The sequence below is a fragment of the Pseudomonas sp. YQ_5 genome, from assembly GCF_043103305.1.
Lineage (GTDB): Bacteria > Pseudomonadota > Gammaproteobacteria > Pseudomonadales > Pseudomonadaceae > Aquipseudomonas > Aquipseudomonas putida_Y.
Map to the genome: position 1 here is coordinate 1 of NZ_JBICJS010000001.1, position 56,562 is coordinate 56,562.

At 61.4% G+C, this 56,562-nt stretch carries 48 protein-coding genes and 2 pseudogenes (1 of these 50 only partly in view); 14 read left to right on the top strand and 36 right to left on the bottom strand.

Translation table 11 applies throughout. The features are described from left to right. Positions 1–74 precede the first annotated feature (74 nt). Positions 75–1,115 (bottom strand): LLM class flavin-dependent oxidoreductase, encoded by a 1,041-nt coding sequence (locus ACF8EA_RS00005; RefSeq protein WP_392520884.1) that lies wholly within the window; start codon positions 1,113–1,115, stop codon positions 75–77. 158 nt (positions 1,116–1,273) lie between these two features. After that, positions 1,274–1,759: a flavin reductase family protein gene (locus tag ACF8EA_RS00010; RefSeq protein ID WP_010954485.1), complete on the bottom strand. Its 486-nt coding sequence runs from the start codon at positions 1,757–1,759 to the stop codon at positions 1,274–1,276. A gap of 316 nt (positions 1,760–2,075) precedes the next feature. Here ACF8EA_RS00010 and ACF8EA_RS00015 point away from each other — a divergent pair, with 316 nt between their 5' ends. Then, positions 2,076–3,482 carry a cytosine permease gene (locus ACF8EA_RS00015; protein ID WP_021782027.1) on the top strand — a complete coding sequence of 469 codons (1,407 nt, stop codon included), beginning with the start codon at positions 2,076–2,078 and terminating at the stop codon, positions 3,480–3,482. Positions 3,483–3,534: 52 nt separating this feature from the next. Here ACF8EA_RS00015 and ACF8EA_RS00020 read toward each other — a convergent pair whose 3' ends face one another. From ACF8EA_RS00020 to argC, 3 genes are all read right to left on the bottom strand, one after another. Beyond that, a complete protein-coding gene (locus tag ACF8EA_RS00020; protein ID WP_392520885.1) occupies positions 3,535–5,160 on the bottom strand; it encodes a methyl-accepting chemotaxis protein in 1,626 nt (541 codons plus the stop codon). Positions 5,161–5,437: 277 nt separating this feature from the next. Then, positions 5,438–6,124: a GNAT family N-acetyltransferase gene (locus ACF8EA_RS00025; protein ID WP_338444824.1), complete on the bottom strand. Its 687-nt coding sequence runs from the start codon at positions 6,122–6,124 to the stop codon at positions 5,438–5,440. 79 nt (positions 6,125–6,203) lie between these two features. Then, positions 6,204–7,145, bottom strand: coding sequence for an N-acetyl-gamma-glutamyl-phosphate reductase (gene argC / locus ACF8EA_RS00030; RefSeq protein ID WP_392520886.1), 942 nt, complete (start codon positions 7,143–7,145; stop codon positions 6,204–6,206). A gap of 156 nt (positions 7,146–7,301) precedes the next feature. Here argC and ACF8EA_RS00035 point away from each other — a divergent pair, with 156 nt between their 5' ends. Beyond that, the gene (locus tag ACF8EA_RS00035) at positions 7,302–8,180 is read left to right on the top strand and encodes a LysR family transcriptional regulator (protein ID WP_103462372.1); all 879 of its coding nucleotides are present in this window, start codon (positions 7,302–7,304) and stop codon (positions 8,178–8,180) included. A 63-nt stretch (positions 8,181–8,243) separates the two neighbouring features. On the opposite strand, the gene ACF8EA_RS00040 is transcribed toward ACF8EA_RS00035, so the two are convergent. Beyond that, on the bottom strand, positions 8,244–8,894 hold the full coding sequence (locus ACF8EA_RS00040) for a TIGR04211 family SH3 domain-containing protein (protein ID WP_021782022.1): 651 nt from the start codon (positions 8,892–8,894) through the stop codon (positions 8,244–8,246). Between the two features lie 280 nt (positions 8,895–9,174). Between ACF8EA_RS00040 and ACF8EA_RS00045 the strand changes: the two genes are divergently transcribed. Together ACF8EA_RS00045 and ACF8EA_RS00050 are read left to right on the top strand one after the other, a co-directional pair. Next, positions 9,175–10,518: an OprD family porin gene (locus ACF8EA_RS00045; RefSeq protein WP_392520887.1), complete on the top strand. Its 1,344-nt coding sequence runs from the start codon at positions 9,175–9,177 to the stop codon at positions 10,516–10,518. Between the two features lie 184 nt (positions 10,519–10,702). Next, positions 10,703–11,183 (top strand): annotated as a pseudogene (locus tag ACF8EA_RS00050) (VOC family protein). An 81-nt stretch (positions 11,184–11,264) separates the two neighbouring features. On the opposite strand, the gene ACF8EA_RS00055 reads toward ACF8EA_RS00050, so the two are convergent. Then, entirely contained in the window at positions 11,265–13,010 is a 1,746-nt protein-coding gene (locus ACF8EA_RS00055; RefSeq protein ID WP_392520888.1) for a BCCT family transporter, read from the bottom strand. A gap of 314 nt (positions 13,011–13,324) precedes the next feature. Between ACF8EA_RS00055 and ACF8EA_RS00060 the strand changes: the two genes are divergently transcribed. From ACF8EA_RS00060 to ACF8EA_RS00075, 4 genes are all read left to right on the top strand, one after another. After that, positions 13,325–13,642: a hypothetical protein gene (locus ACF8EA_RS00060; RefSeq protein WP_021782018.1), complete on the top strand. Its 318-nt coding sequence runs from the start codon at positions 13,325–13,327 to the stop codon at positions 13,640–13,642. 8 nt (positions 13,643–13,650) lie between these two features. After that, a complete protein-coding gene (locus ACF8EA_RS00065; RefSeq protein WP_021782017.1) occupies positions 13,651–13,851 on the top strand; it encodes a DUF1289 domain-containing protein in 201 nt (66 codons plus the stop codon). A 49-nt stretch (positions 13,852–13,900) separates the two neighbouring features. Next, a complete protein-coding gene (locus ACF8EA_RS00070) occupies positions 13,901–14,542 on the top strand; it encodes a LysE family translocator (RefSeq protein ID WP_021782016.1) in 642 nt (213 codons plus the stop codon). 207 nt (positions 14,543–14,749) lie between these two features. Beyond that, complete coding sequence (locus ACF8EA_RS00075) at positions 14,750–15,538, top strand: substrate-binding periplasmic protein (RefSeq protein WP_392520889.1); 789 nt, start codon at positions 14,750–14,752, stop codon at positions 15,536–15,538. Between the two features lie 68 nt (positions 15,539–15,606). On the opposite strand, the gene ACF8EA_RS00080 is transcribed toward ACF8EA_RS00075, so the two are convergent. Genes ACF8EA_RS00080 through ACF8EA_RS00090 form a run of 3 tightly spaced genes read right to left on the bottom strand, consistent with a single transcriptional unit; the run spans position 15,607 to position 19,674 of the window. Beyond that, positions 15,607–16,950: a c-type cytochrome gene (locus ACF8EA_RS00080; protein WP_392520890.1), complete on the bottom strand. Its 1,344-nt coding sequence runs from the start codon at positions 16,948–16,950 to the stop codon at positions 15,607–15,609. A 16-nt stretch (positions 16,951–16,966) separates the two neighbouring features. Further along, positions 16,967–19,219 (bottom strand): molybdopterin cofactor-binding domain-containing protein, encoded by a 2,253-nt coding sequence (locus ACF8EA_RS00085; RefSeq protein WP_392520891.1) that lies wholly within the window; start codon positions 19,217–19,219, stop codon positions 16,967–16,969. Next, positions 19,219–19,674: a (2Fe-2S)-binding protein gene (locus tag ACF8EA_RS00090; RefSeq protein ID WP_176685723.1), complete on the bottom strand. Its 456-nt coding sequence runs from the start codon at positions 19,672–19,674 to the stop codon at positions 19,219–19,221. Before ACF8EA_RS00090 ends, ACF8EA_RS00085 begins: the two co-directional genes overlap by 1 nt. 270 nt (positions 19,675–19,944) lie before the next feature. Here ACF8EA_RS00090 and ACF8EA_RS00095 point away from each other — a divergent pair, with 270 nt between their 5' ends. After that, positions 19,945–22,131 (top strand): OsmC domain/YcaO domain-containing protein, encoded by a 2,187-nt coding sequence (locus ACF8EA_RS00095; RefSeq protein WP_021782011.1) that lies wholly within the window; start codon positions 19,945–19,947, stop codon positions 22,129–22,131. Between the two features lie 209 nt (positions 22,132–22,340). Here ACF8EA_RS00095 and ACF8EA_RS00100 read toward each other — a convergent pair whose 3' ends face one another. The 7 genes and pseudogenes from ACF8EA_RS00100 to ACF8EA_RS00130 all read right to left on the bottom strand — a co-directional run bounded on the left by ACF8EA_RS00100 (position 22,341) and on the right by ACF8EA_RS00130 (position 30,424). Continuing rightward, positions 22,341–23,219 carry a DUF6708 domain-containing protein gene (locus ACF8EA_RS00100; protein ID WP_392520892.1) on the bottom strand — a complete coding sequence of 293 codons (879 nt, stop codon included), beginning with the start codon at positions 23,217–23,219 and terminating at the stop codon, positions 22,341–22,343. A gap of 2 nt (positions 23,220–23,221) precedes the next feature. Next, positions 23,222–23,371 (bottom strand): hypothetical protein, encoded by a 150-nt coding sequence (locus ACF8EA_RS00105; protein WP_392520893.1) that lies wholly within the window; start codon positions 23,369–23,371, stop codon positions 23,222–23,224. Beyond that, positions 23,368–24,261: a DUF6708 domain-containing protein gene (locus ACF8EA_RS00110; RefSeq protein WP_392520894.1), complete on the bottom strand. Its 894-nt coding sequence runs from the start codon at positions 24,259–24,261 to the stop codon at positions 23,368–23,370. Before ACF8EA_RS00110 ends, ACF8EA_RS00105 begins: the two co-directional genes overlap by 4 nt. A 4-nt stretch (positions 24,262–24,265) precedes the next feature. Continuing rightward, a pseudogene (locus tag ACF8EA_RS00115) lies at positions 24,266–25,787 on the bottom strand (hypothetical protein); the annotation flags it as partial. Positions 25,788–25,918: 131 nt separating this feature from the next. Continuing rightward, positions 25,919–26,812 (bottom strand): DUF6708 domain-containing protein, encoded by an 894-nt coding sequence (locus ACF8EA_RS00120; RefSeq protein WP_392520895.1) that lies wholly within the window; start codon positions 26,810–26,812, stop codon positions 25,919–25,921. After that, positions 26,812–29,805, bottom strand: coding sequence for a T6SS effector BTH_I2691 family protein (locus ACF8EA_RS00125; RefSeq protein WP_392520896.1), 2,994 nt, complete (start codon positions 29,803–29,805; stop codon positions 26,812–26,814). Before ACF8EA_RS00125 ends, ACF8EA_RS00120 begins: the two co-directional genes overlap by 1 nt. A gap of 331 nt (positions 29,806–30,136) precedes the next feature. After that, complete coding sequence (locus tag ACF8EA_RS00130) at positions 30,137–30,424, bottom strand: hypothetical protein (protein WP_392520897.1); 288 nt, start codon at positions 30,422–30,424, stop codon at positions 30,137–30,139. Between the two features lie 164 nt (positions 30,425–30,588). Between ACF8EA_RS00130 and ACF8EA_RS00135 the strand changes: the two genes are divergently transcribed. The 3 genes from ACF8EA_RS00135 (at position 30,589) to ACF8EA_RS00145 (ending at position 33,355) form a co-directional block, all read left to right on the top strand. Continuing rightward, a complete protein-coding gene (locus tag ACF8EA_RS00135; RefSeq protein ID WP_392520898.1) occupies positions 30,589–31,017 on the top strand; it encodes a DUF2231 domain-containing protein in 429 nt (142 codons plus the stop codon). Beyond that, on the top strand, positions 31,014–32,306 hold the full coding sequence (locus ACF8EA_RS00140) for a PQQ-dependent sugar dehydrogenase (RefSeq protein WP_392520899.1): 1,293 nt from the start codon (positions 31,014–31,016) through the stop codon (positions 32,304–32,306). The genes ACF8EA_RS00135 and ACF8EA_RS00140 overlap by 4 nt, the downstream gene beginning before the upstream one ends. Before the next feature lie 467 nt (positions 32,307–32,773). Then, complete coding sequence (locus ACF8EA_RS00145; protein WP_021781714.1) at positions 32,774–33,355, top strand: hypothetical protein; 582 nt, start codon at positions 32,774–32,776, stop codon at positions 33,353–33,355. Positions 33,356–33,357: 2 nt separating this feature from the next. Here ACF8EA_RS00145 and ACF8EA_RS00150 read toward each other — a convergent pair whose 3' ends face one another. Genes ACF8EA_RS00150 through ACF8EA_RS00190 form a run of 9 tightly spaced genes read right to left on the bottom strand, consistent with a single transcriptional unit; the run spans position 33,358 to position 43,369 of the window. Continuing rightward, positions 33,358–34,707: a cation:proton antiporter gene (locus tag ACF8EA_RS00150; protein ID WP_021781713.1), complete on the bottom strand. Its 1,350-nt coding sequence runs from the start codon at positions 34,705–34,707 to the stop codon at positions 33,358–33,360. Between the two features lie 23 nt (positions 34,708–34,730). Beyond that, positions 34,731–36,215, bottom strand: a complete 1,485-nt coding sequence (locus ACF8EA_RS00155; RefSeq protein ID WP_392520900.1) for an amidase — start codon at positions 36,213–36,215, stop codon at positions 34,731–34,733. Then, on the bottom strand, positions 36,215–37,879 hold the full coding sequence (locus tag ACF8EA_RS00160; protein WP_047603911.1) for an NAD(P)/FAD-dependent oxidoreductase: 1,665 nt from the start codon (positions 37,877–37,879) through the stop codon (positions 36,215–36,217). The genes ACF8EA_RS00155 and ACF8EA_RS00160 overlap by 1 nt, the downstream gene beginning before the upstream one ends. Positions 37,880–37,935: 56 nt before the next feature. After that, positions 37,936–38,574, bottom strand: coding sequence for a peroxiredoxin-like family protein (locus ACF8EA_RS00165; RefSeq protein WP_021781710.1), 639 nt, complete (start codon positions 38,572–38,574; stop codon positions 37,936–37,938). Between the two features lie 20 nt (positions 38,575–38,594). Further along, complete coding sequence (locus ACF8EA_RS00170) at positions 38,595–39,356, bottom strand: hypothetical protein (RefSeq protein WP_047603909.1); 762 nt, start codon at positions 39,354–39,356, stop codon at positions 38,595–38,597. Further along, entirely contained in the window at positions 39,353–40,990 is a 1,638-nt protein-coding gene (locus ACF8EA_RS00175) for an FAD-binding oxidoreductase (protein WP_392520901.1), read from the bottom strand. Before ACF8EA_RS00175 ends, ACF8EA_RS00170 begins: the two co-directional genes overlap by 4 nt. Then, positions 40,980–41,846, bottom strand: coding sequence for a class I SAM-dependent methyltransferase (locus ACF8EA_RS00180; RefSeq protein ID WP_021781707.1), 867 nt, complete (start codon positions 41,844–41,846; stop codon positions 40,980–40,982). Before ACF8EA_RS00180 ends, ACF8EA_RS00175 begins: the two co-directional genes overlap by 11 nt. A gap of 51 nt (positions 41,847–41,897) precedes the next feature. Continuing rightward, positions 41,898–42,821 carry a GNAT family N-acetyltransferase gene (locus tag ACF8EA_RS00185; protein ID WP_103444269.1) on the bottom strand — a complete coding sequence of 308 codons (924 nt, stop codon included), beginning with the start codon at positions 42,819–42,821 and terminating at the stop codon, positions 41,898–41,900. Between the two features lie 38 nt (positions 42,822–42,859). Then, positions 42,860–43,369, bottom strand: coding sequence for a MarR family winged helix-turn-helix transcriptional regulator (locus ACF8EA_RS00190; protein WP_392520902.1), 510 nt, complete (start codon positions 43,367–43,369; stop codon positions 42,860–42,862). A 195-nt stretch (positions 43,370–43,564) separates the two neighbouring features. Here ACF8EA_RS00190 and ACF8EA_RS00195 point away from each other — a divergent pair, with 195 nt between their 5' ends. Further along, positions 43,565–44,083 (top strand): DMT family transporter, encoded by a 519-nt coding sequence (locus tag ACF8EA_RS00195; protein WP_392520903.1) that lies wholly within the window; start codon positions 43,565–43,567, stop codon positions 44,081–44,083. On the opposite strand, the gene ACF8EA_RS00200 is transcribed toward ACF8EA_RS00195, so the two are convergent. The 3 genes from ACF8EA_RS00200 to ACF8EA_RS00210 form a co-directional block, all read right to left on the bottom strand. Next, on the bottom strand, positions 44,084–44,992 hold the full coding sequence (locus ACF8EA_RS00200; protein ID WP_392520904.1) for a LysR family transcriptional regulator: 909 nt from the start codon (positions 44,990–44,992) through the stop codon (positions 44,084–44,086). It abuts the gene before it with no gap. Between the two features lie 161 nt (positions 44,993–45,153). Next, positions 45,154–45,483: a hypothetical protein gene (locus tag ACF8EA_RS00205; RefSeq protein WP_021781702.1), complete on the bottom strand. Its 330-nt coding sequence runs from the start codon at positions 45,481–45,483 to the stop codon at positions 45,154–45,156. A gap of 74 nt (positions 45,484–45,557) precedes the next feature. Continuing rightward, the gene (locus ACF8EA_RS00210; RefSeq protein ID WP_021781701.1) at positions 45,558–46,202 is read right to left on the bottom strand and encodes a DUF998 domain-containing protein; all 645 of its coding nucleotides are present in this window, start codon (positions 46,200–46,202) and stop codon (positions 45,558–45,560) included. Between the two features lie 199 nt (positions 46,203–46,401). Between ACF8EA_RS00210 and ACF8EA_RS00215 the strand changes: the two genes are divergently transcribed. Beyond that, positions 46,402–47,151 carry a FadR/GntR family transcriptional regulator gene (locus ACF8EA_RS00215; protein WP_003247694.1) on the top strand — a complete coding sequence of 250 codons (750 nt, stop codon included), beginning with the start codon at positions 46,402–46,404 and terminating at the stop codon, positions 47,149–47,151. A gap of 133 nt (positions 47,152–47,284) precedes the next feature. Here the strand turns inward: ACF8EA_RS00215 and ACF8EA_RS00220 are convergent, their stop codons facing one another. The 7 genes from ACF8EA_RS00220 to ACF8EA_RS00250 all read right to left on the bottom strand — a co-directional run. Further along, complete coding sequence (locus tag ACF8EA_RS00220; protein WP_021781700.1) at positions 47,285–48,865, bottom strand: aldehyde dehydrogenase (NADP(+)); 1,581 nt, start codon at positions 48,863–48,865, stop codon at positions 47,285–47,287. 58 nt (positions 48,866–48,923) lie between these two features. Next, positions 48,924–50,477, bottom strand: a complete 1,554-nt coding sequence (gene garD, locus ACF8EA_RS00225) for a galactarate dehydratase (protein WP_392520905.1) — start codon at positions 50,475–50,477, stop codon at positions 48,924–48,926. 77 nt (positions 50,478–50,554) lie between these two features. Then, positions 50,555–51,919 (bottom strand): MFS transporter, encoded by a 1,365-nt coding sequence (locus ACF8EA_RS00230; protein ID WP_392520906.1) that lies wholly within the window; start codon positions 51,917–51,919, stop codon positions 50,555–50,557. Positions 51,920–52,023: 104 nt separating this feature from the next. After that, on the bottom strand, positions 52,024–52,935 hold the full coding sequence (kdgD, locus tag ACF8EA_RS00235; protein WP_010954445.1) for a 5-dehydro-4-deoxyglucarate dehydratase: 912 nt from the start codon (positions 52,933–52,935) through the stop codon (positions 52,024–52,026). Positions 52,936–53,502: 567 nt separating this feature from the next. Further along, positions 53,503–54,312, bottom strand: a complete 810-nt coding sequence (locus ACF8EA_RS00240; protein ID WP_338443562.1) for a type 1 glutamine amidotransferase — start codon at positions 54,310–54,312, stop codon at positions 53,503–53,505. A gap of 467 nt (positions 54,313–54,779) precedes the next feature. Then, the gene (locus ACF8EA_RS00245) at positions 54,780–55,562 is read right to left on the bottom strand and encodes an amino acid ABC transporter ATP-binding protein (RefSeq protein WP_021781696.1); all 783 of its coding nucleotides are present in this window, start codon (positions 55,560–55,562) and stop codon (positions 54,780–54,782) included. A 22-nt stretch (positions 55,563–55,584) separates the two neighbouring features. Further along, positions 55,585–56,562, bottom strand: the 3' portion of a protein-coding gene (locus tag ACF8EA_RS00250; protein WP_103444271.1) for an FAD-binding oxidoreductase. Its footprint extends 267 nt past the window's final position; only the last 978 of its 1,245 coding nucleotides appear in the window; its start codon lies beyond the right edge, outside the window — the gene reads right to left on this strand; it ends in the stop codon at positions 55,585–55,587.

Below are 56,562 nucleotides of genomic sequence, written 5' to 3' on the forward strand. Positions count from 1 at the left end.
AAAAAGCCCGCTCACGCAGGCCACGGAGGCCACGTGAGCGGGCTGTGCCCCGCAATGTTTCAGGCAATGGGAATTCAGGCGAACGCCGGCACCACTTCCTTGATGAACAGCTCCAGCGACTTTTTCTTCTCGGCGTGGGGCAGGCTGTTGTCGCACCAGAAGCTGAACTCGTCGACGCCCAGTTCCTGGTAGTACTTGATGCGCGCGATGATTTCTTCCGGGGTGCCGATCATGGTGTTCTTGCGGATGTTCTCCAGCTGGAACGCCGGCACTTCGGCGAATTTCGACTCCGGGCTCGGCTCCAGGAAGCCATTTACCGGGGTGGTCTTGTTGCCGAACCAGGCATCGAACGTGCGGTAGAAGCGCGAGATGGCCTGGGCGCCAACTTTCCAGCCTTCCGGATCAGCCGGACTGTGCACATGGGTGTGGCGCAGCACCATCAGTTGTGGGCGCGGCACGTCTGGGTTGTTGTCCAGGGCGGCCTGGAACTTGTTCTTCAGGTCCAGCACTTCTTCGTCCCCCTTCATCAGCGGGGTGACCATGACATTGCAACCATTGGCAACGGCGAAGTTGTGCGAGTCCGGGTCGCGGGCGGCGATCCACATAGGCGGCGTGGCGTTGAACGGCTTCGGTACGCTGGTGGAGGTCGGGAACTTGTAGACTTCGCCATCGTGGGCGTAGTCGCCTTCCCACAGCTTTCGCACGACGGGCACCATCTCTCGCAGCGCCTTGCCTCCATCGGTGGCGGGCATGCCACCTGCCATGCGGTCGAATTCGAACTGATAGGCGCCGCGGGCCAGGCCCACTTCCATACGACCGTTACTGATCACGTCGAGCAGTGCGCATTCGCCCGCAACGCGGATCGGGTTCCAGAACGGCGCGATGATGGTGCCGGCGCCCAGGCGGATCTTCTCGGTGCGTGCGGCCAGGTAGGCCAGCAGTGGCATCGGGCTTGGCGAAATGGTGTATTCCATGGCGTGGTGTTCGCCGATCCACACGGTGCTGAAACCGCCGTTCTCGGCCATCAGGGTCAGTTCGGTCAGGTCTTCGAACAGCTGGCGGTGGCTGACCTGTTCATCCCAACGTTCCATGTGCACGAACAACGAAAATTTCATGGGTTTTTCCTCAACGCTTGTTGTTACCCGTCAGTAAAGCGGGCTTCAGTGTGGGAGCGGGCTTGCCCGCGAAACAGAACACGCGGTGGGTGGCACCGGCTTCGCCGGTGTTCGCGGGCAAGCCCGCTCCCACAGGGGTCTGCGTCGAATTGCAGGCTTCAGGCAAAGGCCGGTAGGCTGGCCATTTTGCCGCGGCAGTACACCATGGGCCGTGGTGCTTCTGCCGGGACGATCAGGTTGTGCACCTTGCCAACCATGATGGCGTGGTCGCCACCTTCGTATTCACGCCACAGTTCACATTCGATCACTGCGGTTGCGCCGGCCAGGATCGGGTTGCCCAGTTCGCTCAGGCTCCACTCGATACCGCTGGCCTTGTCCTTGCCCTTCTTGGCGAACGCGTACGCTTCTGCCTGCTGCTCACCCGAGAGCAGATGAATGGCAAAGCGCTTCTGTTTGATCAGTACCGGGTAGGAGTCGGAGGTGTAGTTGGGGCAGAACAGCACCAGTGGCGGGTCCATCGACAGGGAGGAGAAGGCGCTGGCGGTCAGGCCGACGACCGAGCCGTCGTCGTCCTGGGTGGTGATGACGGTAACGCCGGACGGGAAGGAGCCCAGAACGTTCTTGTAGACAGTTGCGTCGATCATCGGGAGTACCTCTGAAGGGCTGCGGTGGTCCGCGGTTTTTATCGTTGATGTGTCTGATGGTATACCGTAATACCTATTTTGCAAGCGGAATTTTCAACCCGGCTTTTTCACGATGGACGGCTCAAGGCCACGTATATCGTGGCCTTGAGCGATCAGGTAGTTTGCCGCCAGGGTTGCGCAAGCGGATCAGCGGGCGTTTTTTACTGCGGATCAGTGTTGTCAAAAGTTTGGAATACCATAATATGGTCCGCAGCTGAGAGGCCGCCTAGAAGCGGTTTCCTTACAAAGATAAAAACGACCTTTCGAGCTGAAAACCATGTCCCAACCGTCGTCGCAACACCAGTTTGTCGAGAATCACACGGTCGATTACGTTCCACCTGCCGAGCGCCATGGGAAGGCGCGCGACCTGTTCACCCTCTGGTTCAGTACCAACATTGCACCACTGCCCATCGTCACCGGTGCCATGGTGGTCCAGGTGTTCCACCTGAACCTGTTGTGGGGGTTGATAGCCATTGTCCTGGGCCATCTGGTCGGGGGCGTGGTCATCGCCCTGGCCTCTGCGCAGGGGCCGCAGTTGGGCATTCCACAAATGGTGCAAAGCCGTGGCCAGTTCGGCCGTTACGGCGCCTTGCTGATCGTGTTCTTTACCGCGCTGATCTATGTCGGCTTCTTTATTTCCAACATTGTTCTGGCAGGCAAGACCATCCACGGTATCGCCCCGAGTGTGCCGATGCCCGGCGCGATCGTGATAGGTGCCCTGAGCGCTACTGCCATCGGCGTGATCGGCTATCGTTTCATCCACATTCTCAACCGCATCGGCACCTGGGTGATGGGTTCGGCTTTGCTGGCCGGTTTCATCATGATGTTCATCCAGGAATTGCCGGCAGACTTCTTCAGCCGCGGCGCGTTCAACCTGTCGGGCTTTATCGCCACCGTGTCGCTGGGTACCATCTGGCAGATCAGCTTCTCGCCGTACACGTCAGACTATTCGCGTTATCTGCCGCGCGAAGTGGGCATTGCCAAACCGTTCTGGGCGACCTACCTGGGCGCCACCCTGGGTACCATCCTGTGCTTCAGCTTTGGTGCAGTGGCAGTGTTGTGTGTCCCGCAAGGCACTGACGCAATGGACGCGGTGAAGCAGGCTACCGGCTGGCTGGGCCCGATCCTGATGGTGCTGTTCCTGCTTAACATCATCAGCCACAACGCCCTCAACCTGTATGGCGCGGTGCTGTCGATCGTGACCGCAATCCAGACCTTCGTGGCCGAGTGGACGCCGAGCGTCAAGGTACGGGTGATCCTGGCCTCGGTCATTCTGGTGGGCTGCGGGATGGTGGCACTGAATGCCTCGGCGGACTTCATCGGCCAGTTCATCGGCCTGATCCTGGCGCTGCTGCTGGTGCTGGTGCCGTGGGCTTCGATCAACCTGATCGACTTCTATCTGATCAAGAAGGGCCAGTACGACATCGCCTCGATCTTCAGTGCTGACGGCGGCATCTATGGCCGCTTCAACCACCACGCGATCATTGCCTATGCCTGCGGCATCCTGGTGCAGTTGCCCTTTGCCAACACGTCGCTGTATGTGGGGCCGTATTCCAATATTGTGGAAGGGGCCGACTTGTCGTGGCTGTTCGGCTTGCTGGTGACGGTGCCGCTGTATTACTGCCTGGCGACGCGCGGCAAGGCTGCCGAGAAGGCGGGGCGAGTTGTGAGTGTCAACGACTGATAGATTGTCGTTGCTGTAACAGGGGCTGCTTTGCAGCCCCTGTCATTTCCGATCAGACCTTGAACTGCGCCACCATCCCGTTCAAGTCCACTGCCAGCCGCGACAAGTCTTGCGCTGCCGCACTGGTCTGATTGGCACCCGCCGACGTCTGCATCGCCAGATCACGAATGTTGACCAGATTACGGTCCACCTCCCGTGCCACCTGTGCCTGCTCCTCAGAAGCACTGGCAATTACCAGGTTACGCTGGTTGATGGAGGCGATCGCCTCGGCAATCACCTCCAACGCCAGCCCTGCGCCTTGTGCCACTTCCAGCGTACCGCTGGCACGCCCCTGGCTGCTGTGCATTGCCGTTACCGCACGCTCGGTACCGTTCTGAATACCAGCAATCATCTGCTCGATCTCCGCCGTTGACTGCTGTGTACGGTGGGCGAGGGCGCGGACCTCGTCGGCCACCACGGCAAATCCACGGCCCGCTTCGCCGGCGCGGGCAGCCTCGATCGCGGCATTCAGTGCCAGCAGGTTGGTTTGCCCGGCAATCGCGCCAATCACGTCCAGAACCCGGCTGATCTCGTTGGCATTGCTGGCCAGTTGTTCGATCTCGCCCGAGGTGTCGCTCACGTCAGCCACCAGGTGCTGGATGGAGGCCAGTGCCTGGTTGACCCGGTCGCGGCCATCGCGGGTGGTCTGGTCGGCGCCTTTCGAGGCGTCGGCGGTGCTGACCGCATTGTTTGCCACTTCCTCGACCGCTGCGGTCATCTGGTTGACGGCCGTGGCCGCCTGGTCGATTTCCGCGCTTTGCTGGTGTAGGCCACGGCTGGTGTCTTCGGTGACGGTGTGCAGTTCTTCCGAGGCTGAGGCCAGCTGGTCTGACGAAGCGGCGATCTTGCGAATGGTATCGCGCAGGCTGCTTTGCATGCGGCTCAGAGCGCGTAGCAGCAGGGCTGGCTCATCGCGGCCGACAATCCGGATTTCCTGGGTGAGGTCGCCGAGCGCGACCCGTTCCGCGACGGCCACGGCATCGGCCAGGGGCGCCACGATGCTGCGCGTAAGCACGATAGCAATAGCGGCTAGAGCAAGCATGATCACAAGCAATGAAGAGATGATGGCCGTGAACGCTTCGTCTGCTACGTCACTGCTGCGCTGCGAGGCATCTTCGGCACCTTTGCTGTTGTAGTCGATCAGCGCCACCAAAGCCTTCATCATGCTGTCGGCACGCTGGGTGAGCGGGCCGCTGATCTGCTGCTTGGCCTCGTCCATACGCCCTGCGGCAATGTTCTGCAGCACTTTCACCTTCAGTTCGAGGTACTGCTGGTGCGCGTCATTGAATGTGTTGAACAGAGCATGGTCGTCGGAAGCGATGAGGGTGTCAGCGTAGTCCTTCAGGCCACCCTGGAGTTCGGCGTTGATGCCTTCGAGCATCTGCAGGTTGCGTGTGCGCTCGGTGGGGTTATCGTCCAGCGCGGCGCGCAGGGTGATGGCTCGGGCGCGCCCGAGGTTGCTGCTGATCTCGCCCAGCGCTACCACGGAGGGCATCCAGGTGAGCCGGATCTCGTCAGTGGCCTTGTCCATCTGGCGGGTTTCGTAAAGTGCGATAAGGCCCATGACCAGGACCAGGATACCCAACAGGGCGAATACGCTGGCAGCGCGAATGCCGATTTTCAAATTCCGTAATTGCATGGAAAGCTCCTTGCCGGTGGCGTGCAGGCGTCAGGAGCTGGCTGGAAAGCCGGGCCGCCGAGGTGGCGCCAGGCTCTTGATGCGCTGCGGATTAGTAGATTTGCCTCACCCTCGTGCATGTTTTTTGTTTGAATGATGCCATATGGCCATCATTGTTGAACAGTCATTCAATGTAACAAGGCAATTGACAAAGCTGTCATTGTCTGAGGCTTTTCCAAGTGTTCGCGCCGAGTCATTGCAATCATCGGGTCTTGATACCCGCGAACAGGCCCTTGAATCAATGCACAGTCTTGCGCTGACGCACACATTCCCGGGCTTGAGCGGCCAGTTCATCCAGCCGCTCATCGCGCATTTGCTCCGCTTCGATCATCGCATCCTCACCCTGCTGGTTGAGCAGATAGGTGTGAATCTGCAGCACTTCAGCCGTCTGATAGATCGGCGCAATGTCCAGGCGCCCGATCAGCGCTCCACTGGCCTGGCCGGTACTGCTCATCAGCACCTGGGGTCCATTGGCGGCCACCACTTGCATGCCCATCGCTTCGAACCATGGCACCTGTTTGGCAAAGGCGTTCAGCTCCACACAGGCATAGCGCGCCTGCAGGTCGCCCAGCAGGGCACGGGCGATGCCCTGGCGGCGATGGCTGGCGGAAACGGCCAGAAAGGCCAATGCACAGGCCTGCCCATCGTCCTGGGCTGGCAGCGAAAGAGCAAAGCCCAGCAACTGGTCAGGTGCTTCGGCATCCAGCGCCAGGGTAAGCGCCACGGCCAGGCCATGGGAGCCGTCCAGTGCTTGCAGGTACCGGTGGACTTCCATGCCGACGCCGTACTGGTACAACGGGTACAGCGGGTTGTCGACGGCGATGGCGACACTGCTCAATTCGCCGACATTGTGAATGACCAGCTCGCGGATCTGGTTCTGGAAAGATTCGGGCGGCACGCTGTCGAGGCGGCTCAGGATGAACATCTGGGGGGGGCTCCGGCGAATGAGAATACAACCCGCGCGGTGTTGGCGCGGGTTGTACAGTCTAACCGGTTTTGCCGTATCAGCCGTGTGCCTGTAAGGCACCGAGCATCAGGTCGAGGTTTTGCACGGCAGCACCAGAGGCACCTTTGCCCAGGTTGTCGAACACTGCGGTGAGCAGCACCTGGCCATGCTCGGGGTTGGCGTACAGCGCCAGGCGCAGGTCATTGCTGTCATTCAATGCCTCGGGATCGAGGTTTGCCGCAGCGCCGCACTGATGCAGGGGCATCACCTGGACATGGCGGGCACCCTGGTAATGCTGCTCCAGGCAGGCTTGCAGTTGCTCGGCGCTGATGTGTCCAGGCAGCAGGCGAAGTTGCAGGGGAATGCTCAGTACGATGCCTTGCCGGTAGGCGCCATAGCCGGGCATGAACATCGGCCGCGCCGACAACCCCGCATGCTGCTGGATCTCCGGTACGTGCTTGTGCGCCAGCTCCAGGCCATACAACTGTAGGGCAGGGGCTTTGGCGGCGCCGGGCTGTTCATGCCGCTCAACCGCCGCGCGACCGCCACCGGAGTAGCCAGAGACGGCGTGGATGCTCAGCGGGTAGTCCGCAGGCAGAAAACCGGCCTTGACCAGCGGGTGCAGCAGCGCGATGGCCCCGGTGGGATAGCACCCGGGGTTGCTGACTCGCTTGCTTTGCGCGATACGCTCGGCTTGCTGTTCGTCCAGCTCCGGCAGGCCGTACACCCAGCCAGGTGTGGTGCGGTGCGCAGAGCTGGCGTCGATCACTCGCACTTGCGGGTTGTGGATTGCGGCCACGGCCTCGCGGGCGGCGTCGTCGGGCAGGCACAGCAGGGCGATGTCGGCGCTGTTGATCGCTTCGCAGCGGCGTTGCGGGTCCTTGCGCTCGGCCTCGGGGAGGGTCAGCAGGCGAAGATCGGTACGGCCCTTTAGGCGGGCATGGATCTGCAGGCCTGTGGTGCCTTGGTCGCCGTCGATGAAAACAACAGGGGTATGCATGGTCGGGGTCCGGTTGGGGAAAGATGGCCCATGCTCGCCCGTAGCTTTGGTAATGAAAATTTGAATATGATGATCAATATATTCAGGTTCTCTGAATGACTTTTTGAAAAGCGTAGTGAACCTGTGGGTTTACCCGCGAAAGGACAGGCTCTGACAATGCGCGAAATCAGCCTCGACCGCCTCCGCACATTGGTGGTCATCAGCGACCTGGGCTCTTTTGCAGAGGCCGCCCGCCGGCTTAACCTGGCGCCGCCCACCATCAGCTTGCATGTGGCTGAGCTGGAGGCGCGTATCGGCGCCCCATTGCTCACCCGCACCCGCGGCCAGGTGCGGCCCACCGTCATCGGTGAAACACTGCTGGGGCGTGCCCGGCGCCTGCTGGCGGACGCTGACCTGGCGCTGGACGAAGTACGCCGGCAGGTCGAAGGGTTGACCGGGCGTGTGCGCCTGGGCGCCTCCACCGGTGCCATTGCCCATTTGCTGCCGCAGGCATTGGCGCGCCTGCGTGTGGAGCACCCTGGGATCGATGTGCAGGTCCAGGTGCTGACCTCCCAGGCGTCGCTCGCGCGCTTGCGTGAGGGCACACTGGATATCGGCCTTGTAGCCTTGCCGCAGGTGGCCGGTAAAGGATTGACGGTCACCCCTTGGCGGCGCGACCCGATTATGGCGTATGTGCCGGCCGACTGGCAGCCACCGGCCAGGATCACTCCGGAGTGGCTGGCGCAACGGGCGTTGATTCTCAACGACAGCACCACCCAGCTGTCGCGGGTTACCGGGGAGTGGTTTGCAGCGGCGGGGTTGTACCCCGAGCCGCGGATCGAGCTGAATTACAACGATGCGATCAAGAGCCTGGTCGGCGCCGGGTATGGGGCGACATTATTGCCGCAGGAGGGGGAGGCGGCCGAGTTGGACCGGCGTATTGCTCGTCGACCGCTGCGGCCGGGGTTGTGGCGGCAGTTGGGGATTGCTTGTCGGGAAGGGCAAGTGGAGCGCGCCACGGGGTATGTGCTGGAGGCACTGGAACGGTTGCTGTAGGGACGACTCCACTATTCCGCTATAGCAAGGCCTGCACGTTCCAGTTCCAGCGCCTTGCCGAGCTCAGAACCAGCGATCGTTCTTCTTGCGCCCACGGGTCAGTGCCGGCAGGATCAGCCCCGCCAGCAAACCTGCACCGGCGATGCTGCCGCCATACACCATGTAGCGCATCATCACCTGCTTGTTCTCATCCCCCAGGCGGGCCTGGGTATCGCGCAGGTCCGACTGGCTCTGATCGAGTTGCTCGTTCAGTGCCTTGTTGCGCGCCTCCAGCTCGTCAATCAACTGCTTGCGCGAATCAAGTGTTTCCTGCATCCCTTGCACGCGGTTCTTCCAGTTGTCGTCGATGGTCTTCAACTGCCCGGTCAGTTCGGCAACCTGGGCATCGAGCAATGGCAGGCGCTCGTTCTGCCCGGGTACCGTCTGCAGGTCGTTGCTGAGGATCCACACCACATCTCCGTTCTGCCCACGCACCTGGCTGTAATTGCCCTGGCTGCCGAGCAGGGTCAGCTTCTGCCCGGACTTGAGCGTGCCGACAATGCGGTGCCCGTCGGTCGGGCCGCTGCGCACGTAGGTGCTCAGGCTGTCGCTGACCCAGCGTGCGTCGCTGGCAGGCTCTTCGGCGTGCGCGGGGGCGGCGATACCCACCAGGGCGGCAATCAGGCCGATGCGCAGGGCAGGGAGGGCGGAAGCATTTGGGCGGGAATCGGGCATGTTGGGTCTTCGCTGAATTCGCTGGAACAGGACAAAAAGTAGGCCCGGTGACTGGGCCAATGAACCGGTCGGTGAGTTGACCGTCAGCGAAAGACCGTTTTTTTGTCAGCAGGTTCACTGCCTGACGTCGGAAATATCTGCAGAATGTTGCAGTACTCCACTCAGAGCGCTGCGTTGCCGATGACGCAATTGTAATGCGCCGATCACCTTGGCGTTATCTGCCGGCCGTCAATCTCGGCCCGCCGACATAACAACAAATGCGACGTTCAAGGAGTATCGGATGACGTGTAGATCACCCCTGACATTGGCTGCTTGCCTGGCGTTGGCCAGCGTTGGCAGCCAGGTTGTTGCCGCAGAAGAAAGCGCGGACGGATTCGTGGCGGGCAGTACCCTCAGCGTGCTTAATCGCAACTTCTATTTCAACCGCGATAACCGCGATTCTGCGGCCCCGACACACAACTCAAGCAAACAGCCTGACAGCGGCTACTCCGAAGCCTGGGGGCACGCCGTGATTACCCGATTTGAGTCGGGCTTCACCCTGGGCACTGTAGGTGTTGGCGTGGATGCGTTTGCCATGCTTGGCCTTAAGCTCGACACTGGCGGCGGCCGCAACGGCGGGCGCAGTTCCTTCGACGTATTGCCGGTCGACCGCGACGGCCAGGCACGTGACGAATACACCAAGGTGGGGGGCGCGGCCAAGGTGCGACTGTTCGACACGGTACTGAAGGTGGGCGATGTGTTCCCGGCCAACCCGGTGGTGGCTGCTGGCGATTCGCGGCTGCTGCCGGAGAGCTTTCGTGGGGTGACCCTGGAGAACACCAGCATCAAGGGCCTTGCCCTGCAAGCCGGGCGTCTGCATGCCATGAGCCAACCGATGTCCAGCGACCTGCGGGAGAACTTCGTGACGTTCTATGGCGGCCCGGTCGATTCGCCGTGGATCGCCTATGGCGGGGGGGACTACACGCTCAATGAGCATGTTGGCGTCAGCCTGTTCAGTAGCCGGCTCAAGGACGTGTGGAACCAGTACTACGTCGGCACCAGCCTGAGCTGGCCGTTGAGCGAGAAGCTGGCCCTGATTGGTGGTTTCAACTATTACAAGGCTGTTGATGAAGGGCAGCAGCGCCTGGGCGCCTTTGACAACGATATCTGGAGCGCCAAGCTGGGTGTGCGCTTTGGTGCTCACACCCTGGCCCTGACTCACCAGCGCAACAACGGCGACGACGACTTCGACTACCTGCGTCAGTCCGACTCGATCTTCCTCGACAACTCCATCCAGTACAGCGACTTCAACGCGCCCAAGGAGCGTTCATGGATGCTGCGCTATGACCTGAACATGGCCACCTACGGCGTACCTGGGCTGTCGTTCATGACACGTTACGGCAAGGGTACCGACGCCGATTACTCCAATGCCAACGCCACTTACATGCGCCGCGACGTCGCGGGCAACCCGCTGACCGACCAGAAACGCTGGGAACGTGACATCGAGGTCAAATATGTGGTGCAGACTGGCGCGGCCAAGGACCTGTCGTTGCGGGTTCGCCAGGCCACCACCCGGGCCACGGCGTTCGAGTCGGACCTGGACGAAGTGCGGCTGATCGTGGAGTACCCGTTGTCGATTCTGTGATTCCACTTTGGCAACCTCGTTGCTCCTTTGGCCTGGGTGGATTTTCTGGCGCTCCGCTTGGGGCGCTTTTTTTATCGGACTCATCGCGATTAAACCTGCATTGGCATCAGGTGGTCAGGTGTTACCGGTACGCCGGGGCTATGAGGCTAGACTCAAGGCTCACCTTCGATCTTGGAGCGAAGCCATGACTGCCAAGAACACCATCTGCCTGTGGTATGACCACGAAGCTGAAGAGGCGGCGAACTTCTATGCCCGAACGTTCCCCGATAGCCGAGTGGTCGCTGTGCACCAGGCACCCGCCGATTACCCTTCAGGCAAACAGGGCGATGTGATCACCGTGGAGTTCACGGTAATGGGCATTCCTTGCGTGGGACTCAATGGAGGGGCGGCCTTCAGGCACTGTGAGGCATTTTCATTTCAGGTCAGTACCGCGGACCAGGCAGAGACCGACCGCTTGTGGAATGCCATTATCGGCAACGGCGGCGAGGCCAGCGTTTGCGGCTGGTGCAAGGACAAATGGGGGGATTTCGTGGCAGATCACTCCACGCATCCTCATCGAAGCCATCAGCCACCCCGACCGAGCGGCGGCCAAACGTGCGTTCGAGGCCATGATGCAGATGGGCAAGATCGATGTGGCCAGGATAGAGGCCGCGTTGAAAGGTTGAAGCAGACCTGTGTTTTCAGCAGCAGCGGCCTCGTGCTGTGATCGGGCTGCGTGGCAGCCCGTGGTTTTCTGATTGAAGCAATCAGTTGCTGGTTACTTCGGCCTCTGCCGCTGTCTTGGTCGATGCCTTCTTCTCCTGCACTACAATGTAGAACTCCTCTCCATGCTTCACCGCCCCATACAGCACGGCCTTTTCGATCAGCTCGTTGCCGCGCAGGTGGCGCAGCATCATCGGGTCCTTGCGCAGGTCGCGGTACAGCGCCAGGCATAGCAGTACCATCACCACCACGAATGGCAAGGCCACGACGATGGTCAGGTTCTGCAGCCCGGTCAGCGCCTCGCCAGGATTACGTGGGTCGCCGATCGCCAGCATGATCGCCGCCACCGTACCGGTCAGCGTGCCCCAGAAAATCACTGTGCGCCGCGATGGCGCGGTGGTGCCGTGCTCCGAGAGCGTGCCCATCACCAGCGAGGCTGCGTCGGCACCAGAAACGAAAAAGATGCCCACCAGGATCATCACCAGCACCGAGGTTGCCGAGGCCAGCGGGTAGCTGTCCAGCAACTGGTACAGCGCGTGGTTACTGTTGACCGCACCGTTGGCCAGCTGGAAGGCGCCCTCGCGCACGGCCTCGATGGCGGCGCCACCGAAGATGGTGAACCACACCAGGCTGACCAGGCTTGGCACCAGCAGCACTCCGGTCACGAACTGGCGAATGGTGCGACCGCGGCTGATGCGGGCGATGAACATGCCCACGAAAGGCGTCCAGGAGATCCACCAGGCCCAGTAGAACACGGTCCAGCCGGCCAGCCAGCTGTTCATCTGCTCGCCGCCGCTGGCGTTGGTGCGGGCCATCATCTCCGGCAGCATCTTGATGTAGATGCCGAGCGAGGTCGGCAACAGATTGAGCATCAGCAGCGTCGGCCCGACCATGAACACGAACACTGCCAGCACCAGTGCCAGTACCATGTTGGTGTTGGACAGCCACTGGATACCCTTGCCGATGCCCGACACCGCCGAGGTGACGAAGGCAATGGTCAGCAGGGTGATGATCGAGATGTAGAACAGTTTACCGGGGCTTTCTATCCAGCCGTTGTATTCCAGGCCGCCGGCAATCTGCAACGCGCCAAGGCCTAGCGAGGCGGCCGAGCCGAACAGTGTGGCGAAGATCGCCATCATGTCGATCAGGCGGCCGAGAGGGCCGTTTGCGTGCTTGCCGATCAGCGGCCGAAAGGCAGCAGAAATCAGCTGCGAGCGGCCACGGCGGAAGGTGCCGTAGGCGATTACCAGGCCAACGATGGCGTACATGGCCCAAGGGTGCAGGGTCCAGTGGAACAGGGTGGTGGCCATTGCCACCTGCATCGCTTCGCTGGTCTGCCCGCTGGCCGAGCCGGGCGGCGGCGATATGTAGTGCGACAGCGGCTCGGCCACGCCGAAGAACATCAGGCCGATCCCCATACCGGCGCTGAACATCATCGCTACCCAGGACACCGTGCGGAATTCTGGCTGTTCGCCATCGCGGCCCAGCGGCACCCGCCCGTAACGGCTTGCGGCCAGCCACAGCACGAACACCACGAAGAGGGAGGAGGTGAGCACGAAGAACCAGCCGAAATTGAGAATGACCCAGGATTGCGCGTTGGAGGCGCTGCTGGCCAGGCTGGCCTGGTTGAGGAAGCCCCAGAGCACGAACGCGATGGCCAGGAGGCTGGTGAAACCAAAGACGATCCAGTCAAGCTTGCCCTCGAAATGCCGATCCTGGCGGGCTTCTGCGGTTTTCGAGGGGTCTGTGACGCCAAGATCGAGTGTTTCGGGGATGTGTTCCTTTGCCATGTATGATGAGGCCCCATTTGTGTATTGCCTGGACGCGCAGGCTTGTTGTGTGGGCTGCCGAGCACGATGACGGCCTCGGCGGGGTGGATTGCCGGCGGGATTATCCTGTGCAGCAAACAGCGGCTCATGTCCCCATAACGTCGTGGGGCGTCCATTACGCGACTTGGCAAATACTTTTAGTTCTGGGGGCAGTGGCCCTTTCTGCTTCGGCTTCTGGTACCCTGATGGCCATAACCTGGGCCCACACATACGAGCATCGTAGAAGTGCTGCTGCTTGCGGGCCTGGCCGCACCAGGAAACGGAGATTCGTCATAATGGCCACTGACCGTGTGAGCCTGATTCATTTCGATAAATTGAGCATGAGCCCTGCCGCTGCCGATCGGTTCCAGAAAGCCCTCGACGCGCTGGAAGCGCTCAAGCTGCAGGACCGTTACGTGTACCTCATCGCTCCCTATCTGGGTGATATCGCTGACGCCTCCGACGCTGATCAACTGGCCACAGCCCTGGAGCAGGGCTTGCGCGTGGTCGATGAGTTGCTGGCAGCCAGGTCGGTAACCAAGGTCAAGGCCGAGGAAGTGCGCCAGGTGTTCCACAGTGCTGGCGAACATGCGCGGGCAGAACTGCCTGGCTGAGTAGTGGCATGGCCAAAGACATCGACAACCCCTGCGTCTCGTTATGCCAGCTCAGCAGCGAGCTGTGCGTGAGCTGTGGCCGTACCCGTGACGAAATCCGCAAATGGCGGGGCATGAAGCGCCCCGAGAAGATGGCCACTGTGCAGCGGGCTGCGACGCGAATGAAGGCTATCGTCAAGAAGGCGGCAAAGCGGCAGAATACAGACTGAACCTGCGCTCAATAGACGCAGCCTCACCTGATTGTCTGACGAGCCTGAAATGGATTCTCACTCGCTGTTCGCATTCACCCTGGTCGCCGCCATCGCGATCGCCAGCCCCGGCCCTGCCACCCTGATGGCTATCAACAACAGCCTTGCCCATGGCCAGCGCAGCGCGATCTGGTCGTCGCTGGGCAATGGCACGGGCCTGTTCTGTTTGTCGGCTGCAGCCATGCTGGGGCTAGGCGCACTGCTGGCGAGTTCTGAAGTACTGTTCAATGCCGTGAAGATCCTGGGGGCGGGCTATCTGTTCTACCTGGGGGCGCGCCAACTGCTGAAGAAGAGCCCGATGCTGGAGCAGGGTGCCGCAGAGTGTGCGGCCAAGGTGCGGCCTACGCCGCTGAAACTGTTCAAATCGGCCTTTCTCACTGCAGTGACCAACCCGAAGGCGACCATGTTCTTTACAGCACTGTTTCCGCAGTTCATCGACCAAGGGGCTGCGCTATTGCCGCAGTTCCTGACCTTGACCGGGATTTTCGTGGCCTTGTCGCTCACTTCGCTAAGCGCGTATGCCGCCCTGGCTGCGCGGGCCAAGGGGGTGCTGACCCGGCCGTCGCTGTCGCGCTGGGTGAACAGGGTGGTGGGCACCACCTTTATCGGTTTTGGCGCGGCGATCCTGGCGATGCGACGGCAGGGCGCCTGAAAAGCCCAGTTTGTCGCCGGCCGTGCAGGCGCTCACTGTGTGTCCTTTGGCAAATTTATCAACGGGACGATGAAAGGCTCGTCTGCGGGTTGCTGATGGTCCAGACTGTCTACAGCGCGCAGATGATAGCTGCAGGCGACCACGGCAAGTGGCAGCCTTTGGCCACTACGCCGGATCGCCGGGTGTTTCATGTGCCGAGGGTCGTAGATGATCGAGCGTTGCTTTCGCCACGTCTTGCTCCTGATGTGCCTGTCACTGCTGCCCCTGGCTGCAACAGCGGATGATGCATGCCTACGGCTGACCGCCACAGGCAACCCGGAATACCCCCCGTACCTGTGGCGCGACCCACTGAACCCTCAACGACTGATCGGTGCCAATGCCGACCTGCTCAAATACCTGGGCAAGCAGTTGGGGCTGGACATAGAGGTGGTTTACGCCGGGCCGTGGTCGCGAGCCCAGGAAGAAGTGCGCACCGGGCGGATCGACTTGATGGCCGGGTACTTCCTGACCGAAGCGCGCCGGCAGCATGTGGACTTCATCGCCCCGCCGTTTTTGCGTACCCCCAGCGTCATCTGGGTGCGCCAGGACAATGCCTTTGCCTACCAGCAATGGGCCGACCTCAAAGGCCGCAAGGGTGGCACTCTGGTCAACAACAGCCACGGCCAACAGTTCGATGAATACGCCGAGGCCAATCTCACCCTTGAAGCGGTGCCCAGTGCCAGGCAGGCGTTCGAGAAGCTGATGCACAAACGCAGCGATTACGTGGTGTACGAGCAGTTTCCTGGCATGGTGCTGGCGCGCACGTTGGGCATCGCAGCCACTGTGCAGGTATTGCAGCCACCCGTGTCCAGTGAAGGGTTGTACCTGGCAATCTCCCGAGAGTCGCCCTGCAACCGGCCACCGCTGCGTGAGGCGCTGGCGCGGGAGATGGCGAAGATCGTTGGCGGGGCCTTGCCCGAGCAGTGGTTGAAACAGAACCTGGAGCGGTGGCAGTGACAGAGTAGCTCAAGTGCTGCGCGGTCTTTAGGGGAGCAGCCTTGTGTCGGTACATGTACCTCTCCTATTCAACGCATATGCAAGATGATGGGGCTGCTGCTGGCCGGGTCGGTATGCCCACGCAGCTTGCCTACCGCCTGCGCATCCACCGCACCACCCTGGTTGCCCCAGGCTGTACGCACAAAGCCAAGCACGTCGGCAATCTCCTGATCACTCAGCTGTTCGCGGAAAGCCGGCATGCGATAGGCGTCCGGCACCCCAGCAGCCACCACCCGCTGCGAACCATTAAGTGTGATATTGATTGCCGAGGCGTTCTCCTTGGCCAGTGCCGAGGTCGCTCCGGCCAATGGCGGCATCCACTTGTCCTGGCCCTTGCCGTCCAGGCCGTGGCAGGAGGCACAGCGTGTCACGTAGGTGCGGGCTCCAGGGCTGTCCAACCGTATAGCTACCGATTCGGCTTGGTATTGCCATGGCTCGCCGTCACGTTGGGGGTCGCCGGGCAGCGACTTCAGGTAGTGGGCGATGGCTGCCAGGTCTTCGTCATGCATGAATTGCGTGGAGTTGTTGAACGCCTCTGTCATCGAACCGAATACCACTGCATGCCGGTTGCGCCCGGTCTTCAGGAACTGCGCGATCTCCGCCTCGCTCCAGCGCCCGAGTCCTGTGTTGTGGTCGGCGCGCAGGCTGGGTGCATACCAGCCGTCAAGCAGTGCACCGGACAGGAACGGCTTGCCGCTGTCATCCAGCGCCTTTTCATTGAAGGCCAGGCCGCGTGGCGTGTGGCAACTGCCGCAGTGTCCGGGGCCCTGGACGATATAGGCGCCACGGTTCCACTGTGCATCCTGCCCGGTCTTGTCGGTGTAAGGCCTGGTGGCGGCAAACAGGCCGTTCCACAAGGCAATGGGCCAGCGCAGGTTCAGCGGCCAGGGGATGTCGCTGGCCAAGTTGGCCTGCCGCGCCGGTTGCACACCGTGCATGAAGAACGCATACAGCGCCTTGACGTCCTCATCGCTGAGCTTGGCGTAGGACGGGTAAGGCATGGCCGGGTACAACCGCCGACCACCGGGCGCGACACCCTGGCGCACGGCGCGGTCGAAGTCGGCCAAGGTGTAGTTACCGATACCGTTGTCGCGGTCAGGGGTGATGTTGGTGGCGTGGATCGCCCCCAGCGGGGTGGCCATTTCCAACCCGCCGGCGAACGGTTTGCCATCCGGCAGGCTATGGCAGGCCACGCAGTCACTGAGCCGGGCCACGTATTCACCGCGGCTGACCAGCGCCGGGTCGGCAACAGTGGCCTGCGCATCGGCAAACGGCGAAGCAGGTTCGCGTGTGACATACCAGGCCAGCAGGCCCGCCGCGACCAGGCACGGCAGCGCGAGCCAGCCGGCGGTTCTTGCGAAACGATGGGTCATGAGGCGTCCCTTGCGATCAGCTGAAGGTGTGGCGGCTCAATGGCAAACTGCGCACGCGCTGGCCGGTGAGCTGCGCGACCGCGTTGGCCACCGCCGGGGCCACGGCGGGTAACGGTGGTTCGCCGATGCCGCCCATCTTCGCCCCGCTTTCGATAATGCGCACATGCACCCGGGCCATGCGCGAAGGCGGCAGGATCGGGTACAGGTCGTAGTTGCGCGCGCGCGGCTTGCCATCCACGTACACCGCTTCTTCCACCAGCGTCTGCGACAGGCCGAGGGCGACGGCGCCATTGACCTGATGCTCGATGATCGCCGGGTTGACGATGCTGCCAGGGTCGATGGCCTGCCAGATGTCGTGCACCTTGACCTGGCCGTTATCGATCGAAACCTCGGCAATGACCGCAGCCTCCGAGCCGAACGGTGAGGCCATGGCCACGCCGCGTGCACGCTTGCTGCCGTCCTCGGCGGTGAACGGGCCGCGCTTCCAGCCGCCGGACAAGTCGGCCACTGCGTTCAGCAGGTTGGTCAGTCTCGGGTTGTCGCGCAGCAGGTGCAGGCGCAGTTCAAACGGGTCCTTGCCACCTTTGTCCGCCAGTTCGTCCAGGAATGATTCGTAGAAAAAGTCGTTCAGCGAGTTACCTACCGAGCGCCAGTAACCGAGCATGGCCGGGCCTTTGACATAGATCTGGGCGATGCGCTTGTTGGCGATGGCGTAGGACTTGCCTGACAGCCCCTCGAGTGCAGTCGGGTCGATCTTTTCCCCTTGTTTGCCGGCAAGGGCCTCGGTTGGGCCCTCGGTGGCGCTTACCGCTTCGAGCGCCACGGGCATACCGTCTGCGTCCAGCCCGGCGCGGAACTTCACCACTGCGACGGGGCGCAGTACATCGCGTAGAAACTCCTCCTCGCGGCTCCAGATAAGCTTCACCGGTCGGTCAACCGCTTTGGCCAGGGCAATGGCTTGCGGGTAGGGGTTGGCAGAGTCGTACAGGAAGTGGCGGCCAAAGAAGCCGCCCAGCAGCGGCGAATGCAGGTTGATTTGTGCAGGCGTCAGGCCAGTGCGCCTGGCAATGTCGTCACGGAACATGTCCGGCGCCTGGTTAGGCAGCCAGACGTCCAGGCTGCCGTCCGGGTTGAAGCGGGCGAGGGCGGACGGTGGCTCGAGCTGGGCATGGTTCAGGTACTGGTTGTGGTAGCTGGCCTCGACCTTGGTCTTGGCATTGGCCAGGGCGCCGGCAATATCCCCTTCGTTCTCTTCATCGCGTGACGGCCCTTGCACCGTCGCGAGGTGTTCGCGCCAGGCGTCACTGGAAAAATCGGCCGGCATCGGTCGCACTTTGCTGTCGGCGGCCGGTTCTTTCCAATCTACCTGGATCGCCTCTACTGCACGCTTGGCGTGCCACCAGCGTTCGGCAACCACGGCCACGGCGCCTGGCAGCTGATGCACCGAATGTACGCCTTTCATGGCCTTGACCTGGTCTTCGTTGCGCAGGCTGCCGACCGTCATGCCCAGGCGCGGTGCATGCTGCACGGCAGCGTGGAGCATGCCGTCGACCTTGATGTCGATGCAGTACTGGGCCTTGCCGGTGGACTTGTCATAGGCATCCAGGCGGCGTACGGGCTTTCCTATCCAGCGAAACTGGCTGGGGTCGCGCAGCTTGACGCTGGCCGGGTCGGGCACCGGCAGGTCCATGGCGCGACCTGCCAGTTCACCGTAAGGAACGGAACGTCCACTCGTGGTATGTACTACGTTACCTGGCGTGGTAGAAAGCTCATCGAGCGGTACACCCAGGTGTTCGGCGCCCGCCTGCAGCAGCATGCCCCGGGCGAGCGCGCCCAGGCGGCGCATGGTCGGATAGCTCATGCGCACCGACATGCTGCCACCGGTGATGCGCATGCCGTTCTCCATTACCACGTAGGCTTCGCCTGGTGGCGCGCTATCGACCACGAAATGGGCCGGGTCGACATCCAGCTCTTCACCCACAATCTGCGCCATGGCGGTGAAAGGGCCTTGCCCGCCTTCCATGAAGGGGCTCAGCAGGCGCACCGTGCCGTCCGGGCGAATTTCCAGAAATGCAGGCACCTGGGTGCCGCGTTCCGCAGTTGCCGTGGCGGCGGCTGCCTGCACGCGAGCCGAACCCATGGGTAAGCCGAAACCTAGTACCAGGGCACCGACTGCGGTGCCGGCAAGAAAGCGCCGACGTGACAGGTTGACCGTTTCGCCCCGCTGCAGCCTGAGCAGTTCGGCGGGTGTATCAACTGGCGTGTTCATCAGGCCTGCTCCCCCTGGGCCAGCTCATGCACGGCGGCATGGATGGCGTTGTAGGTGCCGCAGCGGCACAGGTTGACCATGGCTGCATCGATCTGCGCATCGCTGGGTTTTGGCGTGTGCTTGAGCAGTGCCGTCGCCGCCATTACCTGGCCGGACTGGCAATAGCCGCATTGAGCCACCTGATGCTCGACCCAGGCGGTGACTACCCGTTTACCGACGGGGTCGGCCTCGATCGCCTCGATGGTGGTGACCTCACGCCCCACCACACCGGCCACGGGGGTAACGCAGGCGCGCACCACATTGCCGTCCACCAACACCGAACAAGCGCCACATTGAGCCAAGCCGCAGCCATACTTGGTGCCGGTCAGCCCCAAGTCATCGCGGATTACCCACAGCAGGGGCGTGTCGGCGTCCGCCTCGACCTGATAGGTCTTCTGGTTGATGCGTAGTTCCATGGTTTCACCTGCCCGTCACGGTTGTTGTCGCTGTGTTGTTTCTGCATGGGGAATACGTTGTCCCCCGGTGCAGAAACGCTAGCACAGGAGGATGACCGCTGGTCTGGTGGCGTGGATAGCTTCAGAGGATCAGGCAAGTAATTCGGTGGAATACGCAAGCCCGCTGCGAAAAATCAAGCCTGCGGGCGGCGCTGAACAGGACTTGCGCAACGAAAACCCGGATAATGCCGGCCAATTTCGTTTTGCACGCTTAAATCACGGTAATCCCGCATGGAAATCAAGGTCAATTTTCTCGACAATCTCCGTCTCGAAGCCAAATTCGATGACTTCACGGTGATCGCCGACCAACCTATCCGCTACAAAGGCGATGGTTCGGCCCCCGGCCCGTTCGACTATTTCCTGGCGTCTTCGGCCTTGTGCGCGGCTTACTTCGTCAAGCTGTACTGCCAGACCCGCGATATCCCCACTGAAAACATCCGCCTGTCGCAGAACAACATCGTCGATCCGGAAAACCGCTACAACCAGATCTTCAAGATCCAGGTCGAACTGCCTGAGGACATTTCCGACAAGGACCGCCAGGGCATCCTGCGCTCCATCGACCGCTGCACGGTGAAAAAGGTGGTGCAGACCGGCCCTGAGTTCGTGATCGAAGTGGTCGACAACCTCGATGCCGATGCCCAGGGGTTGCTGATGCCGGTGTCGGACACCAGCACCTATATCCCCGGCAAGGACCTGCCGCTGGAGCAGACCATTGCCAACATGTCGGGTATTCTCGCCGGGCTGGGGATGAAGATCGAGATCGCCTCTTGGCGCAACATTGTGCCCAACGTCTGGTCGCTGCACGTACGCGACGCGCAGTCGCCGATGTGCTTTACCAACGGTAAAGGGGCCACCAAGGAAGCGGCGCTGGCCTCAGCGCTGGGCGAATTCATCGAGCGCCTCAACTGCAACTTCTTCTACAACGACCAATTCTGGGGCGAAGACCTGGCCAACGCGCCGTTCGTGCACTACCCGAACGAGCAGTGGTTCAAGCCGGGTCCGCGCGACGCGTTGCCGGCCGAGATCCTCGATGAGCACTGCCTGGCGATCTACAACCCAGACGGGGAGCTGCGTGGTTCGCACCTGTATGACACCAACTCGGGTAACACCGCTCGGGGCATCTGTTCGCTGCCGTTCGTGCGTCAGTCCGACCAGCAGGTGGTGTACTTCCCGTCCAACCTGATCGAAAACCTGTTCCTCAGCAACGGCATGAGCGCGGGCAATACCCTGGCCGAGGCGCAGGTGCAGTGCCTGTCGGAAATTTTCGAGCGCGCGGTGAAGCGCGAGATCCTCGAAGGCGAGTTGTGCCTGCCGGACGTACCGCAAGAGGTACTGGCCAAATACCCGGCGATCGTCGCCGGCATCCAGGGTCTGGAAGAGCAGGGCTTCCCGGTACTGGTCAAGGATGCGTCACTGGGGGGCGAGTTCCCGGTCATGTGCGTGACCTTGATGAACCCGCGCACGGGTGGCGTGTTTGCCTCCTTCGGTGCCCACCCGAGCCTGGAAGTGGCGCTGGAGCGCAGCCTCACCGAACTGCTGCAGGGCCGCAGCTTCGAAGGCCTGAACGACCTGCCGCAACCCACTTTCGAAAGCCATGCGCTGACCGAGCCGAACAACTTCGTAGAGCATTTCATCGACTCCAGCGGCGTGGTGTCGTGGCGCTTCTTCAGCGCCAAGGCCGACTTCGAATTCGTCGAGTGGGACTTCTCCGGGCACGGCGAGGACTCCAACCAGCAGGAGGCCGCGACCCTGTTCGGTATCCTCGAAGACCTGGGCAAGGAAGTGTACATGGCGGTGTACGACAATCTTGGCGCCACCGCTTGCCGCATCCTGGTACCGGGGTACTCGGAAATCTACCCGGTCGAGGACCTTATCTGGGACAACACCAACCGCGCCTTGTCGTTCCGTGCTGACATCCTCAACCTGCACAGCCTCGACAGCCGCTCGCTGAAGCTGCTGCTCAAGCGCCTGGACAACTGCGATGTGGATGACTACACCACCATCACTACGCTGATCGGTGTGGAGTTCGACGAAAACACAGTGTGGGGCCAACTGACCATTCTGGAGCTGAAGCTGCTGATCTGCCTCGCGGTTAAACGCTTTGAGGATGCCAAGGAGCTGGTTGAGGCATTCTTGCAGTTCAACGACAACACTGTCGACCGCGGTCTGTTCTACCAGGCGCTGAACGTGGTGCTGGAAGTGCAGCTGGATGACGAACTGGAGTTGGATGACTACGAAGCCAACTTCCGTCGTATGTTCGGCAATGTGCGCATGGATGCGGTATTGGGTTCGGTGGACGGCAGTGTGCGCTTCCATGGTCTGACCCCGACCAGCATGAAGCTCGAAGGCCTTGATCGCCACCTGCGCCTGATCGACAGCTACAAGAAACTGCACGCGGCCCGGGCCAAGTTCGTCTGACAGGCGCTGCGCCCAATCATCGCCGACAAGCCAGCGCCACAGGTATTGCACCACTCTTGAGATTTGTGCCGAACCTGTGGACGCTGGCTTGCCTGCGATAGGCCAGGAGCCGTCCTACAGCCCTTTGATCTGGGCGCTATCCTCATTCTGTCTTGCCGCGTTGCCATCCAGGCGCATAGCGTTCTCTTCCTATCCATTTCAGGTGGTGACTATTCGGGCTTAGCAGACCCACCTTCGAAAGCCTCCGCCGGTGGTGGCGCTGCACGGACATTGAAAAGCTTGCAGACACAGTACCAACAGAGGGCGACGGTCAGGTTGTAGGGGAACAGCACCGCCCAGAACGGCAATTGCCAGTTCTTTTTGCCCTGCATTTCACCGGGCTCACCGGTTCGCCAGGGGGCGTAGTGGCGCCAGGCTTCTGCCGGGGTCAGGCAGATGGCGTGCAGTGGCTTGTGCCACCAGTTGGGCTCACCGGGCGGGGGGAGTTTGTCCGGGCCGTGGTCCATGAAGTGGCGGAGGTATTCCCATACCTCGGCGACATGCTTGACGCCGGGTTCGGTGGGTTCGTTGCTGTCTACCCAGAGGCAGTCTTTTTGATGCAGGCTGCCGTCTTTCCGGCGAGGGGCGAAGGCGAGGGCATAGCTGGTGCTGAGTGATGAGCCGCCGTACTCCGTGCGCTTAAAAATACCACCGCCGGTACTGCTCCACTCAAAGATCAGTACCTTGCTTAAACGTTGATAGTAGATTTTTTGGGTCGCCCGATTGAAGCAGAAGCTTGATAAGCGTTTTATGAAATATATTCGATAAATGAGGAAAGGTAGGAAAGTGAAAGGCATAAGCAAGAATCCAGTCGCTAATAATGGAGCGGTTTCGTACATGCGCCATATATCCCTGGAGAGTAAATATGGGTAAAAGCCGGCAATTGACAGAGCAGTTATCGCGCAATACAGCTTTCCCATGAAGACAGAGTCTGTGACCCATGGATTCCTTAAGCATAAAACAGTGTCAGATAAGCTTAATAGTTGCCCTGTGATAGAGGGCTTGTGTCCAGAGTCTGACATTGAGTTGAATATCCAGATGGTTGCCACGATCAGCGCTCCAGACGAAAAATTGACAGGGTCTCAGCCATGGCCGGGAAGTCGCGGGTGCCTGGCACGTTGGTGTAGTGCACCGTCAGGATGGGACGCGTGAACTGCAGACAGGGCCTGGAGGTCGCGCTGCTGACAGAGGTGTCGCTCATGTACGCTTCCTTTGGGCTGAATGCGCTTGGGCCTCCTCAAATGCTTCGGGTGGCGGTGGCGCTGCTCGGACGTTGAACAGGCGGCAGATGCCATACCAGCAGAGGGCGACGGAGAGGTTGTAGGGAAACAGCACGGCCCAGAACGGCAATTGCCAGTTCTTTTTGCCCTGCATTTCACCGGGCTCGCCGGTTCGCCAGGGGGCATAGTGGCGCCAGGCTTCTGCCGGGGTCAGGCAGATGGCGTGCAGTGGCTTGTGCCACCAGTTGGGTTCACCGGGCGGGGGGAGTTTGTCCGGGCCGTGGTCCATGAAGTGGCGGAGGTATTCCCACACTTCGGCCACATGCTTGACGCCGGGTTCGGTGGGTTCGTTGCTGTCCACCCACAGGCAGTCTTTTTGGTGAAGGCTGCCGTCTTCCCGGCGGGGGGCGAAGGCGAGGGCATAGCTGGTGGTGAAGGAGGAACCACTGAATTCTGTGCGACTGAAAAGACCGCCTGCGACTTGGCTCCAGTCAAATATTATGAGTTTTTTGAATCGCTTATAGTAGATTTTCTTTGTGTGTCGATTTAAATGTATGTTCGATAAGTTTTTTATGAAAAGTATTCTGTAGGCTAAGAATGGGGTAAAAATAAAGGGGAGTGAGATCAGGATGGCAACGAAAATGTCGCCGCCGTTGATTGAGTAGTCTATATTTTCATTAATGAGATTGTAACATGATAATATCCAGGTAAATAGAAACATGGCAGTGTAGATTTTTCCCATGAATACAGAGTCGGACACCCAAGGGTTGCGCAGGCATAAGTGTGAGCTGGTTGTTTGAATAAGTTGTCCGGAAATTTTTGGCTTGAATTCTGAATTGTGGGCTTGATTAAAAAGCCAGATAGTCGCCATAGGTTTAGCGTTCCAGGTGAATAGTGGTAGAAGAAGGAGTGTCGTCATCCAGCCCTTGGTTGGCATGGTAATTAATCGTTAGCGTGGCAGGCCTGATTTGTCTAGCATCAGTTTTGTAATGAAGTAATAAACCTGCTTGGGTGATATGGCAGTCAGGGGTTATTTGGAGTGGGGTTGTCTGCCTGTCGAGATTCTGGCTCACTAAACTCCCTGACCATTCGCTTTGACCTACTACGAATTCTGGTAAAAGTATAGTTAGCTCGAGTGTTGCGTTTTGTTTAGTGACCTGGGTATGGATAATTGTTGCCCAGTCAGGTGTTGGCCATTTGTTATTTATATCCAAATGTGTCGTTAGAGCGCCTAAGCCGAGCTGCTCAGAGTACGGTGCCAACAATGCTTTCGGTGAGAAAAATTCAATCTGCCATGACTTGATTTCTTCGTGGATGTGGCGAAAGCGTGGCAATTTTTTATCAAAGTCTAACTTTATATTCTCCCGTATTTCTCCATCGTTTTCCCTTGTCCCGAAGATGCTTCTGCTGGCCCATAATTCTAAAGGGCTGTGAAGGCGGGAGTGAGCTTTTGAGTAGAGGAATAGACCTCCACCGATCAAAGTTGCTCCGATCAGGGCGATTCCAGCTGCTGTCCAGCCTGCAAAGGGAATGAGGACTGTCGTGCCTGCGATGGCAAGGCTTCCTTCTAGAACAAGAATCGAACCTAAAGCAGTAGTCGCGCTGGCGGCCGCTGTATATAAGCCTGAAATAAGATTGCCGTTCTGCCATTGACGTACTGCCTTAAAAATATCTGAGGAAAACCCAATTATTATCGCCGGGTAGCCTGATGCCCGCGCGAAAAGATTACTCGTCATAAAGTTGATGATGCCGTCACCAAAGGCACGCTTTCATCTCTTCAACCTGTGCCATGCCGCTCTTCAAATACCGCTGTACCTCCTGGCTAAAGGGATTTTCCGTAATGGCCTGTTCGGTCATTCGATAGCGTGCCGCCAACAACCCCAGCGTTTTCTCGGCATTGGCCTCACGGGCAGCCAGCAACACTTGCTGGCGCAGGCCTTGGCTGGCATCCCAACGGGTTTGGCCACACAGGCGCTTGAGCACCACGGTATTGACCGACTGGGCGGTGAGGTCGGTGATGTCAGCCATGGCCGGGAAGCGACCGGCCAGCCCTTCGATCACGTTGTCGCTGGCGCCGAACAAGGTGCCGATCGAATCGGCTTTGTCCTTGAACGGGTTGAACGGCGCCATGGCGGTGTAAAGCGGGCTGTCGTGCTGGTCCAGCCATTGCTCCAGGCGTTTGAAGCGTCGGTCATGATCTTCGGTGCCGGGTGTCGGCTGGCCCATCGGGTGAATCAGCAAGGCCAGTGAAATTTCCAGACCGCGGGCGGAGGTGCGTTCGTCGCGGTCGTAACAGGCCAAGGCGGCTGCCAGGCTGTAGGAGTTATCGATGTGTTGGGATTCGGCCGTCGCCAGCCAGGCGTCATGATCGTTGCTGGCTTGCAAAGAGGCCAGGTTGAAGCCTGCATCGGCATAGCGGCAGGCGGGGGCGTCGGCGGTGCGTGGCACGATGGCGTAGCGCACTGGCAGGATGGGTGTGCGTGCGCTGCAGGCTGGGCCGGAGGTGGCGCGACTGACGGAGGCGTCGCTCATGTACGCTTCCTTTGGGTTGAATGAGCTGGGGCCTCCTCAAATGCTTCGGGTGGCGGTGGCGCTGCTCGGACGTTGAACAGGCGGCAGATGCCGTACCAACAGATGGCTACGGAGAGGTTGTAGGGGAACAACACGGCCCAGAACGGCAATTGCCAGTTCTTTTTACCCTGCATTTCACCGGGCTCGCCGGTTCGCCAGGGGGCATAGTGGCGCCAGGCTTCTGCCGGGGTCAGGCAGATGGCGTGGAGTGGCTTGTGCCACCAGTTGGGTTCACCGGGCGGGGGGAGTTTGTCTGGGCCGTGGTCCATGAAGTGGCGGAGGTATTCCCATACCTCGGCGACATGCTTGACGCCGGGTTCGGTGGGTTCGTTGCTGTCGACCCACAGGCAGTCTTTTTTGTGAAGGCTACCGTCCTTCCTAGGCGGGGCAAAGGCAAGTGCATAACTAGTACTGAAGGATGAACCACCAAACTCTGTGCGCTTAAATACCCCACCTTTGATATTGGTCCAATCGAATGAGATAAGTTTTTTGTTGCGTTGGTATAGAATTTTTCCAGTTGCGCGATTGAGGTAGATGTTTGACAGATTTTTTATGAAGAATATCCTGTAGGCGATGAATGGTGTAAATATCAGTGGTGCAACAATGTATTGTGCGAGTGAGTGAAGGTCCGCTAGCGCCGACTTTCTAAAACCCGTATCTATGATATCCGGGTAGATATAGGCTGCTAACCCTAATGTCATGGCGGTATATAGTTTTCCCATGAATACGGAGTCGGACACCCATGGGTTCACGAGGGATAAGTGATGTTTGTTTATGGTTGATAGTTGGCTTGAGATATGTGGAGTGAACTGAGAGCGTGCGGAGGGTGTGAAAATCCATGAAATGGCCATTATCGTTCCCCAAGTTTGAAAGTCTGGGAGGAGCCTGCTTGTTCATCTAAGCCTAGATTTGGCAGATATTTGATGTTTAGTTTAATGTGGCGGTGGTTTTGAATTTGATTCTTGAAGTGGAGTATCAGTCCGCCCCTAATTTCATAGCAGTCTGGTGTGGCTGGGAATACAGATATGCCATTGTTCTCGAGTTGACTACTAAGGCTGGCTTGCCATTCGCTTTGACCCAATAGAAATCCTCGTAGGAGGACTGTAAATTCAGCAGTGGGGGGAATGCTAGAAACTTGATTGTGTGTGATGGCAGTCCAATTCGGAGTAGTCCATGTGTTTAAGTCAGTCCATTTGCTGTCCAGATGCCCTAGGTCAAACAGTTTTGTCTCTTTTTCTGAAAGTAGCGAGGGTGAGTAAAATACCTGATGCCAAGCGTTTATTTCGTCTTTAATGTTGACGAAGGTTGGAAGTTTCTTGTCGGTGTCTAAAGTTATGTCTGGTCGGCTTTCGCCGTCATTGAGACGGTTCCCAAATATACTTCGACTGGCCCATAGCTCTATAGGGTTGTGAAGGTGTTCGTTGGCTTTCGCATGGAGGTAGGTGCCTCCAGCTATGATCGCAGCACCTAATAGGGCCACTGCAGCTGCAGTCCACCCTGCAAAAGGGATAAATGTTGTGGCACCTGCAATAGCTAATCCACCTTCTAATACCAAGACGGAGCCTATTGCGACCGCGCCCCCGCCATAGAAGGTTAAATCAGAAGCGGCAGTATTACCGTGCATCTTCTGCCTTTGGGATTTTTTATAGTCAGAGGCGAATCCTAGGAAAATAGCCGGGTAGCCGGACAACCTTGCGAACAAATTGCTACCCAAAAACTTGATAACCCCATTGCCAAAGGCCATGCCCGGCGCTGTGGCACTTAATCTCAGGATGACGGCCTTATGCGTTGCGCGCACGCTGACCATTGTTGCCGCCGCTGCACCAATCACCCCGAAAACAGATGAAGCGAACCCCATGGTGTATTCCGGTGCGTTGCTCTTTTGCAGGCTGTTGTAAGCCGTCTTGAGCGATAAGATGTTGAACCACAGCATCCCCGCGTTTAAACCACCACCACCGCCCGAGGTGAGCATCCCCAGAAAGTTAGGTTTCACACGCGCAGTGGTGGTCAGCTCGATGGACACCGTGCGGCTTCCTGATATGCGCAACGCTTTCATCTCTTCAACCTGCGCCATGCCGCTTTTCAAATACCGCTGTACCTCCTGGCTAAAGGGATTTTCCGTAATGGCCTGCTCGGTGATTCGATAGCGCGCCGCCAGCAATCCCAGTGCTTTCTCGGCATTGGCCTCACGCGCTGCCAACAACACTTGCCGCCGCAGGCCATGGCTGGCATCCCAGCGGGTCTGCCCGCGCAGGCGCTTGAGCACCACGGTATTGACCGACTGGGCGGTGAGGTCGGTGATGTCTGCCATGGCCGGGAAGCGACCGGCCAGCCCTTCGATCACGTTGTCGCTGGCGCCGAACAAGGTGCCGATCGAATCGGCCTTGTCCTTGAACGGGTTGAACGGCGCCAAGGCGGTGTAAAGCGGGCTATCGTGCTGGTCCAGCCATTGCTCCAGGCGTTTGAAGCGTCGGTCATGATCTTCGGTGCCGGGTGTCGGCTGGCCCATCGGGTGAATCAGCAACGCCAGTGAGATTTCCAGACCGCGGGCGGAGGTGCGTTCGTCGCGGTCGTAACAGGCCAGTGCCGCAGCGAGGCTGTAGGGGTTATCGATGTGTTGGGATTCGGCCGTCGCTAGCCAGGCGTCATGATCGTTGCTGGCTTGCAAGGCCAGGTTGCGCAGGGCGGCAATCCGCCGTTCCAGTGCGTCGCGTTCGGCGAGGAAGCGCCGGTATTTGTCGACATCGAGGCGCTGTGCCAGGCGCGCGCCATTGGGGGAATAGTCTTCATGGGTGAGGGCCTGGAAATGGGACTCGGCCGGCGACAGGGCGGGCCCCCGGCGTGACGTGCCCAGCCTGAACGCGGCCAGTTCTGGTGAAGGCGCATCCGCCGGGTACAGGCTTTCCAGCGTCTTGTTCAGCAGCATGGCGACCAGGTTGCGATGGTGAAAGTCGCGGCTCTGCGGGCTGAGCTGTTCGGCATCCAGCCGATAGCATGCCGGCACGCGCTCCTGCTCGGGAGGCTGGGCGGGTTTTGTGTGTTCCAGTTGCTCGGCCGGCATCAGGTCACGCAGTTGATGCTGGTAGGCCGAGACCGACAGGCTCAGGTCCAGGGCCATGCCTTCGGCATCGGCGAGCGCCACCACCACCGGCACTTTCGGCTGGGTCCAGGGGTAGTGGCGGGCGATGGCATTGAGGTTGCCGATGGGCAAAGTTTCGGTGACCGGGTCGCTGCTCCAGGTCAGCGGCATGCGCCGCTCTGTCGGTTTGAAGTCTTCGACCCAGGTTTGTAGGGCACTCACTGGCAACACATGGGGCTGGGTGGACGGCGTTTGGTTGCCGCTCACCAGCTCGGCCAAGTCCAGCTGGCGCATGTGCCGATTGCGCAGGGCTGGCGAACCGGTGATACGGGCGGTGATGGCGTTGGTCCACAGGTGCGGGCTGTAGCCGATCCACACTTCCTTGGCGGAGTCCTGACAGGTGTCGGCCCACACCCAGCCGATGCTCTGGCCGGACAGATAGCACTCACGCCGGTGGTAATCCTCCAGCCCTTGGTAGCGTAGCTCCTTGTACAGGCCCGCGCCGACGTGCTCGTGAATGACCAGCTTTTCGCCCAAAGGGCCTTTCATGAACACGTAGACATAGCCTGGGCGCAAAGCGCGGAGGGTGTAGGCCGATTGCTGCAGCGGGGCGAAGCCTTGTTCCAGGTTGAAGCCTGCATCGGCATAGCGGTAGGCGGGGGTGTCGGCGGTGCGGGGCACGATGGCGTAGCGCACTGGCAGGATTGGCACGCGTGCGCTGCAGGCTGGGCCGGAGGTGGCGCTGCTGACGGAGTCATTGGTCATGCGAGCTCCTTGCTCAGAGAGACAGTCTTTTCGAACCAGAGACGCACTGCGGCAACTTTCAGTACTGACAAGACTGAAATACCGTTATTCATACTGTGCTGGATTTCAGGCTCGAATCTATGCTGTAAGAAGTTTCCTACTTAGTTGCTGAGATGAGCGGGCGATCAAGTATCTGGAATTCAAGTGAAAGACAATGCCTCGATCGATGCTTTTGGGTCGAGGCTGAAAGTGTAAGATTTTATTTGAGTGTATATGTGTTGCGTTTGCGAAATGTCGTGTGAAAAGTTGCAGTGCTTTGTAGGAAGTTTCGTACTTTAAAATTGTTATATGTTCAGTTTTTGCACTTGGCCAGCACTACCTGGCAAGTCCTGGGCGTGCCTCCCGAGCGGCTGGCATAACGCACGCAGTTGTTCAGCGATTTCTGTTGCGCAATGCTCAGTGTATTGCCCCAGGCCAGGCCGCCTTCACCGATAGTGGGGACGGCCTTGGCGAAGCAGTTGGAGCCCACTGCAGGCGTGGCGTAGCGTGTCTGGCTGGCTTTGCTGGAGCAACCAGCGGTAAATGCCAGGCTGAGGCAGAGCAGGGTAGCCAGTGCCCAGGACGCATGTGGTCTGCTCATGTATTCCCCTTCTGCGCTTGGCAGCAAATGCCTTGCAGGATATTTCATTACAGCGAAGCGGTGAACTATCTCGGCGTCAAGAGGCTCCTTTGCTAAGCGCACCCTGCGCTTACCTGATGGCGCAAGACCATCAGCCCTAGGTCACTGAATGAAAAGGAGGCACCGTGACCGCATCTGATCAAACCCTCTACCGCTGTACGCCCAGCCCGCTGCATGCCTTGCTGCTGGCAGGCAGTGTGCCGTTGTTCCTTGGCGCGCTGTTGAGCGATCTCGCCTACTACAACAGCTACCAGATTCAGTGGAGCAACTTCGCCGCCTGGCTGATCGCCGGTGCCTTGGTGTTCTGTGGGCTGACACTGTTGTTCGCGCTGGCCAACCTGATCCGCGCCGAGCGCAAGGGCGGGCGCGCTACGTTGTACTTCGTGCTGCTGCTGGTGACCTGGGTGCTTGGGCTGATCAATGCCTTTGAGCATGCCAAGGACGCCTGGGCGGTAATGCCTTCCGGGCTGGTGTTGTCGGTAATCGTGACGGTGCTCGCAGTGGTGGCCGCCTGGATCGGTTTGAGCAACCTGCGTTCAGGAGGTGTGGCATGAAGCCTTTGCATGCATTTAGCCTGTTGGGCGTGGCGCTATTGCTGAGTGCCTGTGGTGGCGACGGCGAGCCGACCCAGGCCCACGGCCCGGATCCGAAGCTGCCGGAACCTCAGCGCGGCTTGCTGCCGAGCATGAAGATTGCGCAACCGGCTGCCTGGGGCGAACTGAAACCGACCGTGCCGGAGGGCTTCAGTGTCACCGCTATCGCCACCGGCCTGAAAATCCCGCGCCAGAGCCTGGTGCTGCCCAATGGCGACATTCTGGTGGCTGAGGGCAGGGGTGGCAGCGCGGCCAAGCTCAAGCCCAAGGATGTGATCGCCAGCCAGATCAAGGCCAAGGGCAATACCCAGGTCAAGGGTGGCAACCGCCTGACCTTGCTGCGCGATGCTGACGGCGATGGCAACTACGAGGTGCAGGCCGTGTTTGCGGAAAACCTCAACGCACCGTATGGCCTGGCCTATGCCAACGGCAAGCTGTATGTAGCCAACCAGGATGCGCTGGTACGCTTTGACTACAAGGAAGGCCAGACCCAGGCCGACGGCCCGCCAACCAAGGTCACCGACCTGCCGGCCGAGATCAACCACCATTGGACCAAGGCGCTGACCATCAGCCCGGATGGCCGCTACTTGTATGTGGGTATCGGCTCGAACAGCAACATCACAGAGCGCGGCCTGGAGGTAGAGATCGATCGGGCCATGGTCTGGCAGGTCGATGCCGAGACCGGCGCACACCGGCCCTATGCCACCGGCTTGCGTAACCCGACGGCATTGACCATTCAGCCGCAGACCGGGCAGTTGTGGACGGTGGTCAACGAGCGGGATGAGCTGGGCCCCGACCTGGTGCCGGACTACCTCACTTCGGTACGTGAAGGGGGCTTCTATGGTTGGCCTTACAGCTACTGGGGGCAGCATGTGGATGAGCGGGTGCGGCCGCAGAACCCGGACAAGGTGGCGGCGGCGATCAAGCCGGATTACAGCCTGGGTTCGCATGTGGCTGCACTGGGTGTCGACTTCTCGACCTCGGCAATGGGCGAGCGCTTTGCCGACGGTGTGTTCGTGGGCGAGCACGGCAGTTGGAACCGCCCCAACCCGGTGGGGTACAAGGTGATTTTCGTGCCGTTCAGCAATGGCAAGCCTGCTGGGGAGCCGATCGACTTCGCGACGGGCTTTCGCGGTGAGGATGGCAAGACCCGGGGGCGACCGGTTGGGGTGACGGTGGACCCGCGGGGGGCGTTGATCATTGCCGATGACCTGGCGAATACAGTGTGGCGGGTGACGCGGAATCGCTGAATGCTCGGGTCAAATCGGCAAATCTTGCTGGCGATGGGCCGCAGAGCGGCCCAATTGCTGACTGGCAGGCATTGCACACGGGTCAGAAGCGGTAGTTGAAGCTGGCTTCCAGCGTGCGCGGTGCCCCTGGGGTGATCAGGTCGACCGAGCCATGTGCCGAGGCATAGTAGTCACGGTCGAACACGTTCTTCAGGCGCAGCGCGGTAGGCCTGGTTGCTTTACGGGGCGGCCCAGTCGGTGTCGGACTGGGTTCGGCGTTTGCCCTCGCTGTCGAAGTTCATGCCGACTTCGCGCTTGGGCGTGAAGCTTGGTTTTTTGCTAATGCTGTTGATCAGCCCGCCTGAGGAGCCACGGCCGTACAGCACCGCGCACCGGGAGGGCCGGCAAGGCGGCAGGTAATGGCTATGCTTGATAGCGCGTGAACCTTTCACGCGCCTATTCGGACTTGATCACAGGGAAGCACGCCTATGAACCCCATTCGTACTCTCGCTCGTGCTGTAGCCCTTGCCACGTTGGCCTCTGCTGCCAGCTTCACGGTGCAGGCTGCCGGAATCCCAATCGGGAGCGAGGCGCTGGAAAGCCATGTCACCACGCAGGTAACGGCTATCGATCTGGCCACCCGCCAGGTCACGGTGAAAGGCCCTGACGATAAGAAGGATGTGACGTTCCAGCTGACCGAAAAGGCCAAGGCGCTGCCCAACCTGAAAGTCGGTGACCAAGTCGACATCTACGTGACACGCGCGGTGGCCTATGTGCTCAATCCGGACGTGGGTGGGGCGCCGAAAGCGACTGAAGAGTCCGGTACCATCCGTGCAACCGAGCAAAACCCCAACCCGGGCGGCGAGGCGTTCCGCCAGGTCAAGGTTACCTCTCAGATCAAGAAGATCGACCTCAACACGCATGAGGTGAGCTTGTTGCCACCGGAGGGCAAGCTTCAGGTGGTCAAGGTCGAGAATCCAGACCTGCAGAAACGCATGAAGAACCTCAAGGTTGGCCAGACTGTCGACGCGATCTACACCGAAGTACTGCGCGTCGAAACCTCGCGCTGACCTCAGCCGTTGCTGACCTCGGTTGCCCCCGGGGTCGCATGCGGGGCGCGGGTGCGTGCGGTCAACAAGCGAATCAGCGGCGATGCGATGAAGGTACTGATGATGGCCATGATTACCAGCAGCGTGAAGTACTCCTTGGGCAGCACGCCCAGGTCATAGCCAACGTTCAGTACCACCAACTCCATCAGCGCCCTGGTGTTCATGCATACACCGATCAATGCCGAATCGCGGCGGTTTTCGCCCAGAAGGCGGCTGGCCCCATAAGCACCGAAGAACTTGCTGGCAAAGGCCACCAGGCAGATCAACAGGCAGTTCCACAGTGCGGTGTTGCCCTCAAGGGCGCCAATATCGGTGCGCAGGCCCGTATAGGCAAAGAAGATCGGCAGGAAGAACGCATTGACCACGCCGCTGACCTTGGCATTCCACTGTTCGACGAAGGTGCGCTGGGTATGCAGCGCTACGCCAAGTATGAAACCGCCGATGATCGAAAATACTCCGATCAGGTTGGTCACTGTCGCACTGGCCAACAGAATGATCAGCATCAGCGATATCCCTTGGGTCGACAACGGCCGGCGCTGCAGGTCGCCGATTATCCAGCGCAGGACCAGTGGCCGTACCAGGGCGATCACGACGACGAAGAACAACCCGAGCGCCAGCAACCTCGCCAGAGAAGTCCAGGGATTGAACTGCGAGGCGATCAACGAAGTGACGCCGCCCAGGATCAGCCAGCCGCATACATCGTCGATTGCTGCCGCGCCAATGGTGAGCGTGGCGACCCGAGAGCGGGATAGGCCAAGCTCCATGAATATCCGTCCCAGGATAGGCAGTGCGGTGATCGACAGTGCCGTGGCAAAGAACAACTGGAAGGCTAGCAGTGAGGGTTTGTCCCCGCTGATCTGCTGCCAGAAGTACTCGGCAGTGAGCATGCCGCTGGCAAATGGCACCAGCAGCCCTCCCATGCTGATGACGATGACCGAACGCTTGCGGCCCTTGAGGTGTGTGCCGAACTCGAACTCCAGGCCGACCTGGAACATCAGCAGGATCAGGCCGATCTGCGCGGTGACCACGAAGGCGGTGGCCGTTTGCGGTACGAACAGCGCGGCCAGTTGCTCGGGGAAGAAATAGCCCAGCAGGCTCGGGCCGAGCACCAGCCCGGCAAGGATTTCGCCGGCGACCGGCGTCTGGCCCAGGCTGCGGGTGCTGAACCAGGCGATCAGCCGCGAGACGCTGAAGATCACGATGAGTTGCAGCAGAAACATCAGGGTCAGGTGCTCCGCCTGGGAGCCTACGGCTGACTGTGACTGGGGTGCCGGCGTGAGTTGCACGGTACTGGCATGAATGGCGTTGGACATGATGAAGTCCCGAAAATAAAGAGTCAGATAGGCGGTGCGAGCCAGCCACCGAATGCATGTTCCAGGGCCAGGGCTGCGTTCAGCAGCCGGTGCTCTTGCCCTGGGCCGGCGACCAGTTGCACGGAAACCGGGCAACCTTGGTCAAGGCGTCCCATGGGGACCGTCAGCGCTGGCAGCCCGAGTACGTTGAACAATGCGGTGTAGCCGATATCGCCCGGATAGCGCAGGGCATGGCCATGTTTGGGGGAGATGCCGGGGAGCACCGGTAGTGCCAGCAAGCTGTTGCCCGCCAGGCGTTCGGCCAATGCCTGTTGCAGGGCATCTCGTTTCGACAGCTGACGCGTAAGCCCGGGGCTGCCCAGGTATTCGCCCAGGCTGTCGAGTACGGTAGCCAGCCAAGGCCCGGTGGCATGCAGGGGTTTGCTGGTCAGGGCCAGACAGGCCTGGGTCACGTGCGCCACAGGTTGGCCGTCACCGAGGATATCGGCCAGGCGAACGCCGGCTTCCTTCTTCAGCACGGCCAACCAGATGGCGAATGCGTCGTCCAGTGCCTGAGGGTGCCAGCGTTCGACCTGGGTGCCTTGTAATTGAAAGTGGTGCGCCAGGTCCTCCAGTGCCTGGGTTACTGCCGGGGATACCCGGCTGCCCCAGCTCAGGCGGTCTGGCTGGCACAGGTATAGGTGCTGCAAGGCACCGGGCGCCTGGCAATGCTGGTAGTGGTCGACAATGTTGTGATCGTGCTGGTCGGGGCCAGCGATGATTTCCAGCAGAACGGGCAGGTCTTCGGCATGTCGGCATAACGGGCCCACGGTGAAATGCCGGGCGATACCCAGTGCATGCGGCTGCCCCAGACCGCGCTCGTCAAGGGGCAGATGCCCGGTCAATGGCACCAGCCCCCGTGATGGCTTGAGGCCGAAGATGCCGTTGCAGGCCGCCGGGATACGCACCGAGCCGCCACCATCGGTGCCCAGCGCGAAAGGTACGCAAGCACTGGACACCAGCACGGCATCACCACCACTGCTGCCACCGGCGCTGCGCCCCTGCCGGTAAGGGCTGCCGGTGCAACCATAGACCGGGTTATCAGTTTCAGGCCAGAGCGCCATCTCGGCCTGGTTGCCCAGTGCCACCGGAATGGCGCCAGCCTCGATCAGGCGCTGCGCGGCAGTGGCGGTAAAACGTGCAACCTGTTGCTGGCGAAGGCGCGAACCGCAGGTTTTCGGTGCACCGGCCAGGCCCAGGCCTTCCTTGAAACTAAAGGGCACGCCATGCAGGCGGCCCAGCGTAACCCCTTGGTCACGTTGGCGCTCGGCAACCTCGGCAGCCCGTCGTGCCTGGTCGTACAACGCCACTGCAACGGCGTTGCAGCGTTGTTGTATGGCCTGGCAGCGGCCGATGCTCTCCTCGACCAGGGCGACCGGTGACAGCGTGCCATCGCGCACCCCCGCAGCCAGGCGCACACCGCTCTGGGCGAGCAGTTCGTGGTCGGCCGTCATCTTGGGCAAGACCATCAGTGTTTGGCCAGGTCGAGGAAACCACCGTCGCTACCGAATGGCGATTTGAGCAGTTCGGGGGCTTCGCCGTACTTGTAGAACAACGAGGGCATCAGCCTTAGGCTGGTTGCCCGGCCCAGGTCCTGCAAGGTGCCCAGGCTGTGCCGCGCCAGCAACTTCAGGTGGCGTGGTGCCAAGCTCCAGCGCACCATGCGCATCAGTCGCAGGCGCAGCATTGCCGAGCGCAGGAAGTAGCTGGCGGCGTAACGCGGGCGAGCCTGGTTGTCGGCCTTGTATAGGGCGAAGTTGATGGTGCGCGAGTACAGGTTGGGGATCATCTGTGGGCTAATGCCCGGGTTGGAGCGGCGCACTTCGCGCAGCAGGCAGGCGAATGGCAGCGGCGATGGCTGTAAGTCACGTGTGTAGCGCGGCAGCAGGTCGGCGAACTGCTGCGCCTGATGGCCGTCGAGGAAGTCGCCACTGACGTACATCGGCAGCACCACATGGAAGTACGCCATGTTGGCGAACAACAGCGTCCAGCCCATCAGGAACGGGTCGTCCATCACCTCGTACCATTTGCTCCAGGTGTCCTGCAGTGCGAGCTGCGCCTGGATGTGCGACTCCAGGCAACTGACATAGCCCGGGGTGAGGGTGCCCTGGATATCCTTTTCGATCATCGCAGCCACCTGCGGGATCTGCTGGGCCACGTAGGCCAGCCCTGCGCTGTTGGCCGGGTCGAAGGTGAATGCCGCGTCACCGATCAGGAACCAGCCATCGGTGGAGTAGTACTGGTTGGCTTCGTACATGTAGTTGTACATGGCGTGCTGGTCGACCACTTCGCCCGAGGCCATCAACTCGGTGATCACCGGATGATCGGCCATGACCCGCTCCTTGAATGCCTCCAAAGTGCCGATCCGCTCGTTGACCATGTCGGGCCGGTAGGTGATGCCGATGCTGATCATGTCGGCACCGTCGTCACTGCGCATGGGGATGAGCCAGATCCAGTAGCCTTTGCCGTAGAAATGGTGGGTGACGTAGTAGGGGTCGTAGCAGTGATGCTTGTCCTTGTGGGTGTTGATGTTGTGCAGAATGCTGCGGTCGAACTGGCGCAGGCGGAACCAGAAGGTACTGCGCTGGTAGGTTGGCTCCTTGTGCAGCTTGAGCTTCTTTGCCATGAAGCGATTGCGGCCTGTGGCATCCACCACCCAGTCGGCATCCAGCTGCCAGCTCTGCGCCTCGTTGCGCAGGGTCAGGCGATGGCGGGTGTGCTCACCTTCATGCAGGTCTACCGCAGCCACGTCAGCCTCTATCAGTTGCACCTGCTGCCCGGCGACGATGGCGCGCAGGTCTTTGTCGAAACTGAACCGGTTAAGGTTGTAGGCTGGCATGCGGATAACCCCGGGGGCCTCGTGGACCACGTAGTTGCGGCATTCCGGGTTGTTGCGCAGCTTCAGGTAATAGGTCAGGCCGTACTTGTGGTAGTGCTTCTCTTCGAGCAGGCTGCCCAGGCCTATGCCTTTGAAGAAGTGCGTAGTGAGTTCGACCGTCGACTCGCCGACGATCGGCCGCTTGCGGTCCGGACGGCCGATTAGCGTCACTTCCACGCCCGGCAGGCGTTTGCGCAGGTACAGGGCAGCCAGGTGGCCGGCCACGCCGGCACCCATGATAGCAATACGTTTCATGTCATCTGTCCGTGATGAGGTGAGGCACCGGGCAGCCCGGTGCCGGGGAGTGAGTCCTAGTGGCTGGCGGCTTCGATCAAGGCCTGCGGTTCGGCACGTTCGGAGTAGTCGACATTGACGAATGCATGGCGAATGCGGCCATCCTGGCCAATGATGAAAGCGCTGGCCATCGGCAGGCTGAGATCGTCGCAGTCGTTCAGTGCCTTGAGGTCGGCGCCGAGTGCCCGATACACCGCTTCCAGCTCTGGCTCCAGCTCGAAGACGATGCCGTACTGGCGCGCCAGCTGGTTGCCCGGGTCGCTCAGCAGTTGGTAGCGCACGCCCAGGGATTCGCGGGTTTTCAGGGTGGCAGCGCGGCTCTGGGCAGAGACGGCGACCAGCGTGGCACCGCTGGCGGCCAGATCACTTGCCATCTGCTGGTATTCGCTGAGCGTTACATTGCAGAACGGGCACCACAGGCCGCGGTAAAACACCAGTACCAATGGACCGCGTGCCAGCAGGGCCCGCAGGTCCACGGCCTTGCCATCGGCATCCTCCAGCACGGCCAGCGGGGCGTTGTCGCCGGCTTTGAGCACGTGCTCCTCAGGGTGTCTTGCGATAAGGGCTTGCAACGAGGCGCCAAATTTTTCCAGCACCTCGGTGGGCAGTTGGGCCATCTGCTGTTTGACAGCGTCGAGTTTTTCCTTGAGTGACATGCTTGTTTCCTTGTGGTGGTTCACTGGGGCAGGCTTCGGGTGGCCCGGGTCTGGATGCGCTGCGAGGCCTTGCAGGCCGGGGGATGGCGCTGAAACAGCTGAAGTACCCAGTCGGGGCGGGTCTTGCTGGCATCGTTGAGCCAATTGGCGACCGAGTCCTGGGCGTATTTCTCGGCTTCGGCCAGTAGCGGTACCAGTAACGGCTCGGCCACTTCTGGTTGTTGCTTGAGCGCGGCAATGTGCTCGCACCAAACGCCGCGCGGGCGCAGGATCTCGATGCAGAACCGACGGACCAGTGGGTCTGCATCGCCGGTATGGCGGCCGAGTAGCGCCAGGGCCGCTTCAAGGTGCTGGGCCAGGCGCGGTCGCAGGGCGATCCAGGCCCATTCACGCACACCGAAGTGCTCATCGCGGGCGAAGCGAAACTGCGCCAGCAGGGCATCTTCCGCTGGCAGCGAGCGTGACAGGAACGCCTGGGCAAACGCCGCCCAACTGCGCACGGTATCGGATGGGTGCGTGCAGCATTGCTCGAACACCTGCTGGCGCAAAGACTCGGGGGCCTGCTCCAGCCACTTGCCCAACGCCAGGCCAATGGCCGCCACTTTTTTTGACAGGCCCAGTGCCTGGGCTTGGTCCGCGCTGGCAGCGAGGTGCTCTACCAACGTTGAGGGCAGTTGGCCTGTCAAGGCGTTGACCAGGGCGGCTTGATCCACCGCCAGGCATTCGGCCAGGTTGCGGGTTGGCAGTTGGCCAAGGTCGATCAGGGATTTTCGGTCGCTCATTGCAGGGGTTCCATGGCGGAGGAATGGCATCCGGTGGCCGGGGCTGGTGGGCAGTAACGCCCTGGTGCGAGCAGGTGCTGCGGGTCCAGGGCGTGCTTGAGGCGCTGCCCAAGCTGCCAGGCAGGCGCCTGCGTATCGGTCAGCAGGTGCATGAAGGCCAGAGGCAGGCGATAGGGCAGTACACCTTGCTGTTTGCCGCTGTTGAACAAGTGCCGGTAACAGTCCTCTGCGCGGGCTGTGGCCTTTTCATCGTTGCGATCGAAGAGCAGTGGCAAGGTGCAGTCGATTGCCCGGCCAGACAACGTGGTGAGGGTGACCGGGCAGGGGAGGCGGTGGGTCTGGCACACATGCTCCATGTGCCTGACGAATGTTGCCACCTGCTGGCTACGCAAAGGCAGGATCGGTGCGTACCAGATCAGGCCGCAGTTGTCCCGTGCCGGGTCGAGCAGGGCGCCTGCCTGCGGCCGTGCTCCGGCGACATAGGCCAGCGGCAGCGCCACCTGATTGGGTCGGCCTTCCATCAGTTCCATACCCAAGTGCAGTTTGTCCAGCATGACCCGCCAGCGCCTGGACCAGGCACCTGGCAGCAGACGCAGGGCTTGGCTTGCCCATGCCAGCTGGCGCTGGCTGCGGAACAGATAGCGGCTGCTGAAACGACGCAGTTCGGTACGGATAATGCCCTTCAGCGAGGCCAGTTGCGCCTGTTCGCAGTAAATCGAGCCCACCCCCATCCAGGCAGGCAGGGCCAGCGACCTCGCAGCGGTGTCGCGCTCAGCCTGGTTTAGCTGGGTCAGTGGGCGCGCGTCATAAGCCATGCTCAGCAGGCGTGTGCTGTTCATCAGGTTGATGCCGCCCACCTGGCTGCCGCAACGGTCAAGAATGCGTTTCACCCCGTCCAGTGCTGCAGGTAACTGTGCCGCGGAGTCGACCCAGAAATAGAACGGTTGCACGACTTGCGGGCGTCGGACCAAGGCAATCGACATTTGCGTCACCACGCCTAGGCCGCTCTGGCCGAACAGGCCATCAAGGTAAGGCCCGACTCCCCACTTGAAACACGGGGTGGTGCCAGGCGCCCACATGGGCGAGCGGTAGCGCTGACCATCAGGCAGGATGGCCTCAAGGCCCATCACGGCCTGCCAGTGGTCTGTTACCGGCGTGATGCCGAACCCTCGCTCCAGCGCATTGGCCAGCACACTGCACGTGGGCCCGGCGCCGGTGACCGGGGTGAGGAAGGGCAGGTCGCGGCTGGCCAGGTAGTCGGCCAGTGCCGCCTGGGTCACGCCAGGCTCGAGGGTGACCACAGCCAGCGCTTCGTCAAAGGCGAGAATCTTGTCCATGCGCGACAGGTCGAGTTGGACGCAGTGGCTATTCGTAGTCGCCATGCCACCGTAGCCCCAGTTGTTGCCGGTGCTTGCAGGTTGCAGCGCAACGTTGTGCTGGCGGGCAATGGCCAGGCAGGCCTCCACCTCTTCGCTGTTGGCGGGCCTGAGACGGGCGCAGGCATGGGCGGGCGAGCGCATTGTGTCCTGGCGCAACCTGGCGAGCGTCGCGGCATCCGTCTGCACGTGGACGTCGCCCAGCAACGTGCGCCACGCCGCCAGGGCGGCTTGCAGGCGCTGCGGCTCAGAACGCACTCGCCATCCCCCCCATGCCGAGGAACAGGCGCAACTGATCGACATCAGCCTGGCGGCTACGCGGCAAGCTGCGGTAGCGGCGGCGGAACTCGTCCTTCATTGCCGCCACGCAGCGCCGCTTGGGAGTGCGGACAACCATCATCAATGGGCTGACGGCGGTGCTGTAGACCTTGGCACATGGGCCCAGATAGCTGGCGGCAAGGGTCTGGAACTCTTCCCGCGAGAACGCCGCCAGCAGCGAGTTGCGGTAGTCGAGCAGGGTAGCCTGGTCGGCACCGTCGCTGGCGCGGCTGACGAAGTAGTCCACCGATTCCACTGACTTGAGCCTGCCGAAATCATTCAGGTAGATGGCCCGATCATTGCGCAGCACGCGCGCGATGTTGCGGAACGTCGCTTCCAGCTGAGAGAGGTCTGCCAGGTGATGCAGGGCCATGGACGAAATCACTACATCGACGCTGCGGTCGGCGATACCGGCCAGGCGCGTCATGTCTTCTTCGCGCAGTTCGACGTTGTCGATGCCCTGCTGGCGGATCGATTCACGGCCCACCTCGAGCATGCTGGTGGACAGGTCGGCACCGATGAACTCGGCCCGCGGGTTCAGCCGGGCCAACTGCAGCAATAGGCTGGCAGGGCCACAACCGATATCCAGTACGACATCACCGGGTTTGATCAGGGCGCACATCTGTGCGCAGTGGTACAAGTAGGTGCCGGACAGCGCCTGGCCCTGGCCGGCACTGTCGGCGTAGGCACTGACGCAAGTTTCGTCGACCATCACCAGGTCGGGCTCAGGTGTACGTACAAACGGTTGCCTGAGGGTGATTTCCCTGTAGATCGCGCGCAGCAATCCTGTGTCCATGAACTTGTCCTCCATGAAAGTCGTGTGGGTTTGGAACGCGGGGCGGGCTGCTCAGTCCAGTTGCAGAGCCCGTCGCACCCGCGGCGAAAGGTGGTGCGGCGAGGTGCCACAACGTGCCATGTGGGTGAGGACGTCGTCGGCACTCCAGCGAGCCTGTGCGGCGGGCAGCTGGATATGTGGGTAATGGCGCGAGCAAAAAAAGTCGAACAGGTCGGTACACGTCTGGTCGACCGTAAACTTCAGGCCTGGCGCACTGTAGGCCTTGGCGAACACATCCCGCGCCCGGGCTAGATTCACGGCCAGCGGCAGCGACAGGGCATTGTTGAGTTTGGTATAGGCCTGTACCGGGCCGATGGGCGAGAAGAACAGTACATTGCGGTAGAAGCTGGCGGCGCGCGGGTGCACGGCGATCACCAAGGTGCTCACCTTACGATGGTCAATGGCCCATCGAAACATGGCGTTGTACAGCATCAGTGGCACGCCCTTGCCCTTGTAGCGGCTACATACCGCCAAGGTCCCGACTTCGGCCACGCGCACACCGCCCAGGCGCTGCAGCACAGCCTCGTTGATGTGCACATCCTCCAGTGGAAGGCCCAGTGCCGAGTCTTCGATCAGCGATACGGTGCCAACCACTCGCCCGTCTTTCAGAGCCACGAAGGTGGTAGTGCCCGGTAGCAGGTGAAACGGCGAAAACCGCATGCCCGCACGGCACACGGTGGCGATGCCGCGGCGTGCATAGCTCTCGTTGACCAGACGCAGGGCCTGCTCGAGTTCGAACAGGTTCTGCACCGGGCGAAAGCTGAAACCCTCGATGGCCAGTGGCTGTCTGGCAAGGCGGCGGATGAACAGGCGCCGGTAAAGGGCCGCTGGCAGGCAGGCCTCGAGCCAAGGTTGGCGACGACTTAACCGGTCGTGTTCGCTATGTACCCGGGGCTTCCTGCCAAGCCGGGCCAATACGCTCTGATTCTGCAACATTATCCACCTCCATGTGGTCTTGCCGGTGTGTCTTGGGTTCAGTGCTTGTCCGGTGGCAGTGCCAGGGCAGGACTGGCCGAGAGTGCCTGTAGCGTGATGGACAGGGCGTCGCGTTGCGTGTTGTCCAGTGACTGCATGATCGTGCCGATCCAGTCAGTGTGTTCTGCGAATACGGCGTCGAGTACCGCTATGCCTGCCGAGGTAAGGCTGATGCTCAGCTTGCGACGGTCATGGGCGTCCTTGCGGCGCTTGATAAAACCATCACCCTGCAGGCCGTCGAGCAGGCCGGTTACGGTGCCCGAGGTGATTGCCAGGCGCGTCGCCAGCTCCAGCGGTGCCAGGCGGCCGCCTGCACCTTGCAAGGTCAGGAGGATTGCGAACCGCCCTTCCGACAGGTTATGGCGGGCCAACCGCGCGGCGCATACCCGGTTGATGGCCGCTGCAGCGGACAGCAGTTCGAAACACAGGCGCACGTTCTGCCTGGCGTCAGCGGGGGCCTCGGCCAGTGCATCGAGCATGATGTGATGCTTGTTCTCAAGAGTATTCATAAGGCGCAGTTTATCTTGGTGCCTTAGTAAGTCAACAGCACAGATGTTTCAGGGTTAAGACAACATGCGCACGCCGGACGGAAGGGATGTTTCACTATGCGTGGTACGAATAGTTCAAGTGCAGGATTTTGATTTCTATCAGTACTGGGTAATGCACCATCATGGTGGCCATCGATACCTTGGATGAGGACTGCCATGTTCAGTAAATCATTGCTTCTACTGGCGCTTCCTGTGGCCATGGCGTTGCTTGCCGGTGCCGTGTTGCCGTTTCAGGCCGCAGGTAATGCTGCGGCAGGCCGGGCACTTGGGCACTGGCTGTGGGGGGCTTTCACATCGTTGACGGTAAGCATGCTGGTGGTGATTGCTGCCCTGCTGATTATTCGGGTGCCGGCGCCAGACATGGGAAAGGCCCTGCAGGGGCCCTGGTGGTTGTGGGTTGGTGGCGTGCTGGGGGCAATGTATGTAGCCGGCGCCGCAGCACTCACCCCTAAACTTGGCGCAGCAGGGTTCCTGGTACTGGTGGTGGCAGGGCAGATCATCACGGCAGTGCTTGCCGACCACTATGGGGTGATGGGGTTGGGTGGCAAGCCGCTCAGTCTGGCCAGGGTGGCCGGCGTGGTGCTGATCCTGTGCGGAGTAATGCTGGTACAGGGCACTTGGGCGACGGCGTCACCGGTCCATTCCACGGCAGCTGTGAAAGGGCAGGAAAACTGATCAGCGCCCTGGTTGGCTGCACGCCCATACGGTTTCGCGCAGCCAGCGGTGCCCGGGGTCAGTGTCCTTGCGGTTGTGCCAGGCTTGCTGATAATCGAACGAGGGGATGGCCAGTGGTGGCGTGAACTGGCGCAGTGTCCTGTGCTGGCGCAACGATCCCACAGCGCGGCTGGCCACCGTCAGGATCAGGTCGGTGCCGGCCAGCACTTCGACTGCCGCACTCCAGTGCGGCAAGGCCAGGGCAATACGGCGTTGCAGGCCCCGGGCGGCCAGTGCGCGCTCGATTTCATCGAAAGCATCCGGGCGCATGGCCATCAATACATGTGGGCGTGCCAGCCAGTCTTCCAGGGCCATGCCGCCGCTGGCAGGCAGCACCTGGCGATCGGCAACGCTGATGAAGCGATCCGCAAACAGGGGCTGGGCGGTGATGTCCTGAGGCAGTTCGGGGAACAGGCCCAGGGCCAGATCCAGTTCGCCATCGAGCAACTGCGCCAACATGGTTTCACGGCTGGCCTGGCTGATGGCCAGGTCCACCCCGGGCGCGACTTGGCGCAGGTGGCGCAGCAAATGCGGCAGGATGATGCGCGAAGCGTAGTCGGATAGCGACAGCCGGAATCGGCGCTGGGCCCGGGCTGGGTCGAATAGCGGGGTGGCCAACAGGCTGTCGAGATTGCTCAGTGCATCCTGTAGTGGCTGTGCCAGCGACTGGGCGCGGGCAGTGAGGGCCATGCCGCCGCCTTGGCGTACCAGCAAAGGGTCGTCGAAGTGTTTGCGCAACTGCGCCAAGGCGTGGCTCACCGCCGGTTGGCTGCGGTGCAGGCGCAAGGCTGCGCGGGTCACGTGCTTTTCGCTGAGCAGGGCGTGCAACGCGAGCAGCAGGTTGAGGTCGATCTTGCGCAGTTCATCCATAGGGTGAATGGCCTTGGTCAATTCTGGCGACGTGTATCAGCTTAACAAATGCTTGAGTCTTGCACGCGCTTACAAGCTGCTGGCGATAGAGGCCACTTCACAGCACATGAATTCTACTAAATGGGTTTATGTTTGTTCTGTAATTTACTGATAAAAAACCATTATCTTCTTGCAGTCGCATGCTGAACACACTGCTCAAAGTAAGTCCGCTTTATCGCTGCCGGCTTGAGTCGCGAGCGGCTGTTGTAGGTTTGTTCGGTAATGCCGAAGGCTGTCATGCGCATCCACGGCTTGGGAAACTTACGCACCTGAAGCTTCTTGCGTGTGGCGTACAGCGTTACCCCGGAAAGCTTGGCCTGCTGGGCTTCGGCGGCTATCTGCGCACCCCAGCCGCAGGTGTGGCGATCGTTCTGGCTCAGTGCCCTGGCCTGGGCGCCGAAAGCGAGGGTGGCCAGCACGCAGCCGGCCATCGTTGCTAGAATTACTCGCATATTGCGGTCCTAAGCTTCTGAAAGAAAACGGAGTTTGCCTTCGCTTTCCGGTGCTGTGGGCCAGCAATTTGCCGTCAGGTTACGCGCAGAGGATTGGCTGCGGGCTTGCGCAGGCTCGTCCAGGCCAGGCTGGCAACCCAGACTACCGACACGCCATAGTTGAGACGTTGATACAGGCCGAACAACTGGCCACTCTGCGCCGCCTGGCCCATCAACGCGACGGTGGTAATCGCCAGCACCACGCAAGCCAGCGAGAACAGCGCCAGGGCGGGGGAGCCGGCAATACGGTTGCCCAGCCATGCCCATAGGGCGCTGGCGAAAGTCAGCGAGAGGAACATCAGCAAACCAAACAGGTTATGCAGTTGCTGCGAGGTAGATGGCTGTGCCGGTGCGCAGCCCTGGTCGCAGGGGAACCAGCCGGTGCCCAAACTGCCCATGCCATGAAGCAACACCAGGCCCGCACTCAGCAGCGCCAGCGTCGAGCTACGCCAGCGCCGCACCAGGCCCCAGGCAAACAGGGCAAACAGCAAGGCTAGGGGGAAGTTGTTGACCCGTGGTGACCAGCTGTGGGTTGGCGAACCGGCCGCACCAAGCTGGCTCATGGCCTGTTGCAGGTGGTCGTAGCCGGGGTAGGCCTGGGCGGTGAGCCAAACGCCCGCCAGCAGCCAGAGGGGGATCAGCAGGCCACTGCCGAGCAAAAGGCGGTCGAGGGTTTTCATACTGCAGATTCCTTCCATGGATCAGTGAGCGTGAAGGCGTACAGTACAGGCTCGCGCAGACCATGGGCCAATCATTCTGCGCGCTTTTTCATGGGGCATGGTCGGCAAGGATGGACAATAAATACCGCACCGGGTGTATGTGATCGTACAACCGCTTGCGCTATGATGAGCGCTGTCTTTCAAGGTGAAATACAGGGCAATGACAGAGCAACAGGTACAGGCAAGGACCCGGCGCAAGCCGCGCAGTCTGGCCCAGGAACTGGTCACGGTGCTGACCGAACGCATTCGCAGCGGCCAGCTCAAGCGCGGCGACAAGCTGCCGACCGAATCGCAGATCATGGCCGAAGAGGGCGTCAGCCGCACGGTGGTGCGTGAGGCGATTTCGCGGTTGCAGGCCGCCGGGCAGGTCGAGACCCGCCACGGCATCGGCACCTTTGTGCTGGATGCGCCGGCTACGGGCGGTTTCCGTATCGACCCGGCCACCGTGGTCACCCTGCGCGAGGTGCTGGCGGTGCTGGAGTTGCGCATTGCCCTGGAGATCGAGTCGGCCGGGCTGGCGGCCCAGCGGCGAAGCGACGAAGCCCTGGCCGGTATGCGGGCGGCGCTGGACGAACTCAACGAGGGGGCGGCCCACGCCACTGATGCGGTGTCGGCGGACTTCCAGTTCCACCTGCGCATTGCCCAGGCCAGCGGCAACCACTACTTCGCCGATATCATCAACCACCTGGGTACCAGCATCATTCCGCGCACCCGGCTGAATTCGGCGCGCCTGGCCCATGATGATCAGGCGCATTACATGAGTCGCCTGATGCATGAGCACGAGGCGATCTATGAGGCGATTGCCCGGCGTGACAGCGAAGGGGCGAAGATGGCCATGCGCATGCACCTTAGCAACAGCCGCGAGCGCTTGCGCCAGGCGCATGAGGCGGCTGAAGCGCAAGGGACCTGAAGCCTTTGCTGCCTGTACTGGCCTCTTCGCGGGCAAGATAGCCCTGTAGGAGCGGGCTTGCCCGCGAAGAGGCCGGTACAGTCAGAAAGAAAAGCCCCGCCGTGCGCAGGGCTTTCCTGTTTCTGGCAGCCAGTCAGATCGCCCCGTCACTCCACTGCCCGTTCACCAACCGCCGCAGCCCCAGCGGGTTGCCGTCGCGCAGTGCCTCAGGCAGCAGCGTCTGCGGATAGTTCTGATAGCACACCGGGCGCAGGAAGCGGTCGATGGCCAACGTGCCGACCGAGGTGCCACGCGCATCGGAGGTAGCCGGGTACGGGCCACCGTGCACCATCGCATCACAGACTTCGACACCGGTCGGGTAACCATTGACCAGGATTCGACCGACTTTCTCCTCCAGCAGCGGCACCAGCCAGGCGAACGCATCGAAGTCTTCCGCCTCGCCGATCAGCGTCGCGGTCAGCTGGCCACGCAGGCCTAGCAGCGCTTCGCGCAGTTGGTCGTTGTCCTGCACCTCTACGGCCACGGTGGTGGGACCAAATACTTCCTCCTGCAACAGCGGGTCGGACTCGACCAGCAGGCGTGCATCGGCCTTGAACAGCTGAGCGCGCGCCTGGTTGCCTTCCTGCGCCTGGCCGGCCACATGCTCGATACCGGCATGGGCATGCAGGTGTTCAAGGCCGCCGACGTAGCTGCGCAGGCCGCCAGCGTTGAGCATGGTTTGCCCGGCTTGCTGGTCCAGGTACTGGCCAAGGTCGGCGAGCAACTGGCTGTACTGTGGCGACTGCAAGCCAATCACCAGTCCAGGGTTGGTGCAGAACTGCCCGGCACCCATGCACACAGACCCCGACAACTCGCGGGCAATGGCCTCGCCACGCTTGGCCAGGGCACCCGGCAGGATGATGACCGGGTTGATGCTGGACATCTCGGCAAATACCGGGATTGGCTGCGGGCGCTCAGCGGCCATGCGGCAAAGGGCATCGCCGCCTTTCAACGAGCCGGTGAAGCCAACCGCCTGGATCGCTGGGTGCTTGACCAGCCACTCGCCCACGCCGCCACCAAACACCATGTTGAACACGCCCTTGGGCATGCCGGTACGCTCAGCGGCGCGCACGATGGCGCAACCGACCAGGTCGGCCGTGGCCATGTGGCCGCTGTGCGCCTTGAATACCACGGGGCAGCCTGCGGCCAGGGCGGCGGCGGTATCCCCCCCGGCGGTGGAGAAGGCCAGCGGGAAGTTGCTGGCACCGAACACCGCGACCGGGCCCACGCCGATGCGCATCTGGCGCAGGTCTACGCGTGGCAGCGGCTGGCGCTCGGGCAGTGCCAGGTCAATGCGCGCGCCGAGGAAGTCGCCGCGGCGCAGCACCTGGGCGAACAGGCGCATCTGCCCGCTGGTGCGGCCACGCTCGCCCTGGATACGGGCGGCGGGCAGGGCGGTCTCGCGGCAGACGATGGCGACGAAGGCGTCATCCAGTTCGTCGAGTTCAGCGGCAATGGCGTCGAGGAACTCGGCCCGACGTGCCGGGGCCAGTTGGCGGAACTCGGCGAAGGCAGCGGCGGCGGCCTTGGCGGCCTGGTCCACTTCGGCTTCGGTGGCCTGGGCAAAGCTGTAGGGCAGGGCTTCGCCAGTGCTGGCGTCCAGGCTCTGCAGGCGCTGAGGGCCAGCGGCACTGCGCTGACCGGCGATGAAGTTATGGCCGAGGATTTCAGGCATGGGGTGCTCCTGTGGGCTTGAGGGTGGAGTGTGTGAATGCGTGGTCAGGGCTGCGGCATCAGGTAATGGGCGCCGGGTTGAACAGGGTGATGTCGTTGTGCAGCCGGTGTTGTTCGGCCCAGGTCTGCTTGCGGCCGCTGGCCACGTCCAGGTAGTAATGGAACAGTTCCCAACCCAGCTCCTCGATGGTCGAGCGACCACTGGCGATGCGACCGGCGTCGATGTCGATCAGGTCGGGCCAACGTTGGGCCAGTTCGCTGCGGGTGCACACCTTGACCACCGGCGCCATGGCCAGGCCATACGGGGTGCCGCGGCCGGTAGTGAAGACGTGCAGGTTCATGCCGGCTGCCAGCTGCAAGGTGCCGCAGACAAAGTCGCTGGCCGGGGTGGCGCAGAAAATCAGGCCTTTGCGATCGACCCGTTCGCCTGGGCCGAGCACACCCTGGATAGCGCCGCTGCCCGACTTGACGATCGAACCCAGCGATTTCTCGACGATGTTCGACAGCCCGCCTTTCTTGTTGCCCGGCGTGGTGTTGGCGCTGCGGTCGGCGGCGCCTTGCTGTAGGTAGCGGTCGTACCAGTCCATTTCGCGCACCAACGCGTCGGCAACGTCCTGGTTTTCCGCGCGCGAGGTCAGCATATAGATCGCGTCGCGCACCTCGGTCACTTCAGAGAACAGCACAGTGGCGCCAGCGCGGACCAGCAAGTCCGCGGCATAGCCCAGTGCCGGGTTGGCGGTGATGCCTGAGAAGGCGTCGCTGCCACCGCATTGCATGCCGAGGATCAGTTCGCTGGCCGGGACCGTTTCGCGGCGGCGCTGGTCCAGCTTCTTCAGGCGGGTTTCGGCCAGGTCCATGATCTGCTCGATCATTTCGACAAAGCCAAGGCTGGCATCTTGCAGGCGGTACAGCCATGGGTCGCTGAGGTCCACCGACGGGTCGTTGTCGTGCATCACCTGGCCGGCTTGCAGTTTTTCACAGCCCAGGCTGATCACCAGTGCCTCGCCGCCGAGGTTGGGGTTGCGCGCCAGGTTGCGCACGGTGCGGATCGGGATGTAAGCGTCGCGGGCATTGATTGCCACGCCGCAGCCGTAGCTGTGGGTAATGGCCACCACGTCGTCGACGTTGGGGTATTTGGGCAGCAGCTCGTTGCGAATGCGCTTGACCGCATGTTCCAGCACGCCGGTCACGCATTGCACGGTGGTGGTGATGCCGAGGATATTGCGGGTGCCGACAGTGCCGTCGGCATTGCGATAGCCCTCGAAGGTGAAGCCCTCCAGCGGCGGCAGCGGCTGTGGCACGGCGTCGCAGCGCGGCAGGCTGTCCAGTTCCGGCGCGGCCGGCATGGCCAACTGGCTTTCCTGTACCCAGCTGCCTTGGCGCAGGTCTTCCAGCGCGTAGCCGATGATTTGCCCATAGCGGCGTACCGGCTCGCCCTTGGCGATGGCCACGGTGGCCACCTTGTGGCTTTGCGGCACGCCTTCGATCAGGGTCAGGCCGTCGGCAAAGCGGGCGCCTTCGCCCAAGCCGCCGTCGTTGACGACCACCACGACGTTATCGTCGTCGTGCAGGCGGACGTAGCGGGGCGAGTCGGAATGTTCGATCAACTGCATGTTTGGGCCCTACTTGTCAGATTCTCAGGCTTTTGTACATCCGCCCGCGCCGGGTGACCCGGCACGGGCGTGTTCTTTCAGTGACGCGAACTGGCCAGTTCGCCGTCGGTGGCAGGCTCAGCGTGTGGCTTTGGGGCGGCATCACGCAGCTCGATGCGCTTGATGGGGCCGACGATAACCAGGTAGCTGAATACCGCGACCAGCGCGTTGGCACCCACGTACACAAGCGCCCACTTGAACGAGCCGGTGGCGCTGATGATGTAGCCGATCACGATAGGGGTGGTGATCGAAGCGATGTTGCCGAAGGTGTTGAACAGGCCACCGGACAGCCCGGCGATCTGCTTGGGCGAAGTGTCCGCTACCACCGCCCAGCCCAGCGCACCGATGCCCTTGCCGAAGAACGCCAGCGTCATGAAACCAACCACCATCCACTCGGCATCGACGTAGTTGCAGAACACCATGGTGGTGGACAGCAGCAGGCCACAGACGATCGGCAGTTTGCGCGAGAAGGTCAGCGAGTTGCCGCGGCGCAGCAGCCAGTCGGAGATCACACCACCCAGTACGCCACCGATGAAACCACACACCGCTGGCAGCGAGGCGATGAAGCCGGCCTTGAGGATGGTCATGCCACGTTCCTGCACCAGGTACACCGGGAACCAGGTGAGGAAGAAGTAGGTGATGGCGTTGATGCAGTACTGGCCCAGGTAGACGCCCAGCAGCATGCGGCTGGTCAGCAACTGCTTGATGTAACCCCATTTCGGGCCGTCGCTGCCGCGCTTCTGGTCCATGTCGACCAGGCCGCCGTTCTGCTCGATGTGCTCGAGTTCGCCTTGGCTGATGCGCGGGTGTTGGCGCGGGTTGTAGATGGTCTTCAGCCACACCATCGAGAAGATGATACCGAGCACACCCATGACCATGAACACGTGCTCCCAGCCGAAGCTGAACACGATCCAGCCCATGATCGGGGCGAACAGTGCAGTGGCGAAATACTGCGCCGAGTTGAAGATGGCTGACGCCGTGCCGCGTTCCTGGGTCGGGAACCATGCGGCGACGATGCGTGCGTTGCCCGGGAACGACGGGGCTTCGGCGAAACCCACCAGAAAGCGCAGGGTGAAGAGGGTGACCACGGCCCAGGCAACCGGCAGGCCACCGACAAAACCCTGCAGCAGGGTGAACAGCGACCAGGTGAAGATGCTGAAGGCGTAGACGTTCTTGGAACCGAAGCGATCGAGCAGCCAGCCACCAGGAATCTGGCCAGCCACGTAAGCCCATCCGAAGGCGGAAAAGATATAACCGAGGGTTACGGCGTCAATGCCGAGGTCTTTCTGCAGGCTGGAGCCTGCGATTGCAATGGTAGCGCGATCGGCATAGTTGATCGTGGTCACCAGAAACAGCATGAACAGGATCAGGTAGCGCACATGCGTCTTCTTAGTCGCTTGCATGCTGGCAATACTCCCACTAGTTATTTTTGTGCGGGCTCACGAATTGTAACCGGAGTGGGGCAGGCCCACTCCGGGCGCGGCATGTGGCAGGCCGCGGGCGGCGTTTACTGCGGGCCCATCTTGTCCATCAGCGCGGCGAGCATCTCGTACTCTTCGGCGGTGAGGTCGGTCAGCGGAGTACGCACCGGGCCTGCGTCATAACCGGCAATTCTGGCGCCAGCCTTGACGATGCTGACGGCGTAGCCGGCCTTGCGGTTGCGGATGTCCAGGTACGGCAGGAAGAAATCGTCGATCAGCTTGGCCACGGTGGCGTGGTCGTCGCGGGCGATGGCGTTGTAGAAGTCCATGGCGGTTTTCGGCACGAAGTTGAACACCGCGGAGGAGTACACCGGTACGCCCAGGGCCTTGTAGGCGGCCGCATACACTTCGGCGGTCGGCAGGCCACCCAGGTAGCTGAAGCGCTCGCCCAGGCGACGACGGATCGATACCATCAGTTCGATATCACCCAGGCCGTCCTTGTAGCCGATCAGGTTCGGGCAGCGCTCGGCCAGTTTTTCCAGCAGGTCGGCGTTCAGGCGGCAGACGTTGCGGTTGTACACCACCACACCGATGTTTACCGATTTGCACACCGCTTCGACGTGGGCGGCGACGCCGTCCTGGCTGGCTTCGGTCAGGTAGTGCGGCAACAACAGCAGGCCCTTGGCACCCAGGCGCTCGGCTTCTTGCGCGTATTCGATGGCCTGACGGGTGGAGCCGCCGACACCGGCGAGGATCGGTACCGAAGTGGCGCAGGTGTCAACCGCGGTCTTGATCACCTGGCTGTATTCGCTGGCGGCCAGGGAGAAGAATTCACCGGTACCGCCGGCGGCGAACAGCGCGCTGGCGCCGTAGGGGGCCAGCCACTCAAGGCGCTTGATGTAGCCAGCCGGGTTGAAGTCGCCCTGGGCGTTGAAGTCGGTGACCGGGAAAGACAGCAGGCCGTGGGAGAGGATGGATTTGAGTTCTTGTGGATTCATTGTTGTTGGCATCCTGGGGCGCTTGGTGAAGGGTGTTGTTTTGCGTTGGAGGTAAGTTATCGTACAACTTCGGGTGTGGCTAGCCCCTTTCGGAATTTTTTGTTTGGGTGTTTAGGTGCTCAGGTGGCCAGTTTGAGAATGGCGGTGGCGCGGAGATCCAGCGCCGCCCGCGCGGCGCATCGCGAGCTGCGCTCGCTCCTACGTTTGTTTCGGGCCAGTTACGCCTGTGACAGGCGCGCGCGACCGCCTTGTTTGTACGACGCGATTTCGCGCCATGCGCCAAGGCGTTCGCGCGCGAACCCCACAGGAATGATTGGCCCGAAACAAACGTAGGAGCGAGCGCAGCTCGCGATGCGCCGCGCGGGCGGCGCGCGATCGCACCGGCGCAGAAGGCATAACGACAACCACATAACGGTCATCGTATCTCTTGGAAGAAAAAGGATCGCGGAGACAGGCACAAGCCCGCCGCCCGATTCCACGGGAAGTGTTCTGGGACCAGCAGAGGGTGACCGGGGAAACGGGGGCGGCCTTGCGCCGCCCCGCGATCAAAGCAGAGGAAACTGAAGGTCAGGCCGCGTGCTGGCGCTTGATTTGCGCCTTGCGTACCTGGGCCCGGCAAGCATCGCCGAAAGCCTGGAAGATCTTTATCGAGTCAGGGTTCTTCGCCGCTTGCCACTCAGGGTGCCACTGCACCGCGAACAGGAACGGCGAAATGCTTGGCGCATGAATCGCTTCGACCAGGCCATCTTCGGCACGGGCGATCGCTTCAATACCGGCGCCGAGCTTGTTCAGGCCTTGGCCATGCAGCGAGTTGACGCGAATCTCGTCGGTACCCAGGGTTTCGTGCAGCCAGCTGCCCGGCTGGATCTTCACCCCATGCACCTGGGCGTACTGCACTTCGACCGGGTCTTCCGGGTTTTCCCGGTGGTCATTGAATCCAGGTTCGGCATACACCTTCTGGTAAATGTCACCACCCAGGGCCACGTTGATTTCCTGCATGCCACGGCAGATGCCGAAGATGGGCAGGCCACGCTTGATCGCCGCCTTGACCAGCGGAATGTCGAACAGGTCGCGGTTCTGGTCCTGGCCTTTGCCTGGAGTCTGGTTTTCCTGGCCATACAGGGCTGGGTCGATGTTGCTGCCAGCGCCAGTCAGGTACACGCCGTCGGCCATGTCCAGGTAGGTCTCGAGGTCTTCAGTACCGAAGCAGGTGGGTACCAACACCGGGACGCAATCGGAGAACTCGACCAGCGGGCTAATGTATTTGTGGGTCATGACCTGGTAGTCATGGCCTTTGCGCTCTTGGGTGCCCATGGTCATCAGGACGACAGGTTTGCGCAGGGAAGGTTGCTTGTTGCCAATGTTGCTGTTGGACATATGTCACCTTGGGACAGGTTCGACCTGTCGTTGTTGTGCAGGCGCACGGCGCGGGGCCCTGATTGCTGCCTGTGGCCCCGAGCACTGCCGGCTCGTCAGAGGCGACGATTCCGGTCGGGGCTTGTAGATAGCTTGCCAGAGCCGTTCGATATGTCAAACAACGGAAGAGGGCTTTAACGCAGGCAATACACCGTTTTTTGGGGGCTGAAACCGATGCGGGCCTGTGGCGGCGTGGGTTTGGCAGGGGCGGCGGTCAATAATATTTAACGATGCAGTTGGGTCATTGCAGCGGTGCAATGAATAGGTAGCTCGAAGTCTCCTCGGTCCTTGTGGGGCAACTGTCTTGCTCAACGTCTAAAAGCTGGCGCGATCCCTGTGGGAGCGGGCTTGCCCGCGAACACGGGCGAAGCCCGTGCCATCCACGGCGGTGTCTTCCTCGCGGGTAAACCCGCCCCACAAGCTTTCAATCAATGCAGTATCTGCGCCAGGAACGCCTTGGCCCGCTCGGTGCGCGGCTGGTTGAAGAACACCTGCGGCGGGCTGTCCTCGATGATCTGCCCCCCCTCAAGGAACAGCACCCGCTCGGCTACCTGCCGGGCAAAGCCCATTTCATGGGTGACGCACAGCATGGTCATGCCCGTGCCAGCCAACTGCACCAGCACATCCAGCACCTCGGCGACCATTTCCGGGTCCAGCGCCGAAGTGGGCTCGTCGAACAGCATGATCCGCGGCTTCATGCATAGCGCCCGGGCGATTGCCACGCGCTGCTGCTGGCCGCCGGACAGCTGGCTGGGGTATTTGTGCGCCTGGCTTTCGATGCCGACTTTGCTCAGGTACATGCGTGCCCGCTCCTCGGCGTCCTTGCGTGACAGCCCGCGCACGCTGGTGGGGGCCAGCAGGCAATTGTCGAGCACGCTCATGTGCGGGAACAGGTTGAAGTGCTGGAACACCATACCGATGTCGCTGCGTACCTGTGACGCCTCGCGCGTGGTGGCCGCCAGGTCGATGCCGTCCACCTGGATGCTGCCCTGCTGGGCGACTTCCAGGCGGTTGATGCAACGGATCAGGGTCGACTTGCCCGAGCCGGACGGCCCGCACAGCACGATGCGTTCGCCTTCGCGCACCTGCAGGTCGATGTCACGCAGCACGTGGAACGCGCCATAGTGCTTGTTCAGGCCTTCGATGCGAATCAGCACCGGACGCGGGTCGGGTTCGGGGGCAAGGGTGGCAAGGCTCAGTGGTGCGGTCATCTTGTTGTTCTCCCGCATGGGTTCAGTCGAAACGGGTCGCGCTGTAAGGCGCGGGGTCGGTGAAGGGGGGCTCGCCAGTGAGCAGCTCGGCCAGCAGCCGGCCGCAGACCGGGCCCAGTGTGAGACCGTGATGGGCATGGCCAAAGTTGAACCACAGCCCTGGGTGGCGCGGCGCCGGCCCGATCACCGGGCGCATGTCGGGCAGGCAGGGGCGGCGGCCCAGCCAAGGCGTGTCGTCCAGGCGCTCGCCGAGGGCCGGGAACAGCTTGCGCGCCAAGGCCTCGCAGCGGCCCAGTTGAATCTGGTTGCCGGGCGCACTGGCTGCGTCGAACTCGATGCCGGTGGTCAGGCGCACACCGCGCGCCATCGGCGCCAGAACATAGCCGCCTTGGGTGTCGCAGATCGAGTGCTCCAGCTGAGCGCCGTCACGGGTGCTGTAGTGCATGTGGTAGCCCCGCTTGATTGCCAGCGGGATCTGGTAGCCCAGGCCGCTGAACAGGTCGGCCGACTGTGGACCGAGGCAGGCCACCACTTCGTCGGCAGTGATCGGGCCGCGACGGCTCTCTACCCGCCATTGGCCATTGGCCTGGCGCAGGCTGCGCGCATCGCCATGCACAAACTGCCCGCCGCGTTGCAGGAACAGCGCCGCATAGCCACGGGTGAGCGCGCCGGGGTTGTTCACGGTTTTCGGGTCGAGCCAGTGAATGCCACCGACCACGGTGGCGTCCAGTTGGTGCTCACGAGCCTGCAGTTGCCCGCATTCGAGGATTTCGAATTGCAAGCCATAGCGGCTCAGGCCCTTGGCATCGGTTTTTGCCTGCTCGAACAGCGCTGGGTCGCGGAACACTTCGATCCAGCCTTTGGCTTGCACCAGACTTTCCAGGCCGGCAGCAGCGATCAGCGCGTCATGCTCTTCGACACAGCGCTGCACCAGCGGCAACATATCGGCGGCGGCCCCAGCCAGACGCCCGGGTGCCGACTGGCGCCAGTAGCGCCACAG

Coding starts and splice junctions, on each gene's coding strand:
- ACF8EA_RS00215 (WP_003247694.1), top strand. CDS start 46,402: ATGACAGAGCAACAGGTACAGGCAAGGACCCGGCGCAAGCCGCGCAGT.
- ACF8EA_RS00070 (WP_021782016.1), top strand. CDS start 13,901: ATGGATTCTCACTCGCTGTTCGCATTCACCCTGGTCGCCGCCATCGCG.
- ACF8EA_RS00170 (WP_047603909.1), bottom strand. CDS start 39,356: ATGAGCGACCGAAAATCCCTGATCGACCTTGGCCAACTGCCAACCCGC.
- ACF8EA_RS00040 (WP_021782022.1), bottom strand. CDS start 8,894: ATGCCCGATTCCCGCCCAAATGCTTCCGCCCTCCCTGCCCTGCGCATC.
- ACF8EA_RS00245 (WP_021781696.1), bottom strand. CDS start 55,562: ATGACCGCACCACTGAGCCTTGCCACCCTTGCCCCCGAACCCGACCCG.
- ACF8EA_RS00125 (WP_392520896.1), bottom strand. CDS start 29,805: ATGACCAATGACTCCGTCAGCAGCGCCACCTCCGGCCCAGCCTGCAGC.
- ACF8EA_RS00060 (WP_021782018.1), top strand. CDS start 13,325: ATGGCCACTGACCGTGTGAGCCTGATTCATTTCGATAAATTGAGCATG.
- ACF8EA_RS00035 (WP_103462372.1), top strand. CDS start 7,302: ATGCGCGAAATCAGCCTCGACCGCCTCCGCACATTGGTGGTCATCAGC.
- ACF8EA_RS00090 (WP_176685723.1), bottom strand. CDS start 19,674: ATGGAACTACGCATCAACCAGAAGACCTATCAGGTCGAGGCGGACGCC.
- argC (WP_392520886.1), bottom strand. CDS start 7,145: ATGCATACCCCTGTTGTTTTCATCGACGGCGACCAAGGCACCACAGGC.
- ACF8EA_RS00190 (WP_392520902.1), bottom strand. CDS start 43,369: ATGAATACTCTTGAGAACAAGCATCACATCATGCTCGATGCACTGGCC.
- ACF8EA_RS00155 (WP_392520900.1), bottom strand. CDS start 36,215: ATGGTCTTGCCCAAGATGACGGCCGACCACGAACTGCTCGCCCAGAGC.
- ACF8EA_RS00130 (WP_392520897.1), bottom strand. CDS start 30,424: ATGAGCAGACCACATGCGTCCTGGGCACTGGCTACCCTGCTCTGCCTC.
- ACF8EA_RS00010 (WP_010954485.1), bottom strand. CDS start 1,759: ATGATCGACGCAACTGTCTACAAGAACGTTCTGGGCTCCTTCCCGTCC.
- ACF8EA_RS00160 (WP_047603911.1), bottom strand. CDS start 37,879: ATGAAACGTATTGCTATCATGGGTGCCGGCGTGGCCGGCCACCTGGCT.
- ACF8EA_RS00145 (WP_021781714.1), top strand. CDS start 32,774: ATGAACCCCATTCGTACTCTCGCTCGTGCTGTAGCCCTTGCCACGTTG.
- ACF8EA_RS00105 (WP_392520893.1), bottom strand. CDS start 23,371: ATGAGCGACACCTCTGTCAGCAGCGCGACCTCCAGGCCCTGTCTGCAG.
- ACF8EA_RS00180 (WP_021781707.1), bottom strand. CDS start 41,846: ATGGACACAGGATTGCTGCGCGCGATCTACAGGGAAATCACCCTCAGG.
- ACF8EA_RS00185 (WP_103444269.1), bottom strand. CDS start 42,821: ATGTTGCAGAATCAGAGCGTATTGGCCCGGCTTGGCAGGAAGCCCCGG.
- ACF8EA_RS00165 (WP_021781710.1), bottom strand. CDS start 38,574: ATGTCACTCAAGGAAAAACTCGACGCTGTCAAACAGCAGATGGCCCAA.
- ACF8EA_RS00195 (WP_392520903.1), top strand. CDS start 43,565: ATGTTCAGTAAATCATTGCTTCTACTGGCGCTTCCTGTGGCCATGGCG.
- ACF8EA_RS00015 (WP_021782027.1), top strand. CDS start 2,076: ATGTCCCAACCGTCGTCGCAACACCAGTTTGTCGAGAATCACACGGTC.
- ACF8EA_RS00150 (WP_021781713.1), bottom strand. CDS start 34,707: ATGTCCAACGCCATTCATGCCAGTACCGTGCAACTCACGCCGGCACCC.
- ACF8EA_RS00020 (WP_392520885.1), bottom strand. CDS start 5,160: ATGCAATTACGGAATTTGAAAATCGGCATTCGCGCTGCCAGCGTATTC.
- ACF8EA_RS00110 (WP_392520894.1), bottom strand. CDS start 24,261: ATGGCGACTATCTGGCTTTTTAATCAAGCCCACAATTCAGAATTCAAG.
- ACF8EA_RS00005 (WP_392520884.1), bottom strand. CDS start 1,115: ATGAAATTTTCGTTGTTCGTGCACATGGAACGTTGGGATGAACAGGTC.
- garD (WP_392520905.1), bottom strand. CDS start 50,477: ATGCAGTTGATCGAACATTCCGACTCGCCCCGCTACGTCCGCCTGCAC.
- ACF8EA_RS00025 (WP_338444824.1), bottom strand. CDS start 6,124: ATGTTCATCCTGAGCCGCCTCGACAGCGTGCCGCCCGAATCTTTCCAG.
- ACF8EA_RS00065 (WP_021782017.1), top strand. CDS start 13,651: ATGGCCAAAGACATCGACAACCCCTGCGTCTCGTTATGCCAGCTCAGC.
- ACF8EA_RS00200 (WP_392520904.1), bottom strand. CDS start 44,992: ATGGATGAACTGCGCAAGATCGACCTCAACCTGCTGCTCGCGTTGCAC.
- ACF8EA_RS00240 (WP_338443562.1), bottom strand. CDS start 54,312: ATGTCCAACAGCAACATTGGCAACAAGCAACCTTCCCTGCGCAAACCT.
- ACF8EA_RS00140 (WP_392520899.1), top strand. CDS start 31,014: ATGAAGCCTTTGCATGCATTTAGCCTGTTGGGCGTGGCGCTATTGCTG.
- ACF8EA_RS00230 (WP_392520906.1), bottom strand. CDS start 51,919: ATGCAAGCGACTAAGAAGACGCATGTGCGCTACCTGATCCTGTTCATG.
- ACF8EA_RS00045 (WP_392520887.1), top strand. CDS start 9,175: ATGACGTGTAGATCACCCCTGACATTGGCTGCTTGCCTGGCGTTGGCC.
- kdgD (WP_010954445.1), bottom strand. CDS start 52,935: ATGAATCCACAAGAACTCAAATCCATCCTCTCCCACGGCCTGCTGTCT.
- ACF8EA_RS00085 (WP_392520891.1), bottom strand. CDS start 19,219: ATGAACACGCCAGTTGATACACCCGCCGAACTGCTCAGGCTGCAGCGG.
- ACF8EA_RS00205 (WP_021781702.1), bottom strand. CDS start 45,483: ATGCGAGTAATTCTAGCAACGATGGCCGGCTGCGTGCTGGCCACCCTC.
- ACF8EA_RS00095 (WP_021782011.1), top strand. CDS start 19,945: ATGGAAATCAAGGTCAATTTTCTCGACAATCTCCGTCTCGAAGCCAAA.
- ACF8EA_RS00220 (WP_021781700.1), bottom strand. CDS start 48,865: ATGCCTGAAATCCTCGGCCATAACTTCATCGCCGGTCAGCGCAGTGCC.
- ACF8EA_RS00080 (WP_392520890.1), bottom strand. CDS start 16,950: ATGACCCATCGTTTCGCAAGAACCGCCGGCTGGCTCGCGCTGCCGTGC.
- ACF8EA_RS00120 (WP_392520895.1), bottom strand. CDS start 26,812: ATGGCCATTTCATGGATTTTCACACCCTCCGCACGCTCTCAGTTCACT.
- ACF8EA_RS00055 (WP_392520888.1), bottom strand. CDS start 13,010: ATGGCAAAGGAACACATCCCCGAAACACTCGATCTTGGCGTCACAGAC.
- ACF8EA_RS00075 (WP_392520889.1), top strand. CDS start 14,750: ATGATCGAGCGTTGCTTTCGCCACGTCTTGCTCCTGATGTGCCTGTCA.
- ACF8EA_RS00210 (WP_021781701.1), bottom strand. CDS start 46,202: ATGAAAACCCTCGACCGCCTTTTGCTCGGCAGTGGCCTGCTGATCCCC.